Source organism: Actinoplanes aureus (genome assembly GCF_015704865.1).
Classification (GTDB): Bacteria; Actinomycetota; Actinomycetes; order Mycobacteriales; family Micromonosporaceae; genus Actinoplanes; species Actinoplanes aureus.
Window position 1 is genome coordinate 57,672 of the sequence record NZ_JADQTO010000030.1, and the last position, 57,671, is coordinate 115,342.

The window sequence follows — 57,671 nt, forward strand, 5'->3', positions numbered from 1 at the left end:
TTCGCCGAGCTGATCGGCCGGACCCGGGAGGCCGGCCTCGCGGCCCACGCCAACCAGGACGTGCCGTTCGAGCGGATCGTCGAGGCGGTCAACCCGGAGCGTTCGCTGTCGCGGCACCCGCTCTTCCAGGTCGCGGTCAACCTGCCGAACCTGCCGGCTGCCGGCGCCCGTCTCCCGGGCCTGACGATGACCGCGGTGCCGGCCGGCTCCGGCGCCGCCAAGGTGGACCTCACCTTCGACTTCGCCGAGCAGCACGGACCGGACGGGGAACCGGCCGGCCTGCTCTGCCAGGTCGAGTACAGCGTCGACCTGTTCGAGAAGAGCACGGCAGCCGCGCTCGGCCGCTGGCTGAGCACGCTGCTGGCGGCGGCCGCGGCCGCACCCGCCACGCCGATCGAGCAGCTGCCGCTGGCCGTCACCGAGGAGCGCGCCGCGCAGCTGGAGCGGGGTCTCGGCGCCCCGCCCGGCCTGACCCCGCGGACCCTGCCGGAGCTCTTCGAGGACCAGGTGGCCCGTACGCCGGACGGGATCGCGGTCGAGCACGGCGACGCCGTCCTGACCTACCGTGAGCTGGACCGGCGCGCGAACCGCCTGGCCCACCAGCTGATCGGGCTGGGCGTCGGCCCGGAGCGGGTGGTGGCCGTCGGACTGCCGCGGTCGATCGACTGGCTGACCACGGTGCTCGCGATCGGCAAGGCGGGCGGCGTGTACCTGCCGGTGGACACCGGCCAGCCCGTGGCGCGACTGCAGGTCGTCTTCGACACGATCCAGCCGGTGCTGGCGGTCTCCACCCCCGCGCTGCGCGACCGCCTGCCGGACACGGTGCCGCTGCTCACCGTCGACGAGGACGTCCTGGCGGGCCGGCCGGACCGGGCGCCCACCGACGCCGACCGGACCGCGGCCCTGACGCCGCGGCACGGGGCGTACGTCATCTTCACCTCGGGGTCGACCGGAACGCCGAAGGGCGTGTTCGTCACGCATGCCGGCCTGGCCGGTCTGGGGCACTCGCACGGCGAACGTCTCGGGCTGCTGCCCGGCAAGCGGTTGCTGCAGATCACCGCGCCGAACTTCGACCCCTCCGTGGCCGACCTCGTGATCGCCCTGACCAACGGCGCCACCCTGGTGCTGCCGGTCAGCGCCCAGACCGTGCCGACCGGCGAGGAGCTGCACGCGATCCTGCTCGAGCGGCGCATCACCCACCTGCAGACCGCGGCCACCGTGATCGGCACCCTGCCGCCGGAGCCGCTGCCCGAGCTGGAGGCGCTCAACAGCGGCGGCGAGGCGCTCTCCGGCGAGATCGTGGACCGCTGGGCGCCGGGCCGGCGGATGACCAACGTGTACGGTCCGACCGAGGCCACGGTCGCGGCGACCATGAGCCGGCCACTGACGAGCGGCGGCATCGCCCCGATCGGCACGGTGCTCGGCGACACCCGGGTGTACGTGCTCGACGCCGGGTTGCGCCCGGTGCCGGCCGGCGTCCCGGGTGAGCTCTACCTCGCCGGCCCGGCCCTGGCCCGCGGTTACTGGGGCATGCCGGGGGAGACGGCGTACCGGTTCGTGGCCGACCCGTACGGCGCTGCCGGCGAGCGCATGTACCGGACCGGCGACCGGGTGCGCTGGGACCGCGAAGGTGAGCTGGTCTTCCAGGGGCGTACGGACAGCCAGATCAAGCTGCGCGGCTTCCGGATCGAGCCGGGTGAGATCGAGGCCGTCCTGCTGCGGCACCCCGGGGTCACGCAGGCCGCGGTGCTGGTCCGCAACGACCTGGCCGCCGCCGCGGTACTGGTGGCCTACGTGGTGCCGGGCGCGTCCCGGCCCACCGAGGACGAGCTGAAGGAGCACGTCGCCGCCGCCCTGCCCGCCTACATGGTGCCGTCCGCCCTGGTGACGGTCGACGCCCTGCCGCTGCTGGACAACGGCAAGCTGGACCGTCGCGCCCTGCCCAAGCCGCAGCTGACGAAGGCGAGCAGCCGGGCGCCCCGGTCCGAGCACGAGGCCGAGCTCTGCCGGATCTTCGGCGAGCTCGTCGGCCGTGACGACGTCGGCATCGACGACAGCTTCTTCGACCTCGGCGGCGACAGCATCACCTCGATCCAGCTGGTGTCGCGGGCCCGCAAGGCGGGCGTGGTCTTCAGCCCCCGGGACGTCTTCGAACACAAGACGGTGGCGGCCCTCGCGGCGGCGGCCGGCGGCGAGACCCGCGAGATCACCGCGGACGTCGGCGTCGGCGACATCCCGCTCACGCCGATCATGCACTGGCTGCGGGACCTCGGCGGCGACAGCGACGGCTTCCACCAGCAGCGGTTGCTGGCCCTGCCGGAGGGCACCACGGGCGGCCAGCTCCGCTCCGCCCTGACCGCGTTGCTGCGCACCCACGACATGCTGCGGGCCCGGCTCACGGACGCGACCGGCTCGTGGGCGCTGACCGTGCCGACGGCGGACGCCGGCACCACCGGCGACGTGGTGCACCGGGTTGCCGTGGCTGCCGGCGCGGACCTGACGGAGATCTTCACGGCGCAGCAGCGTCAGGCCGTGTCCGGCCTGTCGCCCCGCGACGGCGTGATGCTGCGGGCGGTGTGGTTCGACCTCGCCGGACGACCGGAGCCGGACCACGTTCTCATCGTCGTGCACCACCTCGCCGTCGACGCGGTGTCCTGGCGCATCCTCGTCGCCGACTTCGAGGCCGCGCTGAGTGCCGCCCGGGAGGGGAACGAGCCGGTTCTGGACCCGGTGCCGACCTCGTTCCGCCGGTGGGCCGGCTCGCTGCGCGAGGTCGCGGCCGCCAAGGCCGGTGAGCTGGACACCTGGCTTGCCACGCTGGACGGCCCGGACCCGCTGCTCGGCGCCCGCCCGCTCGACCCCGCCCGGGACGTGGTGGCCACGGCCGAGCGCGCCGGCGTGCGGTTCTCGGTGGACCGGACCGCCGCGGCGGTGACCGGCCTGCCCGCGGCGTTCCACGCGAGCGCCCAGGAGGTGCTGCTCACCTCCCTCGCGCTGGCGGTCGCCGAGTGGCGGGCCGGGCTGGGCCGCGGCGACGACGCGTCGGTGCTGCTCAACCTCGAGGGCCACGGCCGCGAGGACCTGGTCGAAGGCCTCGACCTCTCGCGCACGGTGGGCTGGTTCACGAGCAACTATCCAGTACGCCTCGACGCCGCCGCGGTGTCCGGCGACGCCGCGCTCAAGCGGATCAAGGAACAGCTGCGCGCGGTCCCGGACAAGGGCGTCGGCTACGGGTTGCTGCGGTACCTCAACGAGGAGACCGCCGGTCCGCTCGCCGCGGCCGGGCATCCGCAGCTGTCGTTCAACTATCTGGGCCGCATCCCGGCGCAGGACCGCGAGCTCGCGGCCCCGTCGGGCCCGGGGATCGAGTTCACGCTCCTCCCGCCGGACCCGGCCGCCGCCGGCCCGGACGCCGGCCGTCCGTTCGCCCACGCGCTCGAGATCAACGCCACCGTGGACGAGCTGGCCGCCGGACCGTCGCTGAACGCCGCGTTCGACTGGCCGGCGGGTCAGTTCACCGGCGCCGAGGTGCGCGAGCTGGCCGAGGTCTGGGGACGGACGATCGACCGCCTCGCCGCCGACGGGCTGCGGCCGGGTGCGGGCGGCCACACGCCGTCCGACTTCCCGCTCGTCACGCTCTCCCAGGCGCAGGTGGAGCGGATCGAGGCGCAGTGGCCCCGGATCGCCGACGTGCTGCCGTGCGCGTCCCTGCAGCCCGGCCTGCTCTACCACGCTGGCCTGGACCTCGACGGCCCCGACCCCTACGTGGTGCAGACCGCCTGGGAGCTGTCCGGCGGGATGGACGTCCCCGCTCTGCGCGCCGCGGTGGGCGCCGTGCTGCGCCGCCACCCGAACCTGCGGGCCGGGTTCTGGCAGGGCGACCTGGCGCAGCCGGTGCAGGTCATCCCGGCCGACGTGGAGCTGCCGTGGCGCGAGCACGACCTGACCGGGCTGCCCGAGAACGAGCGGGACGCGGCGCGTGCCCGCATCCTCGCCGCCGACCGGGCCGAGCGCTTCGACATGCTGCGCCCGCCGATGCTGCGGTTCACCATGATCGCCCTCGCCCCGGACCGGTACGTGCTGGTGCTCACCTGCCACCACGTCCTCCTCGACGGCTGGTCCGACCCGCTGTTTATGAACGACCTGATCGAGCTCTACCGTCGCGGCGGCGACGACTCCGGGCTGCCGCCGGCCCCCGCCTACCGTGACTACCTGCGCTGGCTGACCGAGCAGGACGCCGGGGAAGCCCTGGAGACCTGGCGCACCGCGCTGGCCGGACTCGACGAGCCGACGCTGGTCGCGCCCGCCGACGCCGGCCGGCCGTTCATCCCGGAGCGCGTGGAACGGGTTCTGGACCCCGACCTGGGGGGCGCGGTGTCGGCCTGGGCCCGCCGCGAGGGGCTGACCGTGAACACGGTCCTGCAGGGTGCCTGGGCGGCGCTGCTGGGCCGCCTCACCGGCCGCGACGACGTCGTGTTCGGCGCGACCGTCTCCGGGCGCCCGCCGGAACTGGCCGGCTCGGAGAACATGGTCGGCCTGTTCATCAACACGCTGCCGGTGCGGGCCCGGATGGACCCGGACCGTCCCGTCGGCGACCTGCTGCGGGACCTTCAGCAGGAGCAGAGCGGGCTGATGTCGGTGCACCACGTCCGGCTCAGCGACGTCATCCGTACGGCCGGGCTGGGCACACTCTTCGACACCGGAATGGTGTTCGAGAACTACCCGACCCCGCCGGAGGAACTGGCCGAGGCCGGTGCCGATGCCGGTGCCGGGGCCGCGGTCGTGGGCCGGCAGGTCCAGGACGGCAGCCACTTCGCCCTGGCGCTGATCGCCTCCGGACGGGCCGGCCGGCTGCGCTTCCGCATCGACTACCGTCCCGGCCTGTTCAGTGCCGAGACCGTGCGCCGGTTCGCCGACCAGATGGAGGCGTGGCTGCGGGCGGTCGTCGCCGAGCCGGACGTCGCGTCGGGACAGCTGGACCTGCTCGGCGCCCACGACCGGGAGCTGGTGCTCCAGGCCTGGAACGACACCGCGCACGAGCTGCCGCCCGGCACGCTGGCCGAGCTCTTCGAGCGCCAGGCCACGCGGACGCCCACCGCGACCGCGCTCGTGTTCGAGGACGAGTCGCTCACGTACGCGGAGCTCGACGAACGCGCCGGTCGGCTGGCACGGGTCCTCGCGGCGCACGGTGTTCGACCGGAGCGGTTCGTCGCCCTGGTCCTGCCCCGCGGCACGGAACTGATCGTGTCGATGCTCGCGGTGGCCAAGGCGGGGGCGGCCTTCATGCCGGTCGACCCGGCGTACCCGGCCGACCGGATCGGATACCTGCTGGCCGATGCCGCGCCGGCGCTGATCGTGAGCGACCGGGCGACCGCGGGTGTCGTACCCGAGGCCGCCGATGCGCCGGTGCTGTTGCTCGAGGAGGCCGCGGACGCCGATGCCGGCACCGCCGTGCCGGCGCAGGCGAGCCCGGCGAACGCCGCATACCTGATCTACACGTCGGGCTCGACGGGCCTGCCCAAGGGCGTGGTCGTGTCGCACCGCGGCCTGGCCAACCTGGCCGGGGCACAGATCGAGCGGTTCGGCGTCCAGCCGGACAGCCGGGTGCTGCAGTTCGCCTCGACCAGCTTCGACGCCTCGGTGTCCGAGCTGTGCACGGCACTGCTGAGCGGTGCGTGCCTGGTGCTCGCGCCCACCGACCGGCTGCGGGCCGGCCGGCCCCTGGCCGACCTGCTCGCCGAGCAGCGGATCACGGTCGCGACGATCCCCCCGGCGGCGCTCACCGTGATGGGGGCCGGGGACCTGCCCGCCGGCATGACGCTGGTGGTGGCCGGTGAGGCGACGGCCGGCGACCTGGTCGCACGGTTCGGCCCCGACCGCCGGATGATCAACGCGTACGGGCCGACCGAGACCACCGTCTGCGCCTCGATGAGCGGGCCGCTCGCCGGTGACGCGGCGCCGCCGATCGGCGCACCGATCTGGAACACCCGCATCTACGTGCTGGATGCCCGGCTGCGGCCGGTGCCGCCCGGCACGGCGGGCGAGGCGTACGTGGCCGGCGTCGGCCTGGCGCGCGGCTACCTGAACCGCGCCGGCACCACCGCGGAGCGCTTCGTGGCCAGCCCGTTCGGCGGGCCCGGCGAGGTCATGTACCGCACCGGTGACCTGGTGCGCTGGACCGCGGACGGGGAGCTGGACTACCTCGGCCGCACCGACGACCAGATCAAGCTGCGCGGGTTCCGGATCGAGCCGCGCGAGATCGAGGCACGGCTCGCCGGCCACCCGGGCGTCGCGTCCGCCCTGGTCCTCGCCCGCTCCGCCGGTATCGGCGGACTGCGGCGGCTGGTGGCCTACGTGGTGTCCGCGCCGGGTGCGGCCTTCGACGACCGGGAACTGCGGGCGTACGCCGCCGCGGCCCTGCCGGAGCACATGGTCCCGTCGGCCGTGGTCCAGCTGGACGCGGTACCGCTCACCCCGAGCGGCAAGGTGGACCGTGCCGCCCTGCCGGATCCCGAAGGCCCGGGAACGAGCCGGGGCAGGGGGCCGCGGACTCCGCAGGAGGAGCTGTTCTGCACGCTCTTCGGCGAGGTGCTGGGCCTCGGCCCGGTGAGCGCCGAGGACAACTTCTTCGAGCTGGGCGGCGACTCGCTGGCCGCGGCCACGCTGGCCGCCCGGGCCACCGAGTTCACCGGTCACCGGGTCGGCGCACGCGACCTCTACGAGGCGCCGACGGTGGCCGCCCTCGTCGAGCGGCTGGGTGGGGCCGGTGGAGGCGACCCGCTCGCGGTGCTTCTGCCGCTGCGCGAGCACGGCAGCCGCGCACCGCTGTTCTGCGTGCACCCGTTCGGCGGCCTCGGCTGGACGTACGCCGGTCTGCTCCGCCACCTGGACCGCGAGCAGCCGATCTACGCGGTGCAGGCACGCGGCCTGGCCGAGCCCGGGGACGACGGCTCGGGGCAGCTGCCGGCGGACCTGGACGAGATGGCCGCCGACTACGTGGACCAGATCCGGACGGTGCAGCCGCAGGGTCCGTACCGGCTTGCCGGCTGGTCGCTGGGCGGCCTGATCGCGCACCGGATGGCGACCCTGCTCCAGGAGCGGGGCGAACGGGTGGAGCTGCTGGCGTTGCTGGACGCCTACCCGGTCCGGGCCACCGGCCCGGCGGGCGAGGTCACCGAGGAGATGATCCTGGAGCAGCTGCTCGAGTTCCTCGGCACCGGCTCCGAGCTGCCGGAGGGCGCGACGCTCGACTTCGACACCGCCATGGCGCTGCTCGGTGCGGGCGGCAGCGCGGCCGCCGGCCTGGACCGCAGGCAGGTCTCCGCGCTGGCCGCGGTCGGCACGAATCTGGGCCGCATCACCCGCGAGTTCACGCTGCGGCCGTTCGACGGCGATGTGCTGCTGTGCCGGGCCACCGCCGACAAGGACGCCGGCAGTCCCGGCCCCGAGATGTGGGCGCCGTACGTCACCGGCCGCGTCGAGACCCACCTCATCGAGTGCTCCCACGACGAGATCGTTCTTCCCGGCCCGCTGTCCGAGGTCGGCGCAATCCTGTCCGGCACATTGACCCAGTAGAACCGATCGAGGAGGCGGCATGTCCGCGAACGCTTCACCCGTGGCGAACCCGGGAGGTCCGGGCCCCGGCCAGGACTGGCCCGTGTTCCAGATGATGGATCCGGAGATGGTCCGGGACAAGCCGGCCTTCTTCCGCTCGCTGCAGCAGCAGTCCCCGTTCTGGTGGGTGGAGCTGCCGTCCGGCCCGCAGCTCGACGTACCGAAGTTCTGGCTCGTGCCCATGCGTCACCGCGACATCCGCGACGCTCACCTCAACCCGGACCTGCACGCCAGTCCGGAGGAGGAGTTCGAGACCCGCAACCCGAACGACAAGAGCGTGTGGCGCCGCTACGACGCCCAGATGCAGACGGCGGACCCGCCGGTGCACACCCGCCGGCGCAAGCTGTTCGCCAAGGCGTTCACCATGCGTCGCATCGAGCGGTTGCGCCCGAAGCTCGAGGAGCTGACCGCGACGCAGCTGGACCAGCTCGAGGCCAAGGGTGCCGACGGCTCGGTCGTGGACCTGATGGCGTACGCCTGGAGCCTGCCGATCAAGGTGATCTGCGAGCTGCTCGGCGTACCCGAGGAGCACATCGGCCCGTTCCAGGCCTGGGAGGAGCGCACCCGGGTGCACAAGGGCGGCGACATGGGCTTCTCGGACCTCGCCGAACAGGTCGTCGAGAACCTCCAGCAGCTGATCATCGACAAGCGGGCGGAGCCGAAGGACGACCTGCTCAGCGAGCTGATCCAGGTGCAGGACGCCGAGGACGGCCGGCTCAGCGAGCACGAGCTCATCTCGATGAACCTCTCCCTGTTGGTCAGCGGCCACGAGCCGACGGTGGACCTGATCGGCAACGGCCTGGCGGCGCTGCTGAGCAACCCCGGCCAGAAGCAGGAGGTGCTCGACGACCCGTCGCTGCTGGGTCCGGCCGTCGAGGAAGCGCTGCGCTTCGACGGCGCCCAGTTCGTCACCAACCCCCGCTTCGCGGCCGCCGACACCAAGATCGGTGACGCGGTGGTCAAGCGGGGCACGGTCGTCCTGCTGCCCCTGGGCGTCGCCAACCACGACCCCGAGAAGTTCGAGAACGGCGACCAGTTCGACATCCACCGCAACACCAGCGGTCACCTGGCGTTCGGTCACGGCATCCACCACTGCCTCGGCGCCGCGATGGCCCGGCTGGTGGGCGAGGTCTGCATTGGCCGCTTCCTGGAGCGTTTCCCGCAGTCGCGTCTCGCGGTGCCGGTCAACGAGCTGCGCCACGTGCCCGGCCCGCTGGCCCGTACGCTGGTCGAGCTGCCCGCCGTCCTGGTGGAGGACGGGAATCGCAGCGGGATTTGAGCTCGGCCTCGGTCGTCCGAGGCACTGACCTGAGGCGGCCACCTGGTCACTCTGCGAGAAGACGGTCGATCTTCTCGAAGAGGACGAGGTGGCCGCTTCTTGTGGTGCGAACGTGTCCGGTGCTTCGAGCAGCGGCCCGACGCGTTGCGCCGGGCGGCCGGCCGGCCGGCACCTGATGGCCTGCGCACCGAGACGACGAAGGGCCGCCGGTCGACGACCGGCGGCCCTTTACTTCGGTGACCAGCAGCGCGGTTCGTCAGAGGCGCCGGGCGTACGCGCGGATCGCCAGCGGCATGAAGATGAGGGTGACGACGACCGCCGAGAGCAGCGTGAGCAGGATGGGCCGCGACTCGACCGGGCCGGTGAGCAGCGACCGCAGCGCGTCGGACAGGTAGGTCAGCGGGTTGAGCCGGACCCAGCTCTGGAACCAGCCGGGCAGGCTGGTGGTCGGCACGAGGGCGTTGCTGCCGAAGGCGAGGGGCAGCATGACCAGCAGTCCCATCATGCTCACGCTCTCGGGCCGCTTCGCGAACAGACCGATGGTGGCGGCCACCCAGCTGAACGCCACCGCCATCACTAGGATGATGGCGCAGGCGAGCAGCACCTCGAGCGGGCCGGTGTGGACGCGGAAGCCGAAGGCCACCGCGGTCAGGACCACCACGATGTTGGCGAGGGCCAGGCGCGGCAGGTCGCCGACGATGTGGCCGACCAGCGGGGCCGACCGGGCGATGGGCAGGCTCCGGAAGCGGTCGAAGATGCCTTTGCGGATGTCGCTCTGGATCGCCGCGGCGGCCGACGAGATCTGGAACGCGAGGTTCTGCGCCAGGATGCCGGGAAGCAGGAACGACAGGTACTCGCCGCGGTCGCCGGCGACCGCCCCACCGAAGATCAGCAGGAAGACCAGCAGCATGACGATCTGCTGGATCGCGGACAACACGACGATCTGCGGGGCGAGCCGCAGCTTGACCAGGTTGCGCCAGGCCATCGTCCAGCCATGTCGCACGGCGGGCATGGGCGACGTCGAGCGCGGTTGCACCCGGCGCGGCTCGATCAGGGTGGCGGTCATACCAGGCTCTCTTTCTTCGCGTGCTCGGTGGCGTCCTCGGCCGTACGTTCCTGCGGCGTGCCGTCGGTGAGGCTGAAGAACACCTCGTCCAGGCTCGGCTGGCGCAGGCCGAGTGCCGCGACCGTGATGCCCGCGATGCCGAGCCGATCCGACGCGGCGGAGAGGACGGCCGGGTCGGCGGCGGGCACGGCGACCACGCCGGTGTCCGCGTCGATGGCCGCCTTCGTCCCGGTAATCTCACCGAGCACCAGGGCGACCTCGTCGAGCCGAGCCGGATCGTCGGGCCGCGCCTCCAGTGTCTGGCCACCGACCTGGCGCTTGAGCTTGGTCGGGGTGCCCGCGGCGATGACCGCGCCGTGGTCGAGCACGACCAGCTCGTCGGCGAGGCGGTCCGCCTCCTCGAGATACTGCGTGGTGAGCAGCACCGTGATGCCCTCGCTCCGCAGACGGCGGACGAGGTCCCAGACGGCGACCCGGCTGCGCGGGTCCAGACCGGTGGTCGGCTCGTCGAGGAAGAGCACGTCGGGCGTGCCGATCAGGCTGGCGGCCAGGTCCAGCCGGCGACGCATGCCACCGGAGTAGGTCTTGGCCGGGCGCTTTGCGGCATCGACCAGATCGAAGGATTCCAGCAGCTCGTCGGCGCGGGCCCGGGCGTTCTTCGCCGAGTAGCCCAGCAACCGGGCGATCAGCTCCAGGTTGAGCCGGCCGTTGAGGTCCTCGTCCACGGCCGCGTACTGGCCGGTGAGCCCGATCGTCTCGCGGACCCGGGCTGCCTCCTTGACCACGTCGAAGCCGTACACCCGGGCGCTGCCGGAGCTGGGCCGCAGCAGCGTGGACAGGATCTTGACCGTGGTCGTCTTCCCGGAACCGTTCGGGCCGAGCAGGCCCAGAACAGTTCCGCGCCGTGCCGAGAAGCTGATCTCGTTGAGGGCCTGCGTCTTGCCGAATTCCCGGCGCAGGCCGTCCACCTCCAGCGCGTAGTCCACGCTCACCACCTCTGTCGTCGTCATCTGCGACCTGGTTTCGTCGCGGTCATTCTGAGCAGGGTCCGCAGTGTCCTGACTCCTACGTCGAAGATTCGAAAACGGCCGGTCGCGGCGGGGCGGGCGGGTTTGCCCGTGGCCGCGGACCCGGCCCGCTCCACCACGGCCGCGTCCATGACACAGTGCGGGCGGGTGCGTTGCTGGTACGACCACGCGGCCGCGGTCAGGGCCGTACCGAACGTCCCGAACGCCGTCATCGCGACGCCGGCCACCCGTAGCTGGTCGGCCTCCCAGCGCCCGCGGATCAAGCCGGACGCGGCCAGTGCGGTGAAGCCGCCGCCGACGGTCCCGTAGGCGGCCAGCGTCGGCCCGGTGACCCAGGCGGGTATCAGCGGCAGGAAGCGCGGCACCCGCCGGCCGGCCAGCGGCAGGGTCCAGGCCGGGAAGCGTTCGCCCCACCGGTGGGTGAGTCCGAGCAGCAGAAAAGCGCCCGCCCCGGCGGCGATGTCGACCCACGGGATGCCGTGCATCTCCAGCCAGGCGCCGCCGGCGCCGCCCTCGATGAGGTCCTCCCGCTTCAGCCCGAAAGGCTGCCGGCCGTTGGCCACCAGCAGATGCATCACGGAGTACGGCAGCAATCCCGCGCAGCCGGCGTAGGCGAGGTTCCGCACCCACGGCCTGGGCGGCTCCGGCTCCGGGTACTCGAGGCCGGCCCGCTCGCCCTCGGGATGCTGCTGTCCGCAGTAGACGCAGGCATCCCGGGTGCGGCGACGCCAGGCGATGGACGCGCCGGTGAACAGGGCCGCACCCGCAGTCCAGCTCAGCCGGTCGGCGAACCCGGGCCAGTCGGTGTTCTGGTCGCGATCCGTGACGGTGCCCTTCACCGCCAGCTCGAGGAGGTAGAGGAGCAGGAAGGCGCTGCCCGCGGTGGTGACTCCGGTGGCGCCCCACATGCCTGTCGTGACGGCCCGGGACGGCACCCTGCGACCCCAGGGACGCACCGACGCGGCCGCCGCGGCCGCCGCGGTGGCCAGCACCCCGCCGGCGACCCATTTGCCGGCGGGGATGCCCCGGTAGCGGGATCCTCTGCCGGTGGCCGCGAGTACCGCGCCGCCGTGCGCGAGCGCCCATCCGCTCGCCGCGTAACCCGCCCAGGCGGGCCAGCGTCGCCGCCAATCCAGCGGGCCGGGGATCATTTCGGCCCCGTGCCCCGGTGTTTTTCGCTCGCGCATATTGCTCCTTGGTCCCTGGAGCCGCTCCATGGCGCCGTCGGAAGCGCCGGATCGCGGATAGCCATTCCGCACAATGGTCGATCGCGCGGCTGTCGAGGGGCCGGATGGCTCGAAGTTTTCGATCTGACGAGCCCGTTCGGACCGGCCTTTTCTAGGCTGCCCCTGGCAGAGGCGAGGGCCGTCGCCGGCGGAGACCGGCAGGACGCCTTCGGAGCGAATCACGTCACTTGATTGTCCGACGAATGAGCCCCCGTAATTGCCAGTTCTTTCCGTTGGCGCCGGGCAACCGAACGTGCGGCGCGGGACGGGCCGACAGGAGAGGTGAGGAATGTGACCACCGGACAAGAACATTCGACATTCGACCAGTTGAGCGTTGATCACATCCGGTTCTACGTGCGTGACGTGGCGACCAAGGCGGCCGGCTTCGGGCAGCGCTACGGACTGGATCTCGTGTCGGGCCGGTCGGCTGACGAGACGTCGGTCGCCCTCATCTCCAACGGGATCCGCCTCGTCTTCACCGAACCGCTGATCCGGGATCACCCCGGCGCGGCGTACCTCGAGCAGCACGGCGACGGCGTGGCCGACGTCGCGCTGCGCACCGGCGACGCCGGCGCCGCGTTCGCCGAGGCCGTGCGGCGCGGTGCCAAGCCGATCAGCGGGCCGTCGGAGAAGGACGGCCGGGTGACCGCCGCGATCGCCGGATTCGGCGACGTGGTGCACACCTTCGTCGAGTACCGTGACGGCGCGTCAACGCTCCCGCCCGGCTTCGCGGCGGGAGCCGAAGTGACCGCACAGGCCACTGCGGGCCTGCGCGAGGTCGATCACTTCGCCGTCTGTCTCGAGGCGGGTCAGCTCGACCCGACCGTCGACTTCTACGTGGCGGTGCTGGACTTCGCGACCATCTTCGAGGAGCGGATCGTCGTCGGCAGCCAGGCGATGCTCTCCAAGGTCGTGCAGAGCCGCTCGGGGGCGGTCACCCTGACCCTGATCGAACCGGACGTGACCCGCGACCCCGGCCAGATCGATCAGTTCATCAAGAACCACGGCGGTGCCGGCGTACAGCACGTGGCCCTCACGACCGACGACATCGTGCGATCCGTCGGCACGCTCGTGGAGCGGGACGTCGAGTTCCTGGCGACGCCCAGCACGTATTACGACCTGCTGGCGCAGCGGCTGGAGCTGAGCCGGCACGAGGTCGGTGAGCTGCGTGCGCTGAACCTGCTGGTCGACGAGGACCACGACGGTCAGCTCTACCAGATCTTCGCCCGGTCGACCCACCCGAAGAACACCTTCTTCATGGAGATCATCGAACGGGCCGGTGCGCGCACGTTCGGCAGCGGCAACATCAAAGCTCTGTACGAGGCGGTCGAGCTGCAGCGCAGCAAGCAGGAGCCGCAGTGACGAAGCTCTACCCGGTCCCGGAGCCCGGCGTCACCGTGCCAGGTGACGCCGGCCCCCGCTCCACGGGGCAGGACGATCCGGCGATCCATCCGGGCTCGGCGGTCCCGCCGGTCGACCTCAGCTCGATCGTGTCCGTGGCACAGGCCGAGGGCGAGGCGGCGGGCCGTACGCCGGCCGACGTGTGGGACTACCTCGTCGGAGGCAGCGGCCAGGAGGTGACACTGGGAGCCAACCGGACCGCCCTCGATGCGCTCGCCGTCGTGCCCCGCGTGCTGACCGGCCTGAGCGAGCGTTCACTCCACTGCCGGCTGGTGGACGGGGAGGCCCGGATGCCGGTGGCTGTCGCGCCCATCGCGTACCAGAAGCTCTTCCACCCGCACGGCGAGCTCGCCGTCGCTCGCGCGGCGGCGGTCGCGGGCGTGCCGTACGTGGTCAGCCTGCTCAGCAGCACCCCGATGGAGGAGCTGGCCGCCTGCGGTGGCTCGCTCTGGTTCCAGCTCTACTGGCTCAAGGATCGCTCCCGCATGCTGGACCTGATCCGCCGTGCCGAGGCCGCGGGCTGCGAGGCACTGGTGGTCAGCGTGGACATGCCCGCCATGGGCCGACGCCTGCGGGACCTCCGTCGTGGGTTCACGCTGCCGGCGGACGTCCGCGCTGTCCATTTCGGGGAACAGCAGGCTTCGCGCGACATCGCCGCGGGCGGATCGTCGATCGCCTCGCACACCGCGATGGCGTTCGACCCGTCGTTCTCCTGGGCCGATCTCGCCTGGCTGGCCGCGCACACCCGGCTGCCGCTGGTGGTCAAGGGAATCCTCGATGTGGACGACGCCCGGCAGGCCGCGCACGCGGGCGTCGCCGCGATAGTGGTGTCCAACCACGGCGGCCGTCAGCTGGACGGCGCGCCGTCCAGCGTCGACGTGCTGCCCGCGGTGGTCGACGCGCTCGACGACAGCGTCCAGGTCCTGATCGACAGCGGCATCCGTTCGGGCAGTGACGTCCTCAAGGCACTCGCTCTGGGCGCGCACGGGGTGCTTCTCGGCCGCCCGGTGTGCTGGGGCCTCGCCCTGGGCGGCGAGTCAGGGGTCGCGCACGTCCTCAGCCTGCTGCACGACGAGCTCGACAACGCGATGGCGCTGGCCGGCTGCGGTGACCCGTCCTCGATACGACAGCTGCGGACTCTGACGCCCGCGGCACGACCGGGAGGCAGACGATGAAGAGCGGGACGGATCTAGCGGCGACAGAGCTGTTCGCGGGGCTCGGCGACCCGGTTCTGGAATCGATGAACTTCCTCAATCAGATCGCCGAACGCTATCCCGAGGCGGTGTCGTTCGCCGCCGGACGGCCCACCGAGGCGTTCTTCGACGTCGGGTCGATCACCCGTTACCTGGATCGGTACCACGCGTATCTGCGCGACGAGCGCTCGATGTCGCCCGCCCGGATCTCGCGAGCGCTGTTCCAGTACGGCAACACCAAGGGCCTGATCAACGATCTGATCGCGACCCACCTCAGCACCGACGAGGACATCCGGGCCGATCCGGAGTCCGTGGTGGTCACGGTCGGCTGCCAGGAGGCGATGCTGCTGGTGCTGCGCGCGTTCCGGCGCGACGAGCGGGACGTCGCCCTCGCGGTGAGCCCGACCTACGTCGGCCTGACCGGCGCGGCCCGGTTGGTCGACATGCCGGTGGTGCCGGTGGCGGGTGGCCCGGACGGCATCGACCTGGACGTGCTCGCCGAGACGATCCGGCGGGTCCGCCAGGAGGGGCGGCGGCCGCGACTCTGCTACGTCATGCCGGACTTCGCCAACCCGTCCGGTCTCAGCATCGATGTCTCGGTGCGGCGCCGGCTGCTCGACCTGGCGGCGGCCGAGGACGTCCTGCTGCTGGAGGACAACCCGTACGGCCTGTTCAACGACGGCGGACCGCGGCCCCCGACGCTCAAGGCACTCGACCGGAACCGGACCGTCATCTACCTGGGATCGTTCGCCAAGACGGTGTTCCCGGGCGCCCGCGTGGGCTACGTGGTCGCCGACCAGCGCGTGGCCACGGCGGACGGTTTCTCGGTGCGGCTCGCCGACGAGCTGGCCAAGGTGAAGAGCATGGTGACCGTCAACACCTCACCCTTCACCCAGGCCATGATCGGCGGAGCGCTGCTGGAGAACGAGTTCAGCCTCGCCCGGGCGAACCGGCGCGAGCACGACCTCTACCGCAGCAATCTCGCCGAGGTCGGGTCGGGGTTGCGTGCCCGGTTGGAGCGGGCCGGCCTCAGCGGCCTGGTGCAGGTCAATGCGCCGAGCGGCGGGTTCTTCCTCGTGGTCACTCTTCCGGTGCCGGTCGGCAACGAGATGCTGGAGCACTCGGCGCGTACTCACCAGGTGATCTGGACGCCGATGGCGCACTTCTACGAGTCGTCCGAGCCGACCCGGGAGCTGCGGCTGTCGATCAGCACACTCACCCCGCAAACGATCGAGCAGGGCCTGGATCGGCTGGTGCGGATGATCGGCGAGCAGGTGAGCGCCCGGGTCGCGGTGGCCTGACGGCGTTGCGCGCTACCCGGTGTGCGGTCACGGGGCGGCGAATCCGGGTAGCCACCGCGCCATGGCGGCACGGACGTCGACGCCGGCCTCGAGTGCGCACAGCGTGTCCACCGTGCTGACGACGGCTCGCACGAGTTGGATGTAGCCGGGTGGCAGCCGGAGATGACGGATGGTGGACACGTTGTGCCGGCCGAACATCACGGCGACGACGCGGCGCTTGAGCCAGCCCTGGTCGAAACGGAATCCGGGCCGCAGAGTGGGCAACACCGTCTCCTCGGCGAGCCTGAGCAGGGTTCGCGGGTCGACGCGGTGTGCCGGTGCGACGACCTGAAGGCGTTGCAGGATCGACGTGACCTGACCGCCGTCGCCGTCAGCGGCCGCACGCAGCAGCCGGCCGAGATCGGCCGGCAGCCCCGCGGGTAGTTCGGCGACCGCACCGAAATCGAGGACGGCCAGTCTGCCGTCGTCCAGCAGCCGCAGGTTGTCCGGATCCGGGTCGGCGTGCACCAGGCCCGTCCGGGACGGCGCGCTGAGCTGCAGTGCCGTGAGAACGCCACCGATGCGATCGCACTCGGCGCGGGTGCCGGCGTGGGTCACCTCGGTGAGCGGAACCCCGGCCGCCCACTCCGCGACCATCAGCCGCTCACCGGCGTACAGCACCTCCGGCACGAAGAGATCGGGATCGTCGCGGTACGCCGCGGCGAACGCCCGCTGATTCGCCGCTTCCTGCCGGTAGTCCAATTCGGCCAGCGCCGCCTCGTGGATCTCCTCGATCAGCGCGTCGACGGGAAAGCCCGGGCTCATCAGACGCAGCATGCCGGACATGCGGCTCATCCGCGATCGCTGGTTGCCGGCCCGGGCCAGCGCTCCCGGATGCTGGATCTTGACGGCGACGTCGCGTCCGTCCGTCCACCTGGCGCGGTGGACCTGGGCGTGAGTGCCGGTTGCGGCGGGCCGGTCGTCGAGGTCACCGGCGCCCGGCCATCCGGGTGCCCGCCATCCGGGCTCGTTCGCCTCGGCGGCCAGCAACCGGCGGACCACCTGCGGCGGCACGACCTGGCGGGACGCCTCCCGTGAGGACGAGGTGCGCTGTGGCAATCGACCGTTTCCTTCCGGGAGTGGGGCGTCAGGTCAAGGAGAACGGTTGCGCTGCCGGGATGCCAGCCGGCAACGAAGACTCGAATGCCGTGGACCTCAGCGTGCGACGCAGTCGAAGAGCTCCGGCACGCCGAGCAGCATGGAGGACGGATCCTGAGGCGGCGGCTGTGCCCAGTACGACGCGACAGGCACCTGAGCGCAGTGCGCGGACACCCAGGCGATGCGTTCGGTGACGTCGCGAGCCTCGGCGGCCAGCTCGGGGCTCCGGAAGGCCGGGTTGATCGCGACGAACCTGATCTCACCGTCCGACACCCACGAGGCGAGTTCGGTGGCCGACGGCGCGGGGTCCTGGCCCAGGAAGCCACCGAGCCCGACCACCGGCTGATCGCTGTGCTGCAGATAGGAGGAGGTGTTGAGGACGCCCCCACCCTCGATGGCGAGTTTGATCCGCTGGGACGGGGAGTTGGCGGTGGCGAAGTCCAGGATGGCCTCCTGCACCGGATAGAGCTTCCCGTCGCGAGTGTCGATCATGAGCGCGGTGACGACGGGATCGGCGGTGGCTATGCCGGACAGGGCGGGCGGACCGGCCAGTGGATCCATCGCGGCCGCCGGGGCGACGGGACCGAACGTCGTGCCGGCTGACCAGACCACCGGCCCGAGCAGCATCGCGGCGACGGACAGCGCGGCGGCCAGCCCGCGGGAGGCGGGGAACCGGCTCGCCGTGCCGGCCGCACGAACGGCGAACAGGGCAAGGGCCGCACCGGCACCCAGTCCCAGCACCACCCACCGGCTCCACGGATGCCAGGACGAGTAGCGCTCCAGCAGGACGTACGACCAGGCGGTGGTCACGACGACCGCCGGCGGCAGCAGCCATCCGGCCGGATCGCCGGAGCGGTACCAGCGCCACAGCAGCACCGAGCCGGCTCCGGCCACCGCAGCGATCGCCGGGGCTAGCATCGCCGTGTAGTACGGGCGCAGCAGACCCTTCGCGGTGCTCAGCAGGACAGCGGCCAGCAGCAGCCACCCGCCCCAGACCACCCAACCGGCCACCGTCAGCCGTCGCGCCGGGCGGCCCTGCCGCCACATGACGACTCCCTTCACGACCACCGCCGCGAGGAGTAGCCCGCACAACGGCAACAACCAGCCGGCCTGCCCGCCGACCTGGCTGGCGAAGAGCCGCTCCGGTCCGGGACAGCCGGCCAGTACGATCGCCGTCGCGTTGGCGCCGCCTCCGTCACCGCCGAAGAGCCGGCCGAAGCCGTTGTAGCCGAACACCAGGTCGCGGGCCGTGCCGTCCCCGCTGCCGGAGATGTAGGGCCGGTCGCCGGGCCACAGGTCCACCACCAGGACCCACCAGAACGAGGCGACGAGCAGGGTTCCGGCCGCGGCGGCGAGTTGCTGGGCGCGCCTGCGCCACGAGGCCGGACCGGCGATGAGGTAGGCGGCGAGCATGGGCGGCAGGATCAGCCAGGCCACGAGCATCTTGGTGGTGAAGCCGAAACCCACGAGCGCCGTGCTCAGCAGCAGCCAGCGCGTCGAGTCCTGCTGCAACGCGCGGGTCAGCGCGTACACCGCCGCCACGGACACCAGGACGAGCAGCGGGTCCGCGGTGGTGGCCCGGGCGACGGCCACCATGATCGGCGTGACGGCCAGCACCGCGGCCGCGAGCAACCCGGCGTTCTCGCCGGCCCAGCGACGCACGGCCCGGTGCAGCAGCAGGACGGCGAGCACCGTCTCCACGGCCTGCGGCGCGAGCACGGACCAGCCGTGATATCCGAAGACGCGGACCGTGAGGGCCTGGATCCAGAAGGCGCCCGGCGGCTTGTCCAGGGTGGCCACGTCGGCCAGGTCGGTCGTGCCGAACAGGAACGCCTTCCAGCTCTGCGACATGGCGTGCACCGCCGCCGAGTAGTAAGGGTGTCCCATGCCCATGCGGGCTATCGACCACAGATAGAGCAGGCCCGCGATCACGCCGATCGCGGCCAGCACCCATGCGGGCCACGCCGTTCTCGCGGAAGAGCCGGGGTGCCTGGCGTCAACTGCGCGCGCGCCGGCGGACGGTCCGAATTCGGTGACCGTGTGTCAGCTCCCGGAGTTCGACGCGGCAAACGCCCGGCATAGGGGGAATGCCAGCGATTCGACGTATCGCCCCAGCGTGTACCTTTCGTACGCGGATCGTAAATAGTCGAACGTCCGATATTAGAGCTTAAATGTTTCTTAGCGGTTCTTGCAATCCTTCGTCCGTTATCGTTCACGTAGCGGCAATGATCCTCGTCTTATACCGGCTGCCGCTACAGCGCCACGTCCGAGGGCTCGCCGCGCGGGTCCGGCGTCGCGCAACCGACCGCCAGAGTTCCCACCGGCCGGGTACGGACCTGGTACGACGCGGCGGCGATCGTCAGGGCGATCCCGTAACCGGAGAACGAGAGCGGTTGCGCGAAGCCGAGCGGGCCGACCGTCTCGCCGTTGGGCAGTTGCATCACGCCGGTGATGAGCAGGACGACGTACACGATGCTGCCGAGTCCGTAGAGCACGAAGGTCGGTGCGATCAGCCATACCGGAACCAGCGGCAGGAAGCGGGGAACGCGTCGCCCGGCCAGCCACAGGGTCCAGCGGGGGAAGACCATGCCCCAGGGGCGTACGAGGCCGAGCAGGAGGAACGTGGCGAGGCCGATCCCGATCCAGAAGACGACGAGGACGGCCGTCGTGGGGCGGAACCCGTCCGGTTCGACGCCGGGCACGCCCATGGCGCCCAGCGTGTGGGTGCCCGCGTAGGGAAGCCAGGCGAGGCAACCCGCGTAGGCGATGTACAGGATGCGCCGCGGTGCCGCGTGCGCGGGCGGACGGCGTACGTCGACGACGGCCCGCGGGTGCGACAGCCCGCATCGCGCGCATCGTTCCGTGCGGCGCCAGGCCAGGGCGGTCGCCACGAATAGCGCGCCCACCAGGGTCAGGGCGAGCCGCTCCAGGAACGCCGTCCAGGCGGGCTCGCCGTCGGCGTTGGTGACCTTGCCGGTGAGCGCCAGCTGGATGAGGTTGAGCAGGAGCCAGCAGCTGCCGGCGAGAGCGAGAACCGCCACTGTCCAGATGGCACCCGTGACCGCCCGGCGCGGAACCCGGGACCCGCATTGCTGGAACGTCGCGAGGGCGGCGATCGCGCCGCCCAGCAGGATCAGGCCACCGGGCAGCGCCGTGCCGGGCAGGCCCGCGAGCGAGCGGTATCCAGCCCACCAGCCCACCAGGACGCCGGTGCCCAGCGCCGAGGCGGCCAGCGCCGCGGCGCGGGGGGCCCAGAATGGCCATTGTCGTGGGATGCGCGTTCCAGCAACCGACATTTTAACCATGCCACACATTCTGCAGAGCCGAGGCTGTGAGCGGGCTGAGGGCTCACCGAACGGGTGAGAACGCGTCACTCGCCTCGATCGCTGCCAATTCTTCGAAGTGACGCTGCTCGATCCACAATAGGCCGCATAGCGTGGCTGCCGCGGGTTGCTGTTCTGGTGCCGGCCCGTCTCTGGGGGCGAGAGGCACTTTCTCCGCAGCGTGAGCGGGGGGTGTAACCGCCGCGAGTGATTTTGTGAGCTTTATCGGCGGCCCGGTGCATAAAGGAATTCGAATTGACCTCCTTCCTTCGCGCCGGGTTCGGTATGCCTGGTTTTCAATGAGCTCGATGGAAGGATCTACTGTGGCTTCACAGGCGGTGTCACCGGCAGCAGTCGCTGCTCGTGCGGTAGGGGTATGCAAGACATATGGCGGCGGAGAGACGGAGGTGGCCGCCCTCCGCGGCGTGGACCTCGACATCACTGCCGGGAAGTTCACCGCGATCATGGGACCATCCGGCTCCGGTAAGAGCACCCTCATGCACTGCCTCGCCGGCCTCGACACCGTCACCGAGGGCGACGTCTTCATCGGCGACACGTCGATCACGGGCATGAACGACAAGCAGCTCACCACGCTGCGCCGCGACCGGATCGGCTTCATCTTCCAGCAGTTCAATCTGCTGCCCACGCTGACGGCTCAGGAGAACATCGAGCTGCCGCTGGCCATCGCCGGCCGCAAGCCCGAGGCGGAGTGGTTCGAGCAGGTGATCGGCAAGGTGGGACTGCGCGACCGCCTGCACCACCGCCCCTCGCAGATGTCCGGCGGCCAGCAGCAACGCGTGGCGTGCGCCCGTGCCCTGGTCTCGAAGCCGGAGATCGTTTTCGCTGACGAGCCGACCGGCAACCTCGACTCCCGAGCCGGGGCCGATGTGCTGGACTTCCTGCGCACCTCCGTCGACGACCTGGGTCAGACCATCGTCATGGTGACCCACGACCCGGTGGCGGCCACCTACGCGGACCGCGTCGTCTTCTTCGCCGACGGCCGCATCGTCAACGAGTTGGAGAAGCCGACGGCCGAGACGATCCTTGACACGCTCAAGGAGATCGACCGTCCCGGCTCGCCGGTGTCGGCGGCGAGGTCCTGATGTTCCGCGCGACCATGAAGAGCCTGCTGGCGAGGAAACTCAGGCTCGTGCTCTCCGCGCTCGCCATCGTTCTCGGCGTGGCGTTCGTCTCCGGCGCACTCACCATGAACTCCACGCTCAGCGAGGCCTTCTCGTCGGCCTACGACACCGCCTATGAGGATGTCGGCTTGCAGGTGACGGCCGAGGCACCTCTGGCGGACAGCGTGGACGCGGCCGCTCCGAAGCCGCTCGACGCGGCCTCGGTCGAGCGGGTCAAAGGCGTGTCGGGGGTCAATGACGCCACGGGCGTTGTCCGGGTACCGGGTGCCCGGCTGATCGGTAAGGACGGCAAGGTACCGAGCGGCTCGTCGCAGCGCTTCGGGCAAGCCTGGAGCGACAAGTGGGGCGCGCCGAAGCTGCGGGAGGGCAACGCGCCGCGAACCGCCGACGAGATCGCCATCAACGCGGCGCTCGCTGACAAGACCGGCTTCAAGCCCGGCGACCGGGTCGGTGTGCTGACGCTGCAGCCGCGCCGCGAGTTCACGATCGCCGGTGTCGTGGAGTTCGACGGCCGCCCCGACTTCGTCGCCGGCGAGCAGACCGTCATCTTCACCGAGCCGGTCGCTCAGGAACTGATGCTCGGCCAGGCCGGCGCGTACAGCGCGGTGAACGTCGGCCTCGGGTCCGGCGCGGACGCCGCGGCGCTGAAGAGCGACGTGAGCGCTGCTCTGGGCCAGGGCTTCGAGGTGCGTACGGGTCAGGAGCTCGCCGACGACCAGGCCGGAGCCAGCAAGGGCCTGCTCACCACGATCACCTCGTTGCTGCTCGGATTCGCCGCGGTGGCCGTACTGGTGGGTGTCTTCCTCATCGTCAACGCGTTCTCCGTGGTCGTCGCACAGCGGACCCGCGAGCTGGCGCTGATGCGAGCCCTCGGGGCATCGCGCAAACAGGTGCGGCGCTCGGTGCTGCTCGAAGCGGTGCTGGTCGGTCTGGTGGCCTGGATCGTAGGCGCCGCACTCGGCCTGCTGCTGGGCCGCGTGGTGGCCGGCGTGGTGGCCGACGAGGACAGCGGCCTCGCAGTCGGTGGGTTCACCGTCTCGGGCACCGCCCTGGTGGTGTCCTTCCTTCTCGGCGTGGGCGTGACCACGCTGGCCGCGGCTGTTCCAGCCCTGCGCGCCAGCCGGGTGCCGCCCATCGCGGCCATGCGTGAGGCGGCGGCCGTGGCGGACGACCGTCCCGGCCGGAAGCAGACGATCGTCGGACTCGTGCTCCTCGTCATCGGCGCGGTCCTGCTGGCACTGGGAATCGCGAGCGAGGCTCTACCGGCGCTGTTCGCCGGCGTGCTCTTCGCTTTCGTGGCGACCGCGATTCTCATCCCGGCCTTCACCCGGCCCGTGGTCAACGTGCTCGCCAAGCCGGTGACCCGCTCGACGGCGGCCCGCCTCGGCTGGTTGAACGCGGTGCGCCACCCCCGGCGTACCGCTGCCACCGCGGTGTCTCTCATGATCGGCGTGGCGTTGGTCGCCGGCATGAGCACCGTGATGAGGTCGCTGCAGCACAGCGCCACCGAGACGGTGGACAACCAACTCAGTGCGGACCTCTCGATCATCAACTTGAGCAGCGGGAATGTGCCGCCCACGGTCAGCCCGGCCGCTCTGCAGCAGATCCGCGCGCTGCCCGATGTGGCCTCGGTGGCCGGCTATGCCTCCGAGTACGGCGAGGTCAACGGCAACAAGCAGTTCCTGTTCTCGTGGGACGACCAGGCGGCGGCTGCGGCCATCGTCGGTATGGAGTTCACACAGGGCTCGGCGAACGGCAGTGGCGCCGTGATGAACGAGTCGACGGCGGAGCGGCTCAAGCTGAAGGCCGGCGACCAGATCAAGCTCCAGATGGGCCGCGGCGACGCGCTGACGCTTCCGGTGACAGGCGTCTACAAGGACACGACCGTCGCTGACAGGGTCACGGTTCCCTGGTCGGCGGCGCAGGCCGGCTTCCGCACCGACCAGCCGAGCCAGGCCTACATCGATCTCCGGGACGGCGCCTCGGCCGAGCAGGTGAAGCCGACCGTGGAGTCGTTGCTGGCGGGCAGCCCCGAGGTCGAGGTCCAGACGAAGAAGGACCTGGTGGAGACCGTCGGCAACGGCATCGGCACCATCATCCTGGTGGTTCAGCTCCTGCTCGCCGTCGCCATGATCATTGCGATCCTCGGCGTCGTGAACATCCTCGTGCTCTCCGTTCTGGAGCGGACCCGGGAGCTGGGCATGCTTCGCTCGATCGGGATGATCCGGGGCCAGATGCGCCGGATGGTCACCACCGAGTCGGTGCTGATCTCGCTGTTCGGGGCGCTGACCGGCGTCGTGCTGGGCACGGTGCTCGGTGTCGCGGTGGTGAAGGGCCTGCGTGGTGAGGGCATCACGGCGCTCTCGGTGCCGTGGGTGCTGTTGGTGGTCTACCTGGTCGCGGCGCTGGTGGTGGGCTGGCTCGCGGCGCTCGGGCCGGGCAGCCGTGCCGCCAAGCTGAAAGTGCTCGAGGCCATCGCCTACGAATGACCGGTGGTCGCGAGTGAGGGTCCGGCGCCCGGGTGGGCGCCGGACCCCCACATTAGGCCCAGCCCGGACGCGGAGTGCGTGCGCACATGAAGCAGCCGGCCGTCTGCCACGGCCGGCTGCTTCGTCGGTACGGGTGAGGCCTGATTCAGCGGATCCGCAGCAGAGCACAGCCGGCCTGGCCGTCCGCGTCGAGCGCGGTGATGACGGCGATCCTCCCGGCGGCGTCCGGTGCCTCCTGGGCGAGTGCCAGGGTGGTGACGATCTGGAACGGTACCGACGCCGCGCCCGTGTCCCCGAAGAGCGCCGGGACCCGTACCGGGGTGATGTCGCCGAAAGCGGCGGCCATCGCACTCTCCTCCGCCGTGCCGAGCTCGTCGCCGGAGGCGCCCGCCGACGTCGCCCAGATGTCGGACGGGCTCGCTCCGGTGCGCTCGACGGCCCGGCGCAGGCACGCGGTCAGCACGGCTGCCGGGTCGTCGTCGAAGATTCCCAGTTCGACGGTGAGAACGTCGGCGAGGGCCACGTCGCCCTGTCCTCCGTGGCGGACCGGGTCGATCTGCAGCATGGCGCAGCCCTCACCGAGGACTCTGCCGGCGTCCGGATCCGCTCCGCCGGCTCCCTCGATCCAGGACCGGGTGGCGGAGTACTCCTCGACCGCGCCGCAGAAGACGGCAGCCGCCCGCCTGCCGCTGAGCAGCCGCAGCGAGTACGACAGCGCGTGCAGACCGGACACCCGGCCGGCGGCGATGGTCGCGTTCGGGCCGCGCAGCGCGTGCCAGATGGCCGACGTGCCGGCCGCGCAGTTCATGACGGCGTTGGGAAAGCGGGCCGGGTCGACGAGGTACGGCTTGGCGGAGGTGAGGCTGTCGCGCGCGAAGCTGGCGATGCTGTGCAGGCTGCCACCCGTGGTGCCCAGTACCAGAGCAGTCTCGTCGGTGTCCGGCTGCCCGGCGGCGGCGTCGGGGCCGATCAGCTGGCGCACGGCGGTGACGGCGAGGCCGGTGGCGCGATCCATCGACCGGGTTCCCTTGTTGCCGAGAACGGTACGAACCTCGAACTCGGGCACCAGGTGCGCGCTGGCGTCGGTGACCTCCCAGCGCTCCCGATCCGGGACGACCGCGGTCTCCCGGGCGGAGCGCAGACCCTCGATGAAGGTGTCACGTCCGATTCCGAACGGTGACACCGCGGACCAGGCACGGATCGTGGCGCGGGGAGCGGTTTGCGGTGCGGCCATGGCTGCTCGTCCTCCCGACAAGGATGCGATGGACTGCCGGGCCACGCTGAGCAGACCCGTGTCACTGGCAGTCTCGGCCGCCGGACGGGGTGTACCAAGGACTGATCGAATCCGTGAAACTCAGGACTCCCGCCGGAAGATCTTTACGAGGGTACGGAGCATGAGCACCACGCTCACGATCAGCAGGTTGTAGCCGAAGAAGGAGAACAGGCTGATCTCCTCCGTCACCTGTGGGCCGCCCTCCTTGCCCAGCAGCATCGCGGCGATGACGCCGGTCGCGGCGGCGAGAAAAGCGAGGAGGGCCTGATGGACCAGGCTGGTTATGTGCCGGCGATCGCGTTCGTGCGCGAAGAGGCTGACCGAGACGCGGAACTGCCCCTGCTCCAGCGCCGCGGTGATCCGGTCCAGCCGCCGGGGAAGACGGCGCAGACTCGGCAGGAACGCCATCATGTCGTCACCCGCACCATGCGCGGCGTCGACGAACGCACGGAACCGGACGTGCTGGTGACTGGCGAAGGCGCGGGACTCCTCGAAGAGGTCGAACGATGGGTCCAGCCTGTTCAGCGTGCCCTGCAGGGTGGCGAGCGTGCGGAACATCGCGGCGGCCTCGGGTGGCACGGTCAGCCCGTAACCGGTGACGACGCGCATCAGCTCCGTGATCATGTCGAGTCCGGCGTTGCCGAGGGCGACGTGGCGGGTGATGAACTGGCCGATCGTGCGCTCGAGACGCTGCTTGTCGATGTCGTCGGTCTGTTCGAGGATTTCCAGCAGGGCGTCGGTCGCTCCCGCGCGATCGTTGCGGTCGATGGCGAACAGCAGCTGCTGCACCGATTCCTGCATCACCGGGTCGAGCCGGCCCACCACGCCGTAGTCGAGCAGCCCGAGGCTCCCGTCCGGCATCACGAGGACGTTGCCGGGGTGCGGGTCGCAGTGGAACGTACCGTCCAGCAGGATCTGCTCCAGCACGCAGGTCATCAGGTCGGCGGCGAGCTCGCGCCGGTCGAGGCCGGGGTCGGACAGCACACCCGTGGCCGAACCGACCGGGACGCCTTCGAGGAACTCCATCACCAGCACCCGGTCGGTGCAGAACGATTCCACCACCAGCGGCGGCCGGACCCGGGGACGCCGGTGCCGTGCCCGGACCGCCGTGGATATCGTGACGATGTTGCGCGCCTCGGTACGGAAGTCGAGCTCCTCCCGCAGCGCCGCGCTGAATCCCTCCGCGAGTGCGACGGCGCCCACGCGCTTGCCCCAGTCGGTGCGTGCCTCCAGCGTCTTGGCGAGACGGCCGACGATGCTCAGGTCGTCCTCCACCGTGCCCACGATCCCGGGCCGGCGGACCTTGACCGCGACCTTGGTGCCGGACTGCAGCGTGGCCCGGTGCACCTGGGCGATGGAGGCGGCTGCGATGGGCTTCTGCTCGAACTCGGCGAAGATGACCTCCGGGGGTGCGCCGAGGTCCTCGGTGAGGATGATCCGCACGTCCTCCCAGTCGCTGGGCGGCACGTTGTCGTGCAGCTTGCTCAGCTCCTCGATGTACTCGTACGGCAGCAGGTCGTGGCGGGCGGACAGGGTCTGGCCGAGTTTCACCGACGTGACGCCGCACTCCTCCAGAGCCGCGCGTAGCGAGGCGGCTCGTGCCCGGCGCTGGCCGGCGGTGGCCGCGCCTCCGGCGCGCAGCGGAATGAAGAGCCGGCTCAGCCGATGGCGCATGATGATCGCGCCGACCTGGTGATAGCGCCGGATCCGGGCGAACCGGCCGCGCATGTCCCGGCTCCAGATCAGCGGGCGGAGGCCGTGCGGCATCAGGATCTCGGCCACCACCAGGAAGATCATGGTGGTGAACAGGGACAGCCCGAGCACAATGCTGATCATCGCGGGGCTCAGGCCCGAGGGACTGAAGAGTCCGACGAACACGACGCTGCTCACCCAGCCGACGGTGGCGGCCACCACCGTACGCAGCGGGCGCACCCGCAGTCCCAGCAGTCGGCGCGCGCCGATGGCCAGGGCTGTGTAGAACACCACGAACACGATGTCGCCGATGACGAACAGGCCGATCTGAGCGACTATCGTCATCATCCCCCCACGCCGCGGTGGTCGGAGGCGCCCAGCGACCGCTCCCACGGCGGCGGACGTCTGCCCGTTGGCTGTATCCCCATGGGCCTATCATGCGGCTCCTTGCCGCCGATGAGGAGCCGCGAAGTGCTTCCAGCGCGTCCGCTTCGAACTTTTCGAGCTGCTCTGGCCGCCCCGGATCTGGCTGAGTAGCCTCACCGCTTGCCGCCGACTGTCGCGTGTGGACTCGAGTCGCCGTGCATCGAATCCGAGGAGTTCCGCTATGGCGATAGACCATGACGCCGTTCCGGTGCCCGCCGGTCCGGTCGCCGGACCCGTGCGAGTCGTGCGCGCTGCCGAGCCGGACGGTGCGGGCGGCGACGAGTTCACATCCGTTGTGGCCGCGACGATCGACCCGAGCGAGCCGGTGTTCGCCGGCCACTACCCGGACTTCCCGATCTTCCCTGGGGTCTGCGTGGTGGAGTGCGTGCACCGCGGCGCCGTCGTGACCGTCCCGGACGGCGCGCGCCTGGAACTGGCGGCCCTGGAATCCGTTCGTTTCACGGCTGCCGTTCATCCCGGCGATGACATCGAAATGTCCATGCGGTGGCGCCGGTCGGGCGTTTTCTGGATCTGCGACGGCCGCGTACGAGGCCCGCGCGCGACCGTCGCGCAGGTGCGCCTGCGCTATCGCATCTCGCCCGAATAACCGCGGTGCCGCCCGGCGGATCGAAGTGTTTGATCGGGGCATGGCCGAGCTATGGATTGCTCCTAGGCTCGCTGGCAATCGACTCGGCTGCCGATAGCCGTTCGATTCTTGAAGAGGTGAGCACGGGCTCTCGGCGCCATTGAAAACGGCCGCTGGTTCCGTGCCTGTTGCCATCAGCAGCGGACGTGCCGCGGCGGCACGGCGAGAGGAGTCAATGTGTCCACGATCGACGAGCAGCGTGACGTGAAGCTCAAGGAAATCATCTGCGAGATTCTCGAGCTGGAGGAGGACGAGGTCACCGAGACCAGCCTGTTCAACGAGGACCACGGTGCCGACTCGCTCCGGGCCATCGAGATCCTGGCCTCCCTGGAGAAGGAGTTCGGTGTGGTCATCGACCAGTCGGAAATGGCGCGGATGGTCAACGTCAAGGGCGTTCGTGAGGTTGTCGGCGAGGCCGCCGGCTGGTGATGGCGATCCGTTGAACGATTGCCGCCACCATTCGACTGGGAGCCCTTCATGTCCTTGACCGGGTTGCACGGCACAGAAACGCCAAACGAACTGCATCGGGTTGTTCTCACCGGTTTCGGAGTTATCTCGAGCATCGGTATCGGCGCGGCCAGTTTTGCCGATGGCCTTCGTCATGGCCGCTCCGGCGCCCGCCCGATCTCGGCCTTCGACACGACGGGTTTCGCGCACGCCATCGGTTGTGAGGTCGTCGGCTTCGATCCGGCGCAATGGGTTCACAATATGCCGGTCGAGCGACTCGGCCGGGCAAGCCAGTTCTCCACGGCAGCGGCTCGCATGGCTGTGGAGGACGCTGGTCTGCCGCTCGACGAGCTGCGTGCCGCCCGCGGCCTGATCTCGGTCGGCACCACCGACGGCGAGTCGTTCGATCTGGAACGGCTCGTGCAGAGCGAGATCGAGGGCGGAAGCGCCGGCATCGATCCGCGGCACGCGCGGCGTGTCCGGGCCGGGCGGCTGTCCGCGTCAGTCGCCCAGGAGCTGCGACTGGTCGACGTCGAGGCGGTGACACTGTCGACCGCGTGCGCGGCCGGCAACTACGCCATCGGATACGGCTTCGACGCGGTACGAACGGGCGAGGTGGATTTCGCCCTCTGCGGCGGCGCGGACGCGATGAGCCGGAAGACGTTCGCCGGCTTCTACCGGCTCGGCACCATCGCACCCGAGGTGTGCCAGCCGTTCGACCGGGGACGTAAGGGCATCCTCACCGGTGAGGGCTCGGGCATGCTGATGCTGGAGCGCCTCTCGTCGGCGCAGGCCCGCGGCGCCCGCATCTATGCCGAGGTGCTGGGGTACGGACTCAACTGCGACGCCTACCACCAGGTGGCCCCGAACGAGGAGAGCGTCGCACGCTGCATGGCTCTGGCTCTGGAGAACGCCGGGGTCAAGCCGGGACAGGTCGACCTGATCTCCGCTCACGGCACCGGCACGAAGGCCAACGACGTCACCGAGTCCCACGCCATTCGCCGGGTCTTCGGTGACGAGGCCCCGCGGACGATCTCCATGAAGTCGATGCTGGGCCACACCATGGGCGCTGCCAGCGCTCTGAGCGCCATCGGCTGCGCACTCGCCATCGACCAGGGGTTCATCCCGCCCACCATCAACCACGTCGAGACGGACCCGCAGTGTCCGATCGACTGCGTGCCGAACGAGGCGGTGGAAGCCGACCTGCGCGTCGTGCAGAACAACGGCCTCGCGTTCGGCGGCAACAACGCCGTGGTGGTGCTCGGCAAGTACCAGCCGGGCTCTTGATCTCTATGAGAAGCGAGGAGCCATGGTCGTCGGAGAACTGATCCAGGCGGGCCAGGAACGCCCTCCCGTCGTGGTGCGACGCAGCCGCGCGGACAAGGGGCGCGACGGCCGGATGCTGCTGCTGCACGGCCTGGCCAACAACTCCGGCGTCTGGAGCCGGCTGGTCGGTCAGGACCGTGGCCTGCCCGGCGAGATCTGGACGGCTGACCTTCCGTGGCGCTCACACGGGCCATCCGACTGGGGTCACGGCCGCGACCTGTTGTCGCCGGTACGGGCCGCGCTCACGGAGGCGGGCGGCTTCGACGTGGTCGTGGCACACTCCTTCACCTCCAACGTGTTGCTCCGGCTCCTGACCGAGGACACGGGACGGGACCTGCTCGAGCGCATTCGCGCGCTGGTGCTGGTCGCCCCGTTCTACCGGGGGGCGCCCACGGAGTTCCGTGGGGACACGGTCCCGGGGCTCTACGACGATTTCGTGCGGGTCATGCAAGAGGGCATCGCGGTCCAGGTACGCCCCGGTACGTCGCCCGACATGGTGCACGCGATGGCCCAGCGGGTCTGCGACCAGGTCGGGCCGTACGGCTGGCTGCGCGTGTCCGACACCTACCTGCGTACGCCCTGGCTGCGCTTGGACCGGTTGGGGATTCCCGTGCTGGTGGTGGCGGGACGCCGGGACCGGTCCGCCCCGGAGTCCGAGCGGCTCGCCGGATCGCTGCCGCTGGGCTCGTTCGCGGTGAACGCGCGCTGCGGTCATTTTCCGATGCTCGAAGACGTGGACTGGTTCGCGGGTGTGCTGCGCAGCCACGTGATGTCAGTCGAACCAGCAAGTCCGTGCCCGACCGGCGCGGCATGACGAGAGAGGCATGATCTGTGGGGGAACTGTCGGACAGCGTCGTGAAACACCTGCTGCAGTCGCCGACCACCAGCGAGCTGCGGCCGGGCTACGAGGGTGCCAACATCGGCACGATCATCGGGTTCAAGCACGTCAACTACCTGGTCGAGCAGGGCATCATCGAGCACTTCCGAGCCGCCGGCGCCCCGGTCGGCCGGCTCTACGACGAGCACGGGCTGGGCTTCGACGTGCTGGAGCTGGACACCCGCCTGCAGACCGCGTTGCTGGTGGACGATGTCGCCACGGTCGAGGTCGTGCCGGACACCCCCTCCGACAGCAGCGAGTTCGTGTTCAAGGTGCAGATCCGGGTCGTCCGGGACGGGGCTGAGAAGAAGGCCGTGACGTCCAAGGCACGGGCCGTGCTGCGCCGCGACGACCGGGTCACCGACCCGGACCCGATTCCCGAGGAGCTGGGCCGGTTCGTCACCGACCACATCGGCACGCAGGCGCTCGAGCGGTTCGACACCGAGCCGGTCGCCCGGTCCGCGGCGGATGACATCACCACGGACCGCGGCACGAGCGACGATCCGGTGATCGCCCGGCTGACGGACGGCCGCAACGCGTTCGGCTGGAAGTGGCGGATGCCGTACTTCTACTGCCACTTCTTCGACCGCGTGCAGATGTCGGGTTACCTGCGCCAGATGGAGGAGGTCGTGGACCGCTTCCTGGCGGCGCGCGGCCTGTCCATCAAGCCGATGCTGGACGAGCGCAACTGGATCCCCGCGGTGACCCGATCGCACGTGCGGATCCTCGACGAGACGGTGATGGAGGAGGAGCTCTACACCGTCTACACCGTCGAGTCGATCTTCAAGGACCTGCTCTACACCTCGAAGATGGATTGCTACGTGCTGCGCGACGGTCAGCTGTTGCACACCGCGACCGGAACCATCACGCACGCGTACGGCGTGGTCGAGAACGGCCGTGAGGGCCGGCTGGTGAACTTCGACGACCGGGTCCGGAGCGCGCTCGAGGGCACCCGGACGGGCGCGGAGTGAGATGACCACCGTTAGCGTGCCCGCCCCGGTCATCTCGGCGTGGTCCGCCGTGTCGCCCTTCGGGATCGGCGTCGACGACTTCGCCGAGGGGTTGCGGTCAGGACGGCCCGTCCTGACCGCACCGGCGAGCGTCGAGGGTGTGCCGCCGGGACTGTCCGTGGGCATGGTGCCGGACTTCGCCGTGCGCGAGGTCCTCGGCCGGAGCGGCACCCGGGGGATGGACCGGCTGACCGGTCTGGCCGTGGTCGCGGCGGGGCATCTGACCGAGACCGGTGACCTACCTCCGGGCGAGCGCGTCGGGGTGGTGCTGGGTACCACCACGGGCAGCCAGCAGAGCATGTCGGACATCACGCGGGACACGCTGATCCACGACAAGCCCTTCTACATCGAGACGGCGCACATCCCCAACGCGATCATGAACTCGTCCGCCGGTCAGTGCGCGATGCGTTACGGCCTCAAGGGTCCGAACGCGACGGTTGCCGCGGGGCGGGCCTCGACGCTCTCGGCATTGATGTACGCGCGCCGGTTGCTCGCCGCCGGCCGGGCCCGCACCGTGTTCTGCGGCGCGGCGGAGGAACTCTCCTCCGCGCGCGCCTGGTGGGAGTGGCACGCGGGGTCGCTCACCGGCGGCACACCGCCGCTGGGCGAGGGCTGCGTGCTGCTCCGGTTGGACGCCGCGCCGGACGAACCGTCCCGCGGCGGCCTGGCGCGGCTCGTTGCGGTCGAGTTCGCCACGCACGGCGCGGAGTCCCCGGCGCAGAGCGTCGAGTACTGCGTGCGGCGGGCGCTGGACCGCGCCGGGATCATGCCCGAGGCCGTGTGGGCCGTCGCGGCCGGCACCTCGGCCGAGGGCCCGGACACCACCGAGTGGGACGTCCTGGCCAAGATCTTCGCGGGCCTTCAGCCGTACCACGTCGACTGCCTGGCCACGGTCGGCGATACCGGCGCGGCGAGCGCCGGGTTCCAGCTCGCGGCCGTCCTCGCCTCCGCCACCTGGACACCGGGCGTGGCCGGGCGGTACGCGGCGATCACGGCGCTGGACGGCGACGGGTCCGCCGGGTGCGCGGTGGTGCAGCTGTGCTGACGTCGCACACGGCGCTCAGCGCCGCCGCGATCCGGCGCTTGCTCCCGCACCGGTATCCGATCCTGCTCGTGGACCGGGTGCTCGAGCTGGAGCCGGGCCGCCGGTTGGTGTCCGTGAAGGCGGTCACCTGCAACGAACCCTGCTACGCGCGGCTCGGCCCGGACGCCGGCGACGAGGAGCTGGCCTATCCGGCGACGCTGCTCGTCGAGTCCTGGATCCAGTCCGCGGGCGTGCTCGGCGGGTCCGCCGACGTGGCGGTACAACCCGGGGACGACCGGGTGATGCTGGCCGGCGCCCTGAACGGCGTCGAGTTCCACCGCCGGGTGTACCCGGGTGACCTGGTACGGCACGAGGTCGAGCTGTCCCGTGCCATCGGCGAGACCTTGCTCTTCGAGGGCAGCAGCTCGGTCGGGGACGAGGCGGTCGTCACCTTCGACCGCTGCGTGGTGGCCTACCGGCCCGCGGCTCAGCTGCGCGTTCCGCCAGTGACACGCGCGCCGTAACGACAACGAAGGAGCGGTATGTCAGACAAGGCGACCCGGGTGGCCCTGGTCACCGGCGGTACCCGAGGGATCGGCCGAGCGGTGGTGGAGGCCCTCGCCGCGGACGGCTATGCCGTCGCGTTCTGTTACCGCAGCGACGACGAGGCCGCACGGGAACTGGAGAAGGTCCTGGCCGAGCGAGGCCACCGGACGTTGTCCCGGCGGGTGGACGTCTCGGACACGGCCGCGGTGCGAGCCTTCGTGGCCGAGACCGACGAGCAGCTCGGACCGATCAGCACGGCGGTGACCTCGGCCGGCATCACCCGCGACAAGGCGCTCGCGCTGATGAGCGACGAGCAGTGGCGAGAGGTCATCGACGTCAACCTCAACGGCGTCTTCAACGTCTGCCGCGCGGTCGCCTTCGACATGATGAAGCGCCGCTCGGGCTGCATCATCACCATGTCGTCGGTGGCGGGCGTGTACGGCAACCCCTCGCAGACCAACTACTCCGCGGCCAAGGCGGGCATCATCGGCTTCAGCAAGGCGCTGGCCAAGGAGGTCGGCCGGTACAACATCCGGGTCAACGCCGTCGCGCCGGGTTACATCGAGACCGACATGACCGCGGACCTGGCCGAGAAGGTCAAGGAGCGGGCGCGTCAGGCGATCGCGCTGGGCCGGATGGGGACCGCCGAGGACGTTGCCGGAGTCGTGTCCTACCTCGCCTCCGACCGCGCGTCCTACGTCACCGGCGCGGTGCTGCACGTCGACGGCGGCATCGCCCTGTAACGCGTCACCATCCCGAGCCCGCGACCGGAAAAGGATCACCATGCGAACCCCAAAGCGCCCACGCTTCTTTTTCTCGTTGCGCAGCCCGTACTCGTGGCTGGCGTACCGGGACCTGACCGAGCACTTCCCGGACGTGGCCGACGCCGCTGAGTGGATCCCCTTCTGGGAGCCGGACGAGACGACGTCGACGATGCTGGCAGCGGCGAAGATCGAGCTCCCGATCGTGGCGATGTCCCGGGCCAAGAACTTCTACATCCTGCAGGACGTCCGCCGGCTGACCCGGGCCCGTGGCTGGGACGTCACCTGGCCCATCGACAAGGACCCGGTTTGGGAGATCCCGCACCTGGCCTACCTGCTCGCCGACGACGCCGGCAAGGGACGCCAGTTCATCGACCTCGTGTACCGCGCCCGCTGGCAGGAGGGCCGGGACGTCTCGCTGCGTACCACGGTGGCCGAGATCGGGGACGAGCTGGGCCTCGACGGTGATCGGCTCGCCGCGGCGTCGGACGACCCGCGGCTGCGCGAGCGCGGCGTCGAGTGCCTGCGCGCTTCGTGGAAGGACGGGCTGTTCGGAGTGCCGTTCTTCGCCTACGGCAGGGAGAAGTTCTTCGGCCTCGACCGTCTCCGCACCTGGGTGGCGACCGTCCGCGGCGTGGACGCCGCCGAGGTCGGCGCGCCGTGGTGGGAGTACGAGGCGGCACCGATCTTCTCCGACCCGGGCGCCGACGGCGGTCCGGCCGGCGGCTGCGCCTGAGATGCCGGAGGTGGATGACGTGCCGTCGCGGCACTGGGACGCGATCGTCGTCGGCGCGGGTCTCGGCGGCCTGGTGTGCGCCGCGTACCTGGCCGCCGACGGCCGGCGGGTGCTCGTCACCGAACAGCATGACGTGGCGGGCGGTAACAGCCACGTCTTCCGGCGGCGTCGTGCCTACGAGTTCGACGTGGGCGTGCACTACCTGGGCGACTGTGGCCCCGGTGGCGTGCTGCCGGCCATTCTCGCCGGGGTGGGCCTGGCCGGCCGTGTGAACTTCCTGCCCATGGACCAGGACGGCTTCGACCGCATCGAGCTGCCAGGGCTGACCATGGACATGCCGGCGGGATGGCGGGCGTACCGGGACCGGCTGGTCGCCGCGCTGCCCGGCGAGGCGGCGGGCCTGGACACGTTCGTGGGCATCTGCTCCGCGGTCGGCACCGAGATGCGCGACACTCTGCTGTCCCCGGTCGAGTTGACCATCCAGGATCTGATCGCCACCACACCTGCCACGGTGGCCTGGTCCCGACGGCCGCTCGCGGAACTCTTCGACCATTGCGGGCTCTCCACCCGGGCCCGTTCCGTGCTGGCCGCCCAGTCACCGAACTACGGTATGGGCCCGGCACAGGCCACGGTCGGCACCCACGCGATGGTGACCGACCACTACCTGCGCGGCGCCTACTATCCGGAGGGCGGCGGCCAGGTCTTCGCCGCCTCACTGGTCGAGGTCGTCGAGGCGAACGGCGGCGAGGTGCGCACGCGTTGCCGGGTCGAGCGGATCCTCGTCGAGGACGGCAAGGCGACGGGCGTACGGATCCGTGGCGAGCGCGAGCCGATCACCGCGCCCCTCGTGGTGTCCAACGCCGACTACCGCCGTACGGTCCTGGAACTGGTCGGGCCGGAGCATTTCCCGGCCGGAGTGGTGAAGCGCACCCGGGCGGCCACCATGGGCATGCCGTTCGTCACGCTCTACCTAGGACTCAAACGCGCGCTGCCGTCGCGGCCCAACGCCAACGTCTGGTGGTACGACATCGACGTCGACGAGTACTACAAGCGGCTCGAGGCGGGGGAGCAGGGTGACGTCCCGTTCCTGTTCCTGTCCTTCGCGTCGCACAAGGACCCGGGCTCCGCGACGGTCTGCCCGCCCGGTCACACGAACTTCCAGGCGATGACGCTCTGCCCCTCGGATTACGCGCCCTGGGGCGTCGAGGAGGGGCCGGCGCACGGCAAGCGCTACCGCCGCAACCCCGAGTACCTGGAGAGCAAGGCGCGGATGACCGAGCGGATGCTCGACAGCGCCGAGCGCGTTCTGGGTCCGTTCCGCGGTGACCTGGCACATGTCGAACTCGGCACCCCGCTGACACATGAGCGCTACACGCTGTCCACCGCCGGCACACCGTTCGGCATGGCGCAGTGGGGCAGCGGATCGGGGCGGCCGGACACCCGGACGACCATCGACGGCCTGTTCGTGGTGGGCGCCAACACCCGCTACGGCAGTGGGATCACCGGGGTCGCGGTGAGCGGGATCAGCTGCGCGTCACAGATCCTCGAGCGGCGGCTGCTGCCGGAGGTGCATGCCGGCACCGTGCTGGGCGATCCCGGACGGCTGCCCGACCGGTCACCGGGCTGGGACCCGCTCCTGATCTCGCGAGGCAAGGACCGGCACGACGCCCGAGGGCTCGCCGGTATCGGCTGACTTTCCAGGCGGGCCCGGCTCTGCCGGCCCGCCTCAGCCGGCCCGCCTCAGCCGGCCCGCCTCAGCCGGACACCGCCCCGGCGGGGATCGTCATGTGCCGGGGCAGGCCGGCCCAGACGTCCGGCGTGTAGAAGTGACCGCCCGGCAGTTCGGTGACCACGCATCGGCCGCGCGTCAGGGCCTGCCAGCCCTGCACCGCCGCCCGGTCAGCCACCGGGTCCTCCGTGCCGAACAGAACGTTGATGTCGAGGTCGAGGACCGTGCCCGGTGAGTAGCGGTAGCTGTACGACACCCGAAGGTCCGCCCGGAGCAGGTCCACCGCCATCTCCCGTAGGTCGGGCTCGGCGAGAATCACCGGTGACACCTGGCCCGTGTCCCGCATCCAGTCCAGCAGGCTCTCGTCGGGGTCGGTGGCCAACGGTAGGTGGCTCTGCTGGTCGGCCCATTGCGACGGCGGCTCGGACGCGGACACCACCAGGGCGTACGGCCCCGGACGGGCTGATCGCCGCAACCGTGCCGCCACGTCGAAGGCGAGCCAGCCGCCCATGCTGTGGCCGACGAGGACGTACGGGCGGTGGACGAACGACGCCAGAGACTCGGTCACCTCGCCGGCGAGTTCCTCCCAGTCGGCGGCGTACGGCTCTCCGAAGCGGGACTCCCGGCCGGGGTAGCACACCAGCACCAGCTCCACGTCGTCCGGCACGGCATGGGTCCAGGGACGCATGGGCGAGGTGCCACCGCCGCAGAAGCTCAGACAGACGAATACCCGGGAGGCATTCGGCCGCGGCTGCGGATAAATCAGTGTGGGCGTTCCTGCATACATTGCCGACCCCTTCGTATTATCCGAGAAGATCCCTGCGACTGTTTGAATCTGCCGCATCCGAAGTCGTACCGGGAGGCTCTATTCGGTTCTTCTAAACGGTGCGGCGAAGCGATGCGCGAGCCGCTTAGCATCAGTCGAGTCGGGGTGAGCCATCCCTGTTCGCCGCGGCCGCGGCGAACAATCGAGGAGGAAATCGTGAGTAATCCGTTCGAGGACGACGAGGCCGACTACTTTGTTCTCGTCAACGATGAGGGCCAGCATTCGCTGTGGCCCGCGTTCGCCGAGGTACCGGCGGGCTGGGAGCAGGTATTCGGCCCGGCGAAGCGCCAGGCGAGCCTCGAGTACGTCGAGCAGAACTGGACGGACATGCGGCCGAAGAGCCTCATCGCCGCGATGGAGGCCGCGTCCTGAGACCGGTCCACCGCGGAACCCGATGCGGCCCCTCCGGCTCGAGCCCGCGGGGCCCCCACGGGTTCCCCGGGTGGTGTGCCCGTCCGCTCAGCGGTAGATGAAGTCCAGCATGGTGCCGGCCGGTGCGGCCGGTCCGCCCGTCACGGCGGGCACGTCCTTGTGGACGAAGCGCTTCAGGTAGCCGGCTCCCTCCGTGCCGCCGGATCCCTTGATGTCCGCGAGGTAGCGACGGCCGAAGCCGTAGTGCCGCCCACGCCAGGTGAGCAGCGTGGCGTCGGTCCGTGCGAGCGCTTCCTGGAGGCGGCGCAGGCCCGAGTCCCGTACCGCCTCGCGCAGACAGCGCTGACCGCGCGACTCGGCGCTGAGCACGTGTGACAGGTGCGGGAAACGCTCGTACACCTCGGCCTTGCGCGCGTCGAAGCCGTAGAGCACGAGCTCCATCAGGTGGTAGTTCAGCGACTGCACCGCGCTCGCCGCCCCGGTCGCGTCGCGGAACGTCAGGAACATGTCGGGTGTGAGCGTGCGGAGCGCGTGGAAGATGTGATTGATCAAATCGGCGTAGTGGCCGAGCAGGTCGACCCAGCGCACCGCGTCCGAGGGCCGCTGGGCGATCTCGCTCATCGCTTGGCAGGCGATCCACCGAACGGCGTAGAACGCCAGCTCGCAGGCGTGCACGGCCCGCAGGAAGATGTGCTCGTGGTGGTCGTCGGACATGCGGAAGCCGGAGCACTCGACGAGCAGGAACATGCGCCAGCGTGCCTCCTGGTCGCGGGCTGCGGCCGCCACCACCTCGGATCCCCGGGTGAGACCGGCCTCGTCGACGGGCAGATCGCCGACCGCGTCGAGGAGTACGCGCAGCCGGGCCAGGCGCTCCTCTCCGGCGGTACCCTCGGCCTCCTCGACGTCGAGCAGCCGTTCCAGAGTGGCGTGCAATGCCAGCACCACGCCGGTCAGCCGGTTCTCCCGGTAGGCGTCCAGGAACCAGCCGTAGACGTGCAGGTCGGTGTATCGGTAGTACTCGGGGATCTCGTCCTCGTCGTCGAAGGAGCGGGTGAGCAGCCACAGCACCTCGCTGTCAGCCTCGCCGGGATCGGACAGCGCGGCTCGGTGCAGTGCGGCGAACTCCTCCCGCTGCGTGGCGGTCAGCGCCAGGCGGCCGGTCTTGTGCTGGGTGGCGACCAGGCTTGAGCACCGGTCGGACAGCCGTAAACGATCGTTGAGGACCATCGTTTCCTCCGGGGCTTGGGGGGGCCGGGCGGCAGAATGTGCCGCCCGGCCGAGGCCTGATCAGCGCGTGCGCTCGCCGACGATCAGGTGCTTGTCCTGCGTGGAGCGGCGGATGTCGCGGTGCGTGAATCCGGCCGCGGTGAGCAGTCGCCCGAACTCGTCGCCGCTGCGATGGCGGCCCTGGGTCTCGATGTGCATCGAGAGGTTCATCACCGCGGTGGACAGCGGGCCGGTGTGAGCGTCGTCGAAGAGGCGGTCCGAGATCAGCACCCGGCCGCCGGCGCCGCATGCCTCGTACGCCTTGCGCAGCAGCGCGACGCAGGTGTCGTCGTCCCAGTCCGAGAGGATGTAGCCGAAGTGCAGGCAGTCGCCCTGGGGCAGCGGATCACGGAAGAAGTCGCCGCCGGCGAAGCGGAGCCGCCCCTCCAGGCCGTGGCGGTCACGGGTGGCCAGCAGGTGCGGCTCGACCTCGGGCAGGTCGAACACCGTCACTACGAGACCGGGGTTGGCACTCAGCGCCTGCACGGCGAAGGCGCCGCTCGCGCCGCCGACGTCGACCAGGTGGCGGGCGCCGGAGAGGTCGGCGAGCCGCACCAACTCCTCGGAGACGCTGTAGGTCAGCTGCCACATGGCGGTCAGGAACTGCCCGGTCGAGGCCTCGTCGCGGTAGATCGCCTCGAACGGCGCGGGTGCCTCCGCGTCGGCGGCGGCCTTGCCCTTGACCAGGTACTCGTCCAGCTTGCCGATCTTCTCGGCGGTGCTCTCCACCAGGTAGGTGAGGAACGTGCCCAGGTGCTGCGGGTGGCCGTTCTGCAGATACGGCACATACGCGGCGACCATCCGGTAACTCGTTGCCTCACGGGTGAGCACACCGACGGCGGCGAGGACGGTGAGCAGTCTGTCGACGGTCTCCGCGTCGGCTCCGGCGCGGGCCGCGACGTCGGCGGCGGAGCGTGGCTGCTCGGCCGACAGCGCATCGAGTACGCCGTATTTGTCGGCAAGGTGCAGGACGTGCGTCGAGAACAGTCCGTAGACCGCGGAATCCAGTACCGGGTCGCTCATCGGCGGCCTCCGTTGATTCGTGCTGGGGTTGGAGACGACGGCGGTTTCCACGGCGTACGAGCACATTTCCGGCGCGCCGAGGAATGTGCTCGCGGTCATCTGGTCGCTCGGGGTAAATGCGTCCGTCGTCATTGCGTGCCTGTCACAGGCAGCAGGAGCCTCGCATTTCACGACTCGCCGGAGTCCGTGGAATTCAATTCTTCGATCGTCGAGACCGGCCGGATCGCGCTGTGCCGGTCGGCCGGCCTTGTCCGGTCCGCCCCGGATGCGGTCGTGTCATGGTTTCAAAAATGGAATGTGCGGACGTCGGGGCGAGTCGAAGGCAGGACGTGCCGGCCGTTGTCCGGTAGCGGTGTCCAAATGAGACAACTCTCACCCCGCACCGTTTCTCAGCCGACTCACAGCTCGAGCCCGGAAGGATCGCGGTCATGGCCGAAGACGTTCTGCCCCGAGCCGACACCGCGCCGGTGGGACTGCGCCAGCAGTGGCCGCGGTGGGCTCCGTCGGCCGCCGCCGCGTCGGGGATACTCGGCGTCGCCGTCGGGATCGGCGCGCTGAACGGCGAGCATCGTCTTGCTGGGCTGCCCGGCCTCGCGGTGCCCGGTGCCGTGGTGCTGCTGTTCGGCGCGATCATGGCGGCCGGCACCGTTCGCCCCTGGGGCCGTCGGCTGCCGCACCGCGTGGTGACCTTCTCGCTGTGGACAGTCGCCGGCCTCTGCCTGACCGGCAGCTGCTGGTTGCTGCTCAACCTCTGTCAGCTCGCTCTTCAGGGCACCGTCACCAACCGCGCCGGCGAATCGGACTGGCTGCCCTTCGGCGAGCGCCTCGCGCTGACGCTCGTCGGGGCGCTCATGGTGTCGACGGCGCTCGCCCGGCGGCGAAGCGTGACCTGTGCCCGCTGCGGAGAGGTCCACCCGGTCGTGACACTGTCGACCCGCCCGGCGGACCCCCGTCCGGCGCCTCGGCGGGTCCGGCGGATCGCCTACGCGGGTTGCCTCGCCTGGCTGCCGTACGCCGGTCTGCACACGCTGGGTGCCTTCGGTGTGCCGGGCATCGAGCCCCACGGCGACCAACCGCGGACGGATGTGGCGATCGTGTTCTGGGTGGCCATCGGTCTTGCGGTCTTCCTGCTGCTCGGACTGGTCAGCCCGTGGGGTCAGATCTTCCCCCGGTGGGCGCCCCCGCTCACCGGCCGCCGCGTTCCGCGGTTCCTGCCGATCGTTCCGGTGTGGCTGATCGCGCCGACCTTCGTGCTGTACGGGATCGGCAGCGGTGTCTTCGTCATGCTGCTCGCGTTCGGTGTGGTGACGTGGCGTGGCGGCGACACCGAGTTCGGCTTGATCGGATTCGCGCAGCCCGTCTCGTTCACGGGTTACGGCCTGGCGCTGGTGATCGCCGCGATCTCGTACCAGCTGCGTACCCGGCCCGTGCCGACCGCTGTGGCGCCGTGCCCCGGCTCGTCCCCCGGACGCGACTGAGAGGTCGGCCTCCAGCACGCGCAGGCGTGGCTGATGACTCGGTTGAATGCGTAGTCGCGCGGCCGAGCCGCAATTAAGGTCCGGTAAGTCGCCGGCCCGCGATTCGGCGCCGGATTGCGCCCGGACCGAATGTCGATCTCCGCGCGCCGTTCGTACCGATGGCTGTCTCCCCATTGGCGCGCCCGCGCGGTACAGTCGGCGACGCGCGCTTCTTCTCTGCTATTTCCGGTCGCCCAGAATTGTTGGAGGCATTCGTCGATGCGAATTGTGATCATGGCCGTTGGTAGTCGGGGTGACGTCGCGCCCTACACCGGACTCGGCGTGCGGTTGCAGGAGGCCGGGCACCAGGTCACCCTCGCCACCCACGGGCTTTTCGAGGAGCTGGTGCGCAGCCGGGGGCTGGGCTTCCACCCGCTGCCGCTGGACACCCAGGAGGAGATGACCTCCCGGCTGGCCGCGAGCGGCACGAGCAGCCCGCTCAAGGTGACGCTCGCGGTGAACAAGGTGGTGGCCGAGCACGCCGGCCCGATGGCCCAGGCGATGCTCGCGGCGGCGCGGGAGGCGGACGTGGTGCTGCTGACGCCGGCCGGCTGGATCGGCGCGCACGTGGCCGAGGGGCTGGGGCTGCCCAGCATGGGTGTCTACCTGCAGCCGATGACCCCGACGCGGGAGTTCCCGCCGTGCACGGTGACCACCCGGTCGCTGGGCGGGTGGGGCAACCGCAAGGCGGCGACGGCGCTGCGCGGCCTGGGGCAGCAGCCGTTCCGCAAGGTGGTCGACGAGCTGCGGACCGAGCTGGGCCTGCCGGTGATGAAGCCGGACGCGTGGCTGGCGCAGGTGGAGGCGGCGCGCTGGCCGATCTGTTACGGCTACAGCCCGGTCGTGGTGCCGCAGCCCGCGGACTGGCCGGAGTGGAACCACACCGTGGGCTACTGGTGGCCGGCTCCCGACCCCGACTTCAAGCCCGCGCCGGAGCTGGTCGACTTCCTCGCCGCCGGCCCGCCGCCCGTCTACATCGGCTTCGGCAGCATGCCCGTGGTCGACCGGGAAGCTCTCTCCTGGCTGGTCGTCACGGCGCTGCGCAGGAGTGGGCTGCGGGCGGTGGTGAACACCGGGTGGGCCGGTCTCGAGACGGCCGGCGACAACGTGCTGACCGTGTCGGAGGTGCCGCACGACTGGCTGTTCCCGCAGGTCGCCGCAGTCGTGCACCACGCCGGGGCGGGCACGGCGGCGGCGGGGCTGCGGGCCGGCGTGCCCGCGGTGCCGGTGCCGTTCATGGTGGACCAGCCGTTCTGGGCGCAGCGCCTCCAGGGACTGGGTGTCGCGCCGGAGGTGATCCCGTTCCGGCGGCTGAGCGCCGACCGGCTCGCCGGGGCGTTGACCGAGGCCGCGGGGCGCCCAGACTACCGGCGGCGGGCGGCGGACGTGGCCGCCCGGATCGCACGGGAGGACGGCGCGGCCGGCGTCCTGCGGGTGCTGGAGCAGCTGCCCCGCGGCTGAGAACAGACGCTTCAGGTAATTCAATCTCGTGTTGCGCGGTGTGCGCTTCCCCGTTGTATTTTCATTCCCTCCGATTGTCGCTCAGGTAATTAATTCGGGGTGATCGGACGGAGTACGGCCCGGCCATTCGTTTCATGTGAATGAAACGCGGCCCGCCTGAAACGGGGGAGCAGCACACATGGATCCGGTGACGGATATCGCCGTGATCGGGATTTCCTGCCGGTTGCCGCAGGCGCGGAATCCCGAGGCATTGTGGGTGCTGCTGCGCGAGGGCCGCAGCGCACTCGGACCCACTCCGGCCGATCGCTGGCCGGACCTGGACCGGGGCGTCGGCTTCGGCGGGTTCCTGGACCACGTCGACCGCTTCGACCCCGCGTTCTTCGGCATCACGCCGCGCGAGGCGGCGGCGATGGACCCGCAGCAGCGGCTCGCTCTCGAGCTCGGCTGGGAGGCCCTCGAGGACGCCGGCGTGCCGCCCGCACGGCTCGCCGGCGTTCCCGCCGGCATCTTCATCGGTGCGGCGAGCAACGACTACGCGCTGCTGGCCGACCGGCAGGGGCGTACGGGCATCACCGCGCACACCTTCATCGGCCAGCAGCGCACCATGATCGCCAACCGGATCTCGTACGCGCTGCGCCTGCGCGGCCCGAGCCTGACCGTCGACACCGGCCAGTCGTCATCGCTGGTGGCCGTCCACCTGGCATGCGAGAGCCTGCGCCGCGGGGAGTCGTCCGTCGCGATCGCGGGCGGCGTCAGCCTGACCCTGACCGTCGAGAACGCGCTCGCCCTGGCCCGTACCGGGGCTTTGTCGCCGGACGGCGTCTCGCGGGCGTTCGACGCCGGCGCCAACGGCTTCGTGCGTGCCGAGGGCGGCGCGCTGGTGGTCCTCAAACCGCTCGCCGCGGCCCTGGCGGACGGCGACCCGGTCAGCGCCGTCATCCGGGGCAGTGCCGTCAACAACGACGGGGGAGGCGCGGGTCTCACCGTTCCCGAGGCCGGTGCGCAGGAGGAGGTCATCCGGCTGGCCTGCGCGCGGGCCGGGGCCGACCCGTCCGAGCTGCGGTACGTGGAGCTGCACGGCACCGGCACCAAACGCGGCGACCCGATCGAGGCGGCCGCGCTCGGTGCGGTCGCGGCCGGGCGGCCTGCCGGATCGACGCTGCTGGTCGGCTCGGTCAAGACGAACATCGGGCACCTGGAGGCTGCCGCCGGGGTCGCCGGCCTGCTCAAGGTGGTGCTCGCGATGCGGAACCGCGAGCTGCCGCCCAGCTTGAACTTCTCCGCGGAGCGGCCGGAGATCCCGCTCGCCGAGCTGAACCTGAGCGTCGTCACCGAGCGCCTCGGCTGGGAGCGGCCGTTCCTCGCGGGCGTCAGCTCGTTCGGCATCGGCGGCACGAACTGTCATGTGGTGGTCGGACCGGCTCCGGCCGAGCCCGCACCGGCCGAGCCCGGCCCACCGATGGCCGCGGCGCCGTGGGTGCTCTCCGGACGCACCCCCGCGGCCCTGCGGGATCAGGCCCGCGACCTGCTGTCCTGGCTGGAGCAAGCGCCGGACGCCACGCTCGCCGACATCGGTCACCGGCTCGCGACGGCCCGGACGGCGTTCAAGGAGCGGGCCGCGGTGGTCGGGGGTGACCGGGCGAGCCTGGCCGCCGGGCTGGCGGCGCTGGCGGAGGACCGGCCGGCGCCAGGCGTCCTGCGTGGGACCCCGGCCGACGGTGGTCTCGGCCTCCTGTTCACCGGGCAGGGTGCGCAACGGCCCGGCATGACCGCCGAGCTGTACGCGACCTTCCCGGTGTACGCCGCGGCGCTCGACGAGGTGGCCACCCGCTTCGACGCGCTCACCGGCGGTTCGTTGCTTCCCGAGATCCTCGCCGGGGACCGGGTGCACCGCACCGAGGTCACCCAGCCCGCCCTGTTCGCCGTCGAGGTGGCGATGTACCACCTCGTCCGGTCGTGGGGGTTGCGCCCGGCACGCCTGCTCGGCCACTCGATCGGCGAGATCGCGGCCGCCCACGTCGCCGGAGTGCTCACCCTCGATGACGCCTGCACGCTGGTGGAGGCGCGCGGCCGGCTGATGGGCGAGTTGCCCGCCGGCGGCGCGATGACCGCCGTGGAGGCGGGCGAGGACGAAGTCGCGGCGCTCCTGGAGGCCGAGGCGGGTCCGGTGTCGATCGCCGCGGTCAACGGGCCGTCCGCTGTCGTCGTCTCCGGCGAACGGGAAGCGGTCGCGCGCGTCGTGGAGGCTCTGCGGGAGCGCGGGCGCCGGATCCGGGAGCTTCCGGTCAGCCACGCGTTCCACTCGCCGCTGCTGGAGCCGATGCTCGACCGTTTCGCTGAGGTGGCGCAGCGCCTGTCCTACGCGCCTCCCACAGTCCCGGTCGTCTGCGGGCGCACCGGCGAGCCGGTGCGCGAGTTCACCGCCGACCACTGGGTGCGGCAGGCGCGCGAGGCCGTGCGGTTCGCCGCCGGCGTGGAGGAAATGTACGCCGCGGGCGTCGCCCATCTGCTGGAGCTGGGCCCGGACGGGGTGCTCAGCGCGATGGCGCGGGAGTGCCTGGCCGGGCGGGAGGCGACGGTGGTGCCGCTGCTCCGGCGCGACCGGCCGGACGCCGAAGCGGTGGCCGCCGCACTCGCCGCGCTGCACGTCGCCGGGGTGGGCGTGGACTGGGCGACGTTCTTCGCGCCCTATCGGCCGCGCCCGATACGGCTGCCCACCTATCCGTTCCAGCGGGCGCGTTACTGGCTCGGGGAGAAGACCCCGGCCGTGCGGGCGCCCGCACCGGCCGCCGCGCCGCGACACAACGGTGACCTGATCAGCCTGATCCGGGCCGAGGTGGCGGGCGCGCTGGGCTCGCCCGGCCCGGCAGGTGTCGACGTTCATGAGACCTTCCGCAGCCTCGGGCTGGACTCGCTCATGCTGGTCGAGCTGGCGAGCCGGCTGGCCACCGCGACCGGCACCGGCCTCACGACCGCCGACCTGTTCGACCACCCCACGCCGCAGCGACTCGCCGCCCATCTGGCCGCGACCGTGCCGGCTTCCGATGGAGCGCCGAACGGCTCGGCGGCCGAGCCGCTCAACGGCCGGGCGCTGAGCGCACCGATCACAAAACAGGCCGGCGGTGACGTGCCGGCGGGGCCGAGCGCGCCGATCACAGGGCAGGCGGGCGGTGACGTGCCGGCGGGGCCGAGCGCGCCGATCACAGGGCAGGCCGGCGACGACGCGCCGGGCGCAGGCAGCGAGCCGATCGCCATCGTTGCGATGGCCTGCCGGTACCCGGGCGGCGTGGCCTCGCCCGCCGACCTGTGGCGGCTGGTCGCTGACGGCGTCGACGCGATCGGTGACTTTCCCACTGACCGTGGCTGGCGGGGCAGCGGGCGCGGCGGGTTCCTGTACGACGCGGCCGAGTTCGACGCGGAGCTGTTCGGGATCAGCCCGCGTGAGGCGACCGCGATGGACCCGCAGCAGCGCCTGCTTCTCGAACTGTCCTGGGAGACCTTCGAACGCGCCGGCCTGCCCCCGGACAGCGGTGCGGGCGTGTTCTTCGGTGTGAGCCCGCTCGGCTACGGCCCGGCACTGGACGAGCCGGCCGAGGGCACCGAGGGGCACCGGCTGACCGGAACCACTCCCAGCGTGGCGTCCGGCCGGGTGGCGTACGCACTGGGCCTGCACGGCCCGGCGCTGACAGTCGACACGGCCTGCTCGTCCTCACTGGTGGCGGTACACCTCGCAGTCGAGTCACTGCGCCGCGGCGAATGCTCCACGGCGCTCGCCGGCGGCGCCGCCGTGATGGCCACACCCGGCATGTTCGTGGAGTTCGCCCGCCAGGGTGGACTGGCGGCGGACGGCCGGTGCAAGCCGTTCGCGGCGGCGGCCGACGGGACGAGCTGGGCCGAGGGCGCTGGCGTGCTGCTGCTGGAACGGCTCAGCGACGCGCGGCGGCTCGGGCATCCGGTGCTCGCCGTGGTCCGTGGTTCGGCGGTGAACCAGGACGGCGCGTCCAACGGGCTCAGCGCACCCAGCGGCGCGGCACAGCAGCGGGTCATCCGTGCGGCCCTCGACGCGGCCGGCCTGACGCCGGCGGACGTGGACGCGGTGGAGGCGCACGGAACCGGCACCACCCTCGGCGATCCGATCGAGGCACAGGCGCTGATCGCCGCCTACGGGACCGAGCGAGACCGGCCATTGTGGCTCGGCTCGGTGAAGTCGAACATCGGGCACACGCAGGCCGCCGCGGGGGTGGCCGGGGTGATCAAGATGGTCGAGGCGATGCGGCACGGGTTGCTGCCCCGCACCCTGCACGCCGACCAGCCCACACCGCACGTGAACTGGTCCGCGAGATCGGTACGACTGCTGAACCACGCCGTGGCCTGGGAACCGGACCGGCTGCTCCGGGCCGGCGTGTCGTCCTTCGGGATCAGCGGCACCAATGCCCACGTCATCGTCGAGGGCGTCGCCGATGAGCAGGTCGCGGCCGCCGAGGAGACCGGACCGGAGGACGTGCCGTGGATCGTCTCCGGCGCGAGCCCGGAGGCCGTCGCAGCCCAGATCGAGAACCTGACCGCGCTGGCGCCCGGTGCCCGCCGGGTGGATGTGGCGTACTCATTGGCGGCCGGGCGTGCCGCTCTGGACTACCGCACGGTCGTCGGCCAGGACGTGATCCGGCGCGCCGGCGACGGCCGGGTGGTCTTCGTGTTCCCGGGTCAGGGGTCGCAGTGGACCGGGATGGGCTTGCAGTTGTGGGACAGCTCGCCGGTGTTCGCCGCGTCGATGCAGGCGTGTGAGGAGGCGCTGCGCCCGCACACCGGCTGGTCGCTGCGGGAGCAGTTGGCGGGCCCGCTGGATCAGGTGGATGTGGTGCAGCCCGCCTTGTTCGCGGTGATGGTGTCCCTGGCGGCGTTGTGGCGGTCTTACGGGGTCGAACCGTCGGCGGTGGTGGGTCATTCGCAGGGGGAGATCGCTGCGGCGCATGTGGCGGGCGCGCTGTCGCTGGAGGACGCCGCGCGGGTGGTGGCGTTGCGGAGTCGGGCGTTGCGGGCGATCGCCGGGCGGGGCGGGATGGTGTCGGTGCCGTTCGCCGACGTCGATGCGGGCGAGCTGTCGATTGCGGCGGTCAACGGCCCGGAGTCGGTGATCCTGTCCGGTGACAAAGACGCGGTGGACCGGTTCCTCGCTGAGGAACCGCGAGCCCGGCGGATCGCGGTGGACTACGCCTCGCATTCCCCGCACGTGGAAGCCGTAAAGGACGAGATCCTCGCGGCGCTTGACGGGATCGAGCCACGCACACCCGTCGTGCCGTTCCACTCGACGGTCATGCCGGGCGAGGACGTGGTCCCGGACGCCGACTACTGGTACCGCAACCTGCGGCAGACGGTCCGGTTCGCCGACGCGGTCGCCGCCGTGCCTGGCGTCCTTCTCGAAATCAGCCCGCACCCGGTACTCGGCCTCGATCTCGGCACGCTGCGCCGCGACCAGGGTGACATCACCGGCGCGCTGGCCCAGGCCTGGACCCACGGTGCGGAGATCGACTGGGAGGCGGTGTACGTGCCGCACAGCCCGCGCCGGCTGGACCTGCCCACCTACCCCTTTCAGCGGCGCCGCTACTGGCTCACCCCACGCCCGAGCGGCGACCTGACCGGCGCGGGCCTGGACGACGCCGGCCACCCGCTGCTCGGCGCGTCGGTCGACCTTCCCGACGGCGGGCACCTCTACACCGCCCGGGTGTCAACCGACGATCAACCCTGGCTCGCCGACCACGCCGTCCTCGACACGGTCCTGCTCCCCGGCACGGCACTACTCGAACTGGCCCTGCACGCGGCCGGCGGCGACCACGTCGCCGAACTGGTCCTCGAAACACCTCTGCGGCTGCCGCCGGGCACCGCGATCCAACTGCGGGTGACCGTGGCCGCCGCGGACGACGACGGCCGGCGTGCGGTGAGCGTCCACTCCCGGCCGCCGGCCGCCGAATCGTGGACCCGGCACGCTCAGGGGGTCGTCTCGGCCGAGCCCGGCGCCACACCGCCCGAACCGCTCACCGCCTGGCCGCCGCCGGGCGCCACCGCCCTCGACCTGGACGGCCGGTACGACGTCCTGGCCGCCGACGGCTTCGGCTACGGGCCGGCCTTCCAGACGCTGCGTGCCGCGTGGCGGGACGGCGACGACCTGTACGCGGAGGTCGAGCTCGCCGCGGACCAGCCGGCCGGGACGTACGCGCCGCACCCGGCACTGCTCGACGGTGCCCTGCACGCGCTCGGCCTCGGCCCGTTCCCGGCGGCCGGCAGCACCTGGCTCCCGTTCGCCTGGTCGGGTGTCACCCGGCACGCGGACACCCCCGCCGGCCTGCTGCGGGTGCGGATCACGCCCGCCGGACCCGACGCGGTGGCCCTGGTCGCCTGCGACGCCGCCGGGACACCGGTGCTGAGCGCCGAGTCGATGCGGGCCCGCCCGGTCACCGCCGCCCAGCTCGGCGTGGACGCGGACACCCTGTTCGAGGTGCGGTGGACCGAGGTGCCGTGGCGCGCGGAGGCCGTACCGGAAAAGGGTTTCCTGGAAATCGACCCGCCGGCGGCCGGGGAGCTGACCGCGACCGCCCACGTGGCCGCCCGTGACGCTCTGCGCGTAGCGCAGGAGCACCTCGCCACCGAGAGTGGGCGGCTGGTGGTGGTGACCCGCGGCGCGGTGGCCGCCGGTGACGCCGATGCGGTGCCCGGGCTGGCGGCGGCCGGGGTGTGGGGCCTGATCCGGTCCGCGCAGAACGAGAACCCGGACCGGTTCGTGCTCCTCGATCTGGAGCCCGGCGCGGAGGTGCCGGACGCGGTGCCGCCGGGTGAGACCCAGCTGGCGATCCGGGCCGGGAAGGCGTTCGCACCGCGGCTGGTGCCGGCCGCACCGGCGCCGGACGCCGCCCCGGCCGAGCTGGATCGGGACGGCACGGTGCTGATCACCGGCGCCACCGGCACGCTCGGCCGCCTGGTGGCCCGCCACCTGGTGACCACCCACGAGGTACGCCACCTGCTGCTGCTCAGCCGTGGCGGGCGCGCCGAGGAGCTGGCGGCGGAGCTCGCCGGGCTCGGCGCCGACGCCCGGTTCGCCGCGTGCGACGTGAGTGACCGGGCCGCCCTGGCCGCCGTCATCGACTCGATTCCGGCCGCGCATCCGCTGACCGCCGTCGCCCACCTGGCGGGCGTCCTCGACGACGGCGTGGTCGGCTCACTCACCCCCGAGCGGCTCGGCCGGGTGCTGCGGCCGAAGGTCGACGCCGCCGTGCACCTGCACGAGTTGACGGCCGGCGCGGACCTGCGTGCCTTCTGGCTGTTCTCCTCGGTGCTCGGCGTCACCGGCGGTCCCGGCCAGGCCGCCTACGCCGCCGCCAACACCTTCCTCGACGCGCTGGCGCAGCACCGGCGCGCCGCGGGCCGGCCGGCCCTCTCGCTGGCGTGGGGCCTGTGGGCCGAGCGCAGCGGGATGACCGGCGAGCTGAGCAAGCTCGACCTGCGCCGGCTGGCCCGCAACGGGCTGGTGCCGCTCGGCACCGAGCAGGGGCTCGCGCTGTTCGACCGGGCGTGCGCGCTTGATACGGCGCTGGCCGTACCGGCCCGCCTGGAACGTGCCGCGCCGGCCCGGCGGCAGACGTCGCGCGTGGCCGGGCTGCCCGCGGCCGAACGCCGCGACGCCCTGCGCGACCTGGTACGACGAGCCGCCGCCACGGTCCTCGGCCATCCGGCCGACCATCCGATCGACGCCGACCGCCCGTTCAAGGCGCTCGGGTTCGAGTCGCTGACCGTGCTGGAGCTGCGCAATCAGCTCGCCGCCGCGACCGGGCTGCGACTGCCGGCGACCTTGGTCTTCGACCATCCCACCGTAGCCGCGCTCGCCGACCACCTGGCGGACCTGTTCGCCGCGCGGAAGCCGGCCGCCGCGGTTGCTGTGGCGAGGGCGGATCGGGAGCCAATCGCCGTCGTCGCCATGGGCTGCCGCTATCCCGGCGGTGTGCGCTCGCCCGAGGACCTGTGGCGGCTCGTCGCGGCGGAGGGCGACGCCATCTCCGCGTTCCCCGCCGACCGCGGCTGGGGGAGGGACGGCGTCGGTGGCTTCCTCTACGACGCGGCCGACTTCGACGCGGAGCTGTTCGGGATCAGCCCACGCGAGGCGACCGCGATGGACCCGCAGCAGCGCCTGATGCTGGAGCTGACCTGGGAGACCTTCGAGCGGGCCGGCGTCGACCCCCGATCGGTACGCGGACAGCAGGTCGGCGTCTTCACCGGGGCGATGTACCACGACTACGCCAGCCGGTTCACCACAGCGCCCGCCGAGGTCGAAGGGCACCTGCTGACCGGCAACACCGGCAGTGTGATGTCGGGGCGGGTGGCGTACACGTTCGGGTTGCAGGGGCCGGCTCTGACGGTCGACACGGCGTGTTCGTCGTCGCTGGTGGCCGTGCACCTCGCGGTCGAGTCGCTGCGCCGCGGCGAGTGCTCGATGGCCCTGGCCGGTGGGGTCGCGGTGATGGCCACACCGGCCACGTTCGTGGAGTTCGCCCGGCAGGGCGGGCTGGCGGCGGACGGCCGGTGCAAGCCGTTCGCGGCGGCGGCCGACGGTACGGGCTGGTCAGAGGGCGCCGGGGTGCTGCTGCTGGAGCGGCTCAGCGACGCGCACCGGCTCGGGCATCCGGTGCTCGCGGTGGTGCGCGGTTCGGCGGTGAACCAGGACGGCGCCTCGAACGGGCTCAGCGCACCCAGCGGGCCCGCGCAGCAGCGGGTCATCCGGGCGGCGCTGGCCGACGCCGGGCTGCGGGCGGCCGACGTGGACGCGGTGGAGGCGCACGGAACCGGTACGACCCTGGGCGATCCGATCGAGGCGCAGGCGCTGATCGCCGCCTACGGGAACGAGCGGGAGCGCCCGCTGTGGCTCGGTTCGGTGAAGTCGAACATCGGGCACACGCAGGCCGCCGCCGGGGTGGCCGGGCTGATCAAGATGGTCGAGGCGATGCGGCACGGGGTGCTGCCGCGCACTCTGCACGTCGACCGGCCCACCCCACACGTCGACTGGCCGGTCGGCGCGGTGTCGCTGCTGACTGAGGCCACGCCGTGGCCGTCAGCCGGACATCCGCGCCGGGCCGGGGTGTCCGCGTTCGGGATCAGCGGCACCAACGCACACGTCATCGTCGAGGGCGCCGAACCGCAGCCGGCCGTAACCCTGGAGAGCCCGGCGGTGCGCGTGCCGTGGCCGCTCTCCGGGCACCTGCCCGAGGCGCTGCGCGAGCAGGCCGCACGCCTGCGGTCGTTCCTCGCCACCGCGCCACCCGCGCGCCCGGCCGATATGGGGGCCGCGCTCGCCGCACGGACCGCGTTCGAGCACCGGGCGGTGGCCATTGGCGAAGAAGCCCTGGACGCGCTGGCGGCGGGCCGTGAGCATCCCCGTCTGGTGCGCGGCACCGCCGAGGCGCCGATGCGGACGGTCTTCGTGTTCCCGGGTCAGGGTTCGCAGTGGACCGGGATGGGTTTGGCGTTGTGGGACAGCTCGCCGGTGTTCGCGGCGTCGATGCAGGCGTGTGAGGAGGCGCTGAAGCCGCACACCGGCTGGTCGCTGCGCGAAGTCTTGGCCGGCCCCCTCGACCAGGTCGATGTGGTGCAGCCGGCCCTGTTCGCGGTGATGGTGTCCCTCGCTGCCCTGTGGCGGTCCTACGGGGTCGAACCGGCCGGGGTGGTGGGTCATTCGCAGGGGGAGATTGCTGCTGCTTATGTGGCCGGGGCGCTGTCTCTCGATGACGCGGCGCGGGTGGTGGCGTTGCGCAGTCGGGCGTTGCGGGCGATCGCGGGTCGGGGCGGGATGGTGTCGGTGCCGTTCGCTGACGTCGATCCGGGCGGGCTGTCGATTGCGGCGGTCAACGGCCCGGAGTCGGTGATCCTGTCCGGTGACACAGAGGCGGTGGACCGGTTCCTGACTAAGGAGCCGAGGGCGCGGCGGATCGCGGTGGACTACGCGTCGCATTCCCCGCATGTGGAGGCGGTCCGCGAGGAGATCCTGACTGCCCTGGACGGAATCGTGCCCTTGGCGCCGCAGGTGCCGTTCCACTCCACGGTCACCCCGGGCGAGGACGTGGTGCTGGACGCCGCCTACTGGTACCGAAATCTGCGGCAGACCGTGCGGTTCGCCGACGCGATCACCGGGCTGGGCACGCTGGTAGAGGTCAGCCCGCACCCGGTGCTCGGCCTCGATCTCAGCACCCTGCGCCGCGGTGAGGACGACATCGATGCCGCGCTCGCCCGGGCCTGGACCCGCGGCGTAGCGGTCGACTGGAACACGGTTTACGCACCCCACGAGCCGGTGCGCGTCGACCTGCCCACGTACGCCTTCCAGCGCCGCCGCTACTGGCTCGAGGCGCCCGCACCGGCACCGGCGGCCGGACCCGGGACGTACCGGGTCGCCTGGCACCCGGCCACCCTGCCCGCGGGCGCCCTGCACGGCACCTGGCTCCTGGTCACCCCGGCCGGCGCCGACCACCCAGATCTCGTGCCGGCGCTGACCCGGCACGGCGCTGACGTGCGGCAGGTTACCGATGCCGACCTGTCGGGGGCGCTCGGCGCGGGACCGATCGCCGGGGTCCTGTCGCTGCTCGGCTACGACGAGACGGCACACCCGGACCACCCCGAGGTGCCGGCCGGACTGGCCGCCACTCTCGCGCTGACCCAGGCTCTCGGCGACGCCGGGATCACCGCACCCCTGTGGCTGGCCACCCGGTCCGCGGTGTCGGTCGGTGCCGGTGACCCGCTGGACGCGCCCCGGCAATCCCTGATCTGGGGACTGGGCCGGGTCATCGGCCTCGAGCACGGCGACCGCTGGGGCGGCCTGGTCGACCTTCCGGACACCGTCGACGCCGCGGCCGGCGACCGGCTCGCCGCGGTCCTGACCGGACGCGACGGCGAGGACCAGGTCGCCATCCGTACGCACGGGGTCTTCCTGCGCCGCCTCGTGCCCGCACCGGTGAGGCCGGACCCGGCGGTGTCGTGGCAGCCGTCCGGAACCGTACTGATCACCGGCGGCACCGGCGCGCTCGGCGCGCACGTCGCCCGCTGGGCCGCCCGGCAGGGTGCCGTGCATCTGCTGCTGCTCAGCCGCAGCGGGCCGGACGCGCCCGGGGCCGAGCGGCTCCGGGACGAGCTGACCGGGCTCGGCGCCCGGGTCACCCTGACCGCCTGCGACGTCGCCGACCGGGACCAGCTCGCCGCGGTCATCGCCGAGCACCCGCCCACCGCCGTCGTGCACACCGCCGCGGTTCTGGACGACGCCGTGGTGCGGCAGCTGCGACCGGACCAGCTCGCCACCGCGCTGCACGCCAAGGCCACGGCCGCCACCCACCTGGACGAACTGACCCGGCACCTCGACCTGCGGGCGTTCGTGCTGTTCTCGTCGATCGCCGGCACGCTCGGCGTACCGGGCCAGGGCGGCTACGCCCCGGCGAACGCCTTCCTCGACGCGCTCGCCGAACGCCGCCACGCCGCCGGTCTGCCGGCCACCTCCATCGCCTGGGGCGCCTGGGCCGGCGGGGGCATGGCCGCGCTGGCCGGCGTCGAGAATCTGCTCCGCCGGCACGGCCTGCCGCAGATGCCGCCCGAGGTGGCGCTGGCCGGGATGCACCGAGCCGTCGAGTCGGGCGCCGCGACCCTGGCCGTGGTGGACATCGACTGGGATCGGCTCTATCTGGCGTTCACCGCCTCCCGGGTCCGGCCGCTGCTGCACGCCGTACCGGAAGTGCGCGCCATCCGGGCGGCCGAGAGCCGCCGGGCCGGCGCCGGTCCGGCCGGTCTGGTCGACCGGCTGGCCGCCGGTACGCCGCAGGACCGGCAGCGGGCGCTGCTCGACCTGGTCCGCGAGCACGTCGCGGCCACGCTCGGCCATAGCGGGCCGGAGACGGTACGCGCGGACCGCTCGTTCAAGGATCTGGGGCTCGACTCGCTGACCGGGGTGGAGATCCGTAACCGGCTGGGTGCCGTCACCGGGCTGAGCCTGCCCGCCACGGTGGTGTTCGACGAGCCCACCCCGGCCGCGCTGGCGCAGCGGCTCGGCGCGGAACTGTTCGGCGACACGGCCCGGCTACCGGTTCCGGTCGCCACCGCCGGCGGCGGCGACCCGATCGTGCTGGTCGCCACGAGCTGCCGGTTCCCCGGCGGCATCGACACCCCCGAGGACCTGTGGCGTACGGTCCTGGACGGCGTCGACACGGTCGGCCCGTTCCCGGCCGACCGCGGCTGGAGCGGCGACCTGTACCACCCGGATCCCGGCCGTCGCGGCACCTCCTACGCCCGTGAGGGCGCCTTCCTGCGTGACGCGGCCGGGTTCGACGCGGCGTTCTTCGGAATCAGCCCGCGCGAGGCGCTCGCCATGGACCCGCAGCAGCGACTGCTGCTGGAGATCGCCTGGGAGGCCGTCGAGCGGGCCGGCATCGACCCGTCCGCGCTACGCGGCAGCCGCACCGGCGTGTTCGCGGGCACCAACGGCCAGGACTACCCGGCGCTGCTCGCCACCGCACCGGACGCCGCCGACGGCGGCGAGGGCTATCTGGTCACCGGCAGCGCGGCTAGCGTGTTCTCCGGCCGGATCGCGTACGCCCTGGGCCTGGAAGGCCCGGCCCTCACCGTCGACACCGCCTGTTCGTCGGCGCTGGTCGCCGTCCACCTGGCCGCGCAGGCGCTGCGGCGCGGGGAATGCGACCTGGCCCTCGCCGGTGCGGTCACCGTCATGTCGACACCGGCCCTGTTCGTCGAGTTCAGCCGGCAGCGGGGGCTCGCCCCGGACGGCCGGTGCAAGCCCTTCGCGGCGGCCGCGGACGGGACCGGCTGGGGTGAGGGCGCCGGCATGGTGGTCCTGGAACGGCTCTCCGACGCCCGCCGCCACGGGCACCCGGTGCTGGCCGTGCTGCGCGGCAGCGCGGTCAACCAGGACGGCGCCAGCAACGGCCTGACCGCACCGAACGGCCCCGCCCAGCAACGCGTCATCCGGCAGGCGCTGGCCGACGCCGGCCTGGACCCCGGCGAGGTCGACGCGGTGGAGGCGCACGGCACCGGCACGCGGCTGGGCGACCCGATCGAGGCGCAGGCGTTGCTGGCGACCTACGGGACGGACCGGGAGCGGCCGCTCTGGCTCGGGTCGGTGAAGTCGAACCTGGGCCACACCCAGGCCGCCGCCGGTGCCGCCGGACTGATCAAGATGGTGGAGGCACTGCGGCACGGGGTTCTGCCGGCCACGCTGCACGTGGACGCGCCGACACCGCACGTGGACTGGTCCGCCGGGGCGGTGCGGCTGCTCACCGAGCAGGTGCCGTGGCAGCCCGCCGAGGGGCGACCGCGACGTTTCGGTATCTCCGCGTTCGGCATCAGCGGCACCAACGCGCATGCCGTACTGGAAGCGCCTCCGGCCGTCGACGGGACCGGCGGAGGGGTCGCCCCGGAAGCGCTGCCCTATGTGCTCGCCGGGCACAGCGCGGAGGCGTTGCGAGCGCAGGCGCGCCGGCTGCGTACCGCCCTTCGCGGGGACCCGGACGCTCGTGACGCTGATGTGGCCTACTCGCTGGCCACCACCCGGGCGGCGCTCGACCACCGGGCGGTCGTGGTCGCGGCCGGCCGCGACGAACTGCTGCGCGGACTCGACGCGCTCGCCGAGGGGCGGCCCGCCGCCCATGTCAGCGTCGGTGTGCCCGGCGGCGACGGCCTGGCGTATCTCTTCACCGGCCAGGGCAGCCAGCGCGCCGGCATGGGGCAGGCTCTCTACGCGGCGTTCCCGGCCTACGCCGAGGCGTTCGACGCGGTCTGCGACCGGCTGGACCGCCACCTCGACCGGCCGGTCCGCGACATCCTGGGCGACCCGGACGCTCTCGACCGGACCGAGTACGCCCAGGTCGCCCTCTTCGCCGTCGAGGTGGCCCAGTTCCGGCTCCTGGAGAGCTGGGGCATCCGGCCGGCCCGGCTCGCCGGGCACTCCATCGGTGAGGTCGCCGCCGCGCACACCGCCGGAGTTCTCGACCTCGACGACGCCGCCACCCTGGTGGCCGCACGGGGCCGGCTCATGCAGGCGGTGCCGCACCGGGGGGCGATGGCCGCGGTCGAGGCCAACGCCGACGAGGTGCGACCGATGCTCGACGGCCACGAGACGACGGTCGGCCTCGCCGCCGTGAACGCGCCGCGCGCCTGCGTGATCTCCGGTGACCCCGACCAGGTCGAACGGATCGCCGCGCACTTCCGCGACCTTGGCCGCAGGACCCGTACGTTGCAGGTCAGCCACGCCTTCCATGCCCCGCACCTGGACGGCATGCTGGACGACTTCCGCGCGGTCACCGAGGGCTTGAACTTCGCGCCGCCGAAGATTCCGCTGATCTCCACGGTCACCGGGGAACCGCTGACCGATGCCGAGGCGTGCGACCCCGGCTACTGGACCCGGCAGGTACGCGAGCCGGTGCGGTTCCTCGACGCCATGCGACGGCTGGCCGCCGGCGGTACGACGACGTACCTGGAACTCGG

The 57,671-nt window shown here is 71.7% G+C and carries 32 protein-coding genes (2 of these 32 cut by a window edge); 21 read left to right on the plus strand and 11 right to left on the minus strand.

Going from position 1 to position 57,671, the window contains the following annotated elements; translation table 11 throughout:
- Together I4J89_RS40680 and I4J89_RS40685 are read left to right on the plus strand one after the other, a co-directional pair.
- Positions 1-7,575, plus strand: partial view of a non-ribosomal peptide synthetase gene (locus I4J89_RS40680; protein ID WP_196419555.1) — the final stretch only. It extends 13,575 nt beyond the left edge of the window; 7,575 of the gene's 21,150 nt are visible here — the last part of the coding sequence; the start codon falls outside the window, past its left edge; it ends in the stop codon at positions 7,573-7,575.
- Between the two features lie 19 nt (positions 7,576-7,594).
- A complete protein-coding gene (locus I4J89_RS40685; protein WP_196419556.1) occupies positions 7,595-8,893 on the plus strand; it encodes a cytochrome P450 family protein in 1,299 nt (432 codons plus the stop codon).
- Positions 8,894-9,149: 256 nt separating this feature from the next.
- Here the strand turns inward: I4J89_RS40685 and I4J89_RS40690 are convergent, their stop codons facing one another.
- The 3 genes from I4J89_RS40690 to I4J89_RS40700 are packed head-to-tail and all read right to left on the minus strand — an operon-like array spanning position 9,150 to position 12,174.
- A complete protein-coding gene (locus I4J89_RS40690) occupies positions 9,150-9,959 on the minus strand; it encodes an ABC transporter permease (RefSeq protein ID WP_196419557.1) in 810 nt (269 codons plus the stop codon).
- On the minus strand, positions 9,956-10,969 hold the full coding sequence (locus tag I4J89_RS40695; RefSeq protein ID WP_230860445.1) for an ATP-binding cassette domain-containing protein: 1,014 nt from the start codon (positions 10,967-10,969) through the stop codon (positions 9,956-9,958). The genes I4J89_RS40690 and I4J89_RS40695 overlap by 4 nt, the downstream gene beginning before the upstream one ends.
- Positions 10,966-12,174 carry a hypothetical protein gene (locus tag I4J89_RS40700; RefSeq protein ID WP_196419558.1) on the minus strand — a complete coding sequence of 403 codons (1,209 nt, stop codon included), beginning with the start codon at positions 12,172-12,174 and terminating at the stop codon, positions 10,966-10,968. The genes I4J89_RS40695 and I4J89_RS40700 overlap by 4 nt, the downstream gene beginning before the upstream one ends.
- A 366-nt stretch (positions 12,175-12,540) precedes the next feature.
- On the opposite strand from I4J89_RS40700, the gene hppD reads away from it, so the two are divergent.
- The 3 genes from hppD (at position 12,541) to I4J89_RS40715 (ending at position 16,108) form a co-directional block, all read left to right on the plus strand.
- A complete protein-coding gene (hppD, locus tag I4J89_RS40705) occupies positions 12,541-13,575 on the plus strand; it encodes a 4-hydroxyphenylpyruvate dioxygenase (RefSeq protein WP_230860446.1) in 1,035 nt (344 codons plus the stop codon).
- An 83-nt stretch (positions 13,576-13,658) separates the two neighbouring features.
- A complete protein-coding gene (locus I4J89_RS40710) occupies positions 13,659-14,789 on the plus strand; it encodes an alpha-hydroxy acid oxidase (RefSeq protein ID WP_196419585.1) in 1,131 nt (376 codons plus the stop codon).
- Complete coding sequence (locus tag I4J89_RS40715) at positions 14,786-16,108, plus strand: aminotransferase-like domain-containing protein (protein WP_196419560.1); 1,323 nt, start codon at positions 14,786-14,788, stop codon at positions 16,106-16,108. Before I4J89_RS40710 ends, I4J89_RS40715 begins: the two co-directional genes overlap by 4 nt.
- Before the next feature lie 27 nt (positions 16,109-16,135).
- Here I4J89_RS40715 and I4J89_RS40720 read toward each other — a convergent pair whose 3' ends face one another.
- The 3 genes from I4J89_RS40720 to I4J89_RS40730 form a co-directional block, all read right to left on the minus strand.
- Positions 16,136-17,206, minus strand: coding sequence for an AarF/UbiB family protein (locus tag I4J89_RS40720; protein ID WP_196419561.1), 1,071 nt, complete (start codon positions 17,204-17,206; stop codon positions 16,136-16,138).
- 96 nt (positions 17,207-17,302) lie between these two features.
- A complete protein-coding gene (locus I4J89_RS40725; protein WP_196419562.1) occupies positions 17,303-19,195 on the minus strand; it encodes an ArnT family glycosyltransferase in 1,893 nt (630 codons plus the stop codon).
- A gap of 302 nt (positions 19,196-19,497) precedes the next feature.
- The gene (locus tag I4J89_RS40730) at positions 19,498-20,541 is read right to left on the minus strand and encodes a hypothetical protein (RefSeq protein WP_196419563.1); all 1,044 of its coding nucleotides are present in this window, start codon (positions 20,539-20,541) and stop codon (positions 19,498-19,500) included.
- Positions 20,542-20,876: 335 nt separating this feature from the next.
- Between I4J89_RS40730 and I4J89_RS40735 the strand changes: the two genes are divergently transcribed.
- Both I4J89_RS40735 and I4J89_RS40740 read left to right on the plus strand, forming a co-directional pair.
- A complete protein-coding gene (locus I4J89_RS40735) occupies positions 20,877-21,671 on the plus strand; it encodes an ABC transporter ATP-binding protein (RefSeq protein WP_196419564.1) in 795 nt (264 codons plus the stop codon).
- Positions 21,671-24,199 (plus strand): ABC transporter permease, encoded by a 2,529-nt coding sequence (locus I4J89_RS40740; protein ID WP_196419565.1) that lies wholly within the window; start codon positions 21,671-21,673, stop codon positions 24,197-24,199. The genes I4J89_RS40735 and I4J89_RS40740 overlap by 1 nt, the downstream gene beginning before the upstream one ends.
- Before the next feature lie 145 nt (positions 24,200-24,344).
- On the opposite strand, the gene I4J89_RS40745 is transcribed toward I4J89_RS40740, so the two are convergent.
- On the minus strand, positions 24,345-25,433 hold the full coding sequence (locus I4J89_RS40745) for a beta-ketoacyl synthase N-terminal-like domain-containing protein (protein ID WP_196419566.1): 1,089 nt from the start codon (positions 25,431-25,433) through the stop codon (positions 24,345-24,347).
- Between the two features lie 120 nt (positions 25,434-25,553).
- The gene (locus I4J89_RS40750; RefSeq protein WP_230860447.1) at positions 25,554-27,512 is read right to left on the minus strand and encodes an ABC1 kinase family protein; all 1,959 of its coding nucleotides are present in this window, start codon (positions 27,510-27,512) and stop codon (positions 25,554-25,556) included.
- A 322-nt stretch (positions 27,513-27,834) separates the two neighbouring features.
- On the opposite strand from I4J89_RS40750, the gene I4J89_RS40755 reads away from it, so the two are divergent.
- The 10 genes from I4J89_RS40755 (at position 27,835) to I4J89_RS40800 (ending at position 36,656) form a co-directional block, all read left to right on the plus strand.
- Positions 27,835-28,197: a 3-hydroxyacyl-ACP dehydratase FabZ family protein gene (locus I4J89_RS40755; protein WP_309238692.1), complete on the plus strand. Its 363-nt coding sequence runs from the start codon at positions 27,835-27,837 to the stop codon at positions 28,195-28,197.
- A 216-nt stretch (positions 28,198-28,413) separates the two neighbouring features.
- Positions 28,414-28,665: an acyl carrier protein gene (locus I4J89_RS40760; RefSeq protein ID WP_196419568.1), complete on the plus strand. Its 252-nt coding sequence runs from the start codon at positions 28,414-28,416 to the stop codon at positions 28,663-28,665.
- A 90-nt stretch (positions 28,666-28,755) separates the two neighbouring features.
- On the plus strand, positions 28,756-29,970 hold the full coding sequence (locus I4J89_RS40765) for a beta-ketoacyl-[acyl-carrier-protein] synthase family protein (protein WP_230860456.1): 1,215 nt from the start codon (positions 28,756-28,758) through the stop codon (positions 29,968-29,970).
- Between the two features lie 22 nt (positions 29,971-29,992).
- On the plus strand, positions 29,993-30,823 hold the full coding sequence (locus I4J89_RS40770; RefSeq protein ID WP_196419570.1) for an alpha/beta fold hydrolase: 831 nt from the start codon (positions 29,993-29,995) through the stop codon (positions 30,821-30,823).
- Positions 30,824-30,840: 17 nt separating this feature from the next.
- Positions 30,841-31,857 carry a hotdog family protein gene (locus I4J89_RS40775; RefSeq protein ID WP_196419571.1) on the plus strand — a complete coding sequence of 339 codons (1,017 nt, stop codon included), beginning with the start codon at positions 30,841-30,843 and terminating at the stop codon, positions 31,855-31,857.
- 1 nt (position 31,858) lies between these two features.
- Positions 31,859-32,941 carry a beta-ketoacyl synthase N-terminal-like domain-containing protein gene (locus tag I4J89_RS40780; protein ID WP_196419572.1) on the plus strand — a complete coding sequence of 361 codons (1,083 nt, stop codon included), beginning with the start codon at positions 31,859-31,861 and terminating at the stop codon, positions 32,939-32,941.
- Positions 32,935-33,444, plus strand: a complete 510-nt coding sequence (locus I4J89_RS40785) for a 3-hydroxyacyl-ACP dehydratase FabZ family protein (protein ID WP_230860448.1) — start codon at positions 32,935-32,937, stop codon at positions 33,442-33,444. The genes I4J89_RS40780 and I4J89_RS40785 overlap by 7 nt, the downstream gene beginning before the upstream one ends.
- Before the next feature lie 18 nt (positions 33,445-33,462).
- Entirely contained in the window at positions 33,463-34,209 is a 747-nt protein-coding gene (gene fabG / locus I4J89_RS40790) for a 3-oxoacyl-[acyl-carrier-protein] reductase (protein WP_196419573.1), read from the plus strand.
- Between the two features lie 40 nt (positions 34,210-34,249).
- Complete coding sequence (locus I4J89_RS40795; RefSeq protein WP_196419574.1) at positions 34,250-34,963, plus strand: 2-hydroxychromene-2-carboxylate isomerase; 714 nt, start codon at positions 34,250-34,252, stop codon at positions 34,961-34,963.
- Positions 34,964-34,973: 10 nt separating this feature from the next.
- Positions 34,974-36,656, plus strand: coding sequence for a phytoene desaturase family protein (locus I4J89_RS40800; RefSeq protein ID WP_309238693.1), 1,683 nt, complete (start codon positions 34,974-34,976; stop codon positions 36,654-36,656).
- A gap of 61 nt (positions 36,657-36,717) precedes the next feature.
- Here the strand turns inward: I4J89_RS40800 and I4J89_RS40805 are convergent, their stop codons facing one another.
- Complete coding sequence (locus tag I4J89_RS40805; RefSeq protein ID WP_309238694.1) at positions 36,718-37,536, minus strand: thioesterase II family protein; 819 nt, start codon at positions 37,534-37,536, stop codon at positions 36,718-36,720.
- Between the two features lie 135 nt (positions 37,537-37,671).
- Here I4J89_RS40805 and I4J89_RS40810 point away from each other — a divergent pair, with 135 nt between their 5' ends.
- Entirely contained in the window at positions 37,672-37,890 is a 219-nt protein-coding gene (locus I4J89_RS40810) for an MbtH family protein (protein WP_196419588.1), read from the plus strand.
- 87 nt (positions 37,891-37,977) lie between these two features.
- Here the strand turns inward: I4J89_RS40810 and I4J89_RS40815 are convergent, their stop codons facing one another.
- Positions 37,978-39,117 carry a tryptophan 2,3-dioxygenase gene (locus I4J89_RS40815; protein ID WP_196419577.1) on the minus strand — a complete coding sequence of 380 codons (1,140 nt, stop codon included), beginning with the start codon at positions 39,115-39,117 and terminating at the stop codon, positions 37,978-37,980.
- A 60-nt stretch (positions 39,118-39,177) separates the two neighbouring features.
- Positions 39,178-40,179 (minus strand): methyltransferase, encoded by a 1,002-nt coding sequence (locus I4J89_RS40820; RefSeq protein ID WP_196419578.1) that lies wholly within the window; start codon positions 40,177-40,179, stop codon positions 39,178-39,180.
- A 428-nt stretch (positions 40,180-40,607) separates the two neighbouring features.
- On the opposite strand from I4J89_RS40820, the gene I4J89_RS40825 reads away from it, so the two are divergent.
- From I4J89_RS40825 to I4J89_RS50395, 3 genes are all read left to right on the plus strand, one after another.
- On the plus strand, positions 40,608-41,657 hold the full coding sequence (locus tag I4J89_RS40825) for a hypothetical protein (RefSeq protein ID WP_196419579.1): 1,050 nt from the start codon (positions 40,608-40,610) through the stop codon (positions 41,655-41,657).
- Between the two features lie 273 nt (positions 41,658-41,930).
- A complete protein-coding gene (locus I4J89_RS40830) occupies positions 41,931-43,157 on the plus strand; it encodes a glycosyltransferase (protein WP_230860450.1) in 1,227 nt (408 codons plus the stop codon).
- Between the two features lie 178 nt (positions 43,158-43,335).
- The coding region annotated (locus tag I4J89_RS50395) for a type I polyketide synthase (RefSeq protein ID WP_230860451.1) crosses the window boundary (this coding region is incomplete at its 3' end): on the plus strand, positions 43,336-57,671 show 14,336 of its 17,507 nt. 3,171 nt of the annotated region lie beyond the right edge of the window.

Excerpts from the sequence above, each read along its gene's own strand:
- I4J89_RS40685 (WP_196419556.1), top strand. The coding sequence starts at position 7,595 with ATGTCCGCGAACGCTTCACCCGTGGCGAACCCGGGAGGTCCGGGCCCC.
- I4J89_RS40690 (WP_196419557.1), bottom strand. The coding sequence starts at position 9,959 with ATGACCGCCACCCTGATCGAGCCGCGCCGGGTGCAACCGCGCTCGACG.
- I4J89_RS40695 (WP_230860445.1), bottom strand. The coding sequence starts at position 10,969 with ATGACGACGACAGAGGTGGTGAGCGTGGACTACGCGCTGGAGGTGGAC.
- I4J89_RS40700 (WP_196419558.1), bottom strand. The coding sequence starts at position 12,174 with ATGCGCGAGCGAAAAACACCGGGGCACGGGGCCGAAATGATCCCCGGC.
- I4J89_RS40715 (WP_196419560.1), top strand. The coding sequence starts at position 14,786 with ATGAAGAGCGGGACGGATCTAGCGGCGACAGAGCTGTTCGCGGGGCTC.
- I4J89_RS40730 (WP_196419563.1), bottom strand. The coding sequence starts at position 20,541 with ATGTCGGTTGCTGGAACGCGCATCCCACGACAATGGCCATTCTGGGCC.
- I4J89_RS40735 (WP_196419564.1), top strand. The coding sequence starts at position 20,877 with ATGGAAGGATCTACTGTGGCTTCACAGGCGGTGTCACCGGCAGCAGTC.
- I4J89_RS40740 (WP_196419565.1), top strand. The coding sequence starts at position 21,671 with ATGTTCCGCGCGACCATGAAGAGCCTGCTGGCGAGGAAACTCAGGCTC.
- I4J89_RS40745 (WP_196419566.1), bottom strand. The coding sequence starts at position 25,433 with ATGGCCGCACCGCAAACCGCTCCCCGCGCCACGATCCGTGCCTGGTCC.
- I4J89_RS40750 (WP_230860447.1), bottom strand. The coding sequence starts at position 27,512 with ATGATGACGATAGTCGCTCAGATCGGCCTGTTCGTCATCGGCGACATC.
- I4J89_RS40770 (WP_196419570.1), top strand. The coding sequence starts at position 29,993 with ATGGTCGTCGGAGAACTGATCCAGGCGGGCCAGGAACGCCCTCCCGTC.
- I4J89_RS40780 (WP_196419572.1), top strand. The coding sequence starts at position 31,859 with ATGACCACCGTTAGCGTGCCCGCCCCGGTCATCTCGGCGTGGTCCGCC.
- fabG (WP_196419573.1), top strand. The coding sequence starts at position 33,463 with ATGTCAGACAAGGCGACCCGGGTGGCCCTGGTCACCGGCGGTACCCGA.
- I4J89_RS40795 (WP_196419574.1), top strand. The coding sequence starts at position 34,250 with ATGCGAACCCCAAAGCGCCCACGCTTCTTTTTCTCGTTGCGCAGCCCG.
- I4J89_RS40805 (WP_309238694.1), bottom strand. The coding sequence starts at position 37,536 with ATGCGGCAGATTCAAACAGTCGCAGGGATCTTCTCGGATAATACGAAG.
- I4J89_RS40815 (WP_196419577.1), bottom strand. The coding sequence starts at position 39,117 with ATGGTCCTCAACGATCGTTTACGGCTGTCCGACCGGTGCTCAAGCCTG.
- I4J89_RS40820 (WP_196419578.1), bottom strand. The coding sequence starts at position 40,179 with ATGAGCGACCCGGTACTGGATTCCGCGGTCTACGGACTGTTCTCGACG.
- I4J89_RS40825 (WP_196419579.1), top strand. The coding sequence starts at position 40,608 with ATGGCCGAAGACGTTCTGCCCCGAGCCGACACCGCGCCGGTGGGACTG.
- I4J89_RS40830 (WP_230860450.1), top strand. The coding sequence starts at position 41,931 with ATGGCCGTTGGTAGTCGGGGTGACGTCGCGCCCTACACCGGACTCGGC.